General features: G+C 75.1%; 40 protein-coding genes and 1 pseudogene (1 of these 41 only partly in view). 12 read left to right on the forward strand and 29 right to left on the reverse strand.

The features are described from left to right. Positions 1-109 precede the first annotated feature (109 nt). Genes ABTY15_RS12370 through eccCa form a run of 5 tightly spaced genes read right to left on the reverse strand, consistent with a single transcriptional unit; the run spans position 110 to position 12,570 of the window. Positions 110-3,424: a right-handed parallel beta-helix repeat-containing protein gene (locus ABTY15_RS12370; protein WP_350580727.1), complete on the reverse strand. Its 3,315-nt coding sequence runs from the start codon at positions 3,422-3,424 to the stop codon at positions 110-112. After that, entirely contained in the window at positions 3,421-5,727 is a 2,307-nt protein-coding gene (locus tag ABTY15_RS12375; RefSeq protein WP_350580729.1) for a hypothetical protein, read from the reverse strand. Before ABTY15_RS12375 ends, ABTY15_RS12370 begins: the two co-directional genes overlap by 4 nt. Before the next feature lie 14 nt (positions 5,728-5,741). After that, positions 5,742-7,130: a type VII secretion protein EccB gene (locus ABTY15_RS12380; RefSeq protein ID WP_350580732.1), complete on the reverse strand. Its 1,389-nt coding sequence runs from the start codon at positions 7,128-7,130 to the stop codon at positions 5,742-5,744. 17 nt (positions 7,131-7,147) lie between these two features. Then, positions 7,148-8,539: a type VII secretion integral membrane protein EccD gene (gene eccD / locus ABTY15_RS12385; protein WP_350580735.1), complete on the reverse strand. Its 1,392-nt coding sequence runs from the start codon at positions 8,537-8,539 to the stop codon at positions 7,148-7,150. Next, positions 8,536-12,570 carry a type VII secretion protein EccCa gene (eccCa, locus tag ABTY15_RS12390; RefSeq protein ID WP_350580745.1) on the reverse strand — a complete coding sequence of 1,345 codons (4,035 nt, stop codon included), beginning with the start codon at positions 12,568-12,570 and terminating at the stop codon, positions 8,536-8,538. Before eccCa ends, eccD begins: the two co-directional genes overlap by 4 nt. A gap of 428 nt (positions 12,571-12,998) precedes the next feature. Here eccCa and ABTY15_RS12395 point away from each other — a divergent pair, with 428 nt between their 5' ends. Continuing rightward, positions 12,999-14,306: a ricin-type beta-trefoil lectin domain protein gene (locus tag ABTY15_RS12395; RefSeq protein ID WP_350580752.1), complete on the forward strand. Its 1,308-nt coding sequence runs from the start codon at positions 12,999-13,001 to the stop codon at positions 14,304-14,306. Positions 14,307-14,398: 92 nt separating this feature from the next. Here ABTY15_RS12395 and ABTY15_RS12400 read toward each other — a convergent pair whose 3' ends face one another. Next, entirely contained in the window at positions 14,399-15,133 is a 735-nt protein-coding gene (locus tag ABTY15_RS12400; RefSeq protein WP_350580755.1) for a response regulator transcription factor, read from the reverse strand. 194 nt (positions 15,134-15,327) lie between these two features. Further along, positions 15,328-15,687: a hypothetical protein gene (locus ABTY15_RS12405; protein WP_350580758.1), complete on the reverse strand. Its 360-nt coding sequence runs from the start codon at positions 15,685-15,687 to the stop codon at positions 15,328-15,330. 262 nt (positions 15,688-15,949) lie between these two features. Between ABTY15_RS12405 and ABTY15_RS12410 the strand changes: the two genes are divergently transcribed. Then, the gene (locus ABTY15_RS12410; RefSeq protein ID WP_350580760.1) at positions 15,950-16,351 is read left to right on the forward strand and encodes a YccF domain-containing protein; all 402 of its coding nucleotides are present in this window, start codon (positions 15,950-15,952) and stop codon (positions 16,349-16,351) included. Between the two features lie 57 nt (positions 16,352-16,408). Here the strand turns inward: ABTY15_RS12410 and ABTY15_RS12415 are convergent, their stop codons facing one another. Together ABTY15_RS12415 and ABTY15_RS12420 are read right to left on the reverse strand one after the other, a co-directional pair. Further along, positions 16,409-19,477, reverse strand: a complete 3,069-nt coding sequence (locus tag ABTY15_RS12415; RefSeq protein ID WP_350580762.1) for a tetratricopeptide repeat protein — start codon at positions 19,475-19,477, stop codon at positions 16,409-16,411. 154 nt (positions 19,478-19,631) lie between these two features. Then, a complete protein-coding gene (locus tag ABTY15_RS12420) occupies positions 19,632-20,843 on the reverse strand; it encodes a helix-turn-helix domain-containing protein (protein WP_350580764.1) in 1,212 nt (403 codons plus the stop codon). A gap of 345 nt (positions 20,844-21,188) precedes the next feature. Between ABTY15_RS12420 and ABTY15_RS12425 the strand changes: the two genes are divergently transcribed. Next, positions 21,189-22,184 carry an aldo/keto reductase gene (locus tag ABTY15_RS12425; RefSeq protein ID WP_350580923.1) on the forward strand — a complete coding sequence of 332 codons (996 nt, stop codon included), beginning with the start codon at positions 21,189-21,191 and terminating at the stop codon, positions 22,182-22,184. An 82-nt stretch (positions 22,185-22,266) separates the two neighbouring features. On the opposite strand, the gene ABTY15_RS12430 is transcribed toward ABTY15_RS12425, so the two are convergent. The 6 genes from ABTY15_RS12430 to ABTY15_RS12455 all read right to left on the reverse strand — a co-directional run bounded on the left by ABTY15_RS12430 (position 22,267) and on the right by ABTY15_RS12455 (position 28,796). Continuing rightward, positions 22,267-23,898 carry an AMP-binding protein gene (locus tag ABTY15_RS12430; protein WP_350580767.1) on the reverse strand — a complete coding sequence of 544 codons (1,632 nt, stop codon included), beginning with the start codon at positions 23,896-23,898 and terminating at the stop codon, positions 22,267-22,269. A 181-nt stretch (positions 23,899-24,079) separates the two neighbouring features. Continuing rightward, positions 24,080-24,319 (reverse strand): chaplin, encoded by a 240-nt coding sequence (locus tag ABTY15_RS12435; RefSeq protein WP_350580770.1) that lies wholly within the window; start codon positions 24,317-24,319, stop codon positions 24,080-24,082. 93 nt (positions 24,320-24,412) lie between these two features. Next, positions 24,413-25,000, reverse strand: coding sequence for a 2'-5' RNA ligase family protein (locus tag ABTY15_RS12440; protein ID WP_350580773.1), 588 nt, complete (start codon positions 24,998-25,000; stop codon positions 24,413-24,415). A gap of 171 nt (positions 25,001-25,171) precedes the next feature. Next, positions 25,172-25,504 (reverse strand): hypothetical protein, encoded by a 333-nt coding sequence (locus ABTY15_RS12445; protein ID WP_350580776.1) that lies wholly within the window; start codon positions 25,502-25,504, stop codon positions 25,172-25,174. After that, positions 25,501-28,062, reverse strand: coding sequence for an Hsp70 family protein (locus ABTY15_RS12450; protein WP_350580779.1), 2,562 nt, complete (start codon positions 28,060-28,062; stop codon positions 25,501-25,503). The genes ABTY15_RS12445 and ABTY15_RS12450 overlap by 4 nt, the downstream gene beginning before the upstream one ends. A 32-nt stretch (positions 28,063-28,094) precedes the next feature. Further along, positions 28,095-28,796 carry a nucleotide exchange factor GrpE gene (locus tag ABTY15_RS12455; protein ID WP_350580781.1) on the reverse strand — a complete coding sequence of 234 codons (702 nt, stop codon included), beginning with the start codon at positions 28,794-28,796 and terminating at the stop codon, positions 28,095-28,097. 175 nt (positions 28,797-28,971) lie between these two features. On the opposite strand from ABTY15_RS12455, the pseudogene ABTY15_RS12460 reads away from it, so the two are divergent. Next, positions 28,972-29,697 (forward strand): annotated as a pseudogene (locus ABTY15_RS12460) (RNA-guided endonuclease InsQ/TnpB family protein). A gap of 32 nt (positions 29,698-29,729) precedes the next feature. Here the strand turns inward: ABTY15_RS12460 and ABTY15_RS12465 are convergent. Next, positions 29,730-30,155, reverse strand: a complete 426-nt coding sequence (locus tag ABTY15_RS12465; protein WP_350580784.1) for a hypothetical protein — start codon at positions 30,153-30,155, stop codon at positions 29,730-29,732. 92 nt (positions 30,156-30,247) lie between these two features. Next, a complete protein-coding gene (locus ABTY15_RS12470) occupies positions 30,248-34,456 on the reverse strand; it encodes a hypothetical protein (protein WP_350580786.1) in 4,209 nt (1,402 codons plus the stop codon). A gap of 225 nt (positions 34,457-34,681) precedes the next feature. Between ABTY15_RS12470 and ABTY15_RS12475 the strand changes: the two genes are divergently transcribed. Then, positions 34,682-36,499 (forward strand): protein kinase domain-containing protein, encoded by a 1,818-nt coding sequence (locus tag ABTY15_RS12475; protein WP_350580789.1) that lies wholly within the window; start codon positions 34,682-34,684, stop codon positions 36,497-36,499. 189 nt (positions 36,500-36,688) lie between these two features. Here ABTY15_RS12475 and ABTY15_RS12480 read toward each other — a convergent pair whose 3' ends face one another. Beyond that, positions 36,689-38,986 carry a heavy metal translocating P-type ATPase gene (locus ABTY15_RS12480; RefSeq protein WP_350580792.1) on the reverse strand — a complete coding sequence of 766 codons (2,298 nt, stop codon included), beginning with the start codon at positions 38,984-38,986 and terminating at the stop codon, positions 36,689-36,691. 222 nt (positions 38,987-39,208) lie between these two features. On the opposite strand from ABTY15_RS12480, the gene ABTY15_RS12485 reads away from it, so the two are divergent. The 3 genes from ABTY15_RS12485 (at position 39,209) to helR (ending at position 42,826) form a co-directional block, all read left to right on the forward strand. Beyond that, a complete protein-coding gene (locus ABTY15_RS12485) occupies positions 39,209-39,490 on the forward strand; it encodes a metal-sensitive transcriptional regulator (RefSeq protein WP_350580794.1) in 282 nt (93 codons plus the stop codon). 45 nt (positions 39,491-39,535) lie between these two features. Continuing rightward, a complete protein-coding gene (locus ABTY15_RS12490; protein ID WP_350580796.1) occupies positions 39,536-40,495 on the forward strand; it encodes a DUF8832 domain-containing protein in 960 nt (319 codons plus the stop codon). 168 nt (positions 40,496-40,663) lie between these two features. After that, the gene (gene helR, locus ABTY15_RS12495) at positions 40,664-42,826 is read left to right on the forward strand and encodes an RNA polymerase recycling motor ATPase HelR (RefSeq protein ID WP_350580798.1); all 2,163 of its coding nucleotides are present in this window, start codon (positions 40,664-40,666) and stop codon (positions 42,824-42,826) included. 13 nt (positions 42,827-42,839) lie between these two features. Here helR and ABTY15_RS12500 read toward each other — a convergent pair whose 3' ends face one another. Beyond that, a complete protein-coding gene (locus tag ABTY15_RS12500; protein WP_350580800.1) occupies positions 42,840-44,042 on the reverse strand; it encodes a permease in 1,203 nt (400 codons plus the stop codon). A gap of 145 nt (positions 44,043-44,187) precedes the next feature. After that, on the reverse strand, positions 44,188-45,117 hold the full coding sequence (metF, locus tag ABTY15_RS12505) for a methylenetetrahydrofolate reductase [NAD(P)H] (protein ID WP_350580803.1): 930 nt from the start codon (positions 45,115-45,117) through the stop codon (positions 44,188-44,190). Between the two features lie 251 nt (positions 45,118-45,368). On the opposite strand from metF, the gene ABTY15_RS12510 reads away from it, so the two are divergent. Further along, the gene (locus ABTY15_RS12510; RefSeq protein ID WP_350580806.1) at positions 45,369-45,686 is read left to right on the forward strand and encodes a heavy-metal-associated domain-containing protein; all 318 of its coding nucleotides are present in this window, start codon (positions 45,369-45,371) and stop codon (positions 45,684-45,686) included. Between the two features lie 137 nt (positions 45,687-45,823). On the opposite strand, the gene ABTY15_RS12515 is transcribed toward ABTY15_RS12510, so the two are convergent. Further along, positions 45,824-46,366, reverse strand: a complete 543-nt coding sequence (locus ABTY15_RS12515; protein ID WP_350580808.1) for an MOSC domain-containing protein — start codon at positions 46,364-46,366, stop codon at positions 45,824-45,826. A gap of 72 nt (positions 46,367-46,438) precedes the next feature. Next, on the reverse strand, positions 46,439-47,110 hold the full coding sequence (locus tag ABTY15_RS12520; protein ID WP_350580811.1) for a TetR/AcrR family transcriptional regulator: 672 nt from the start codon (positions 47,108-47,110) through the stop codon (positions 46,439-46,441). A 93-nt stretch (positions 47,111-47,203) separates the two neighbouring features. Between ABTY15_RS12520 and ABTY15_RS12525 the strand changes: the two genes are divergently transcribed. Next, complete coding sequence (locus ABTY15_RS12525; RefSeq protein ID WP_350580814.1) at positions 47,204-48,799, forward strand: FAD-dependent monooxygenase; 1,596 nt, start codon at positions 47,204-47,206, stop codon at positions 48,797-48,799. Positions 48,800-48,842: 43 nt separating this feature from the next. Here ABTY15_RS12525 and ABTY15_RS12530 read toward each other — a convergent pair whose 3' ends face one another. After that, positions 48,843-49,247, reverse strand: coding sequence for a DUF4345 domain-containing protein (locus tag ABTY15_RS12530; RefSeq protein ID WP_350580816.1), 405 nt, complete (start codon positions 49,245-49,247; stop codon positions 48,843-48,845). Between the two features lie 107 nt (positions 49,248-49,354). Between ABTY15_RS12530 and ABTY15_RS12535 the strand changes: the two genes are divergently transcribed. Further along, complete coding sequence (locus ABTY15_RS12535; RefSeq protein WP_350580819.1) at positions 49,355-49,996, forward strand: TetR/AcrR family transcriptional regulator; 642 nt, start codon at positions 49,355-49,357, stop codon at positions 49,994-49,996. 151 nt (positions 49,997-50,147) lie between these two features. Then, positions 50,148-51,350: a cytochrome P450 gene (locus ABTY15_RS12540; RefSeq protein ID WP_350580821.1), complete on the forward strand. Its 1,203-nt coding sequence runs from the start codon at positions 50,148-50,150 to the stop codon at positions 51,348-51,350. Between the two features lie 302 nt (positions 51,351-51,652). Here the strand turns inward: ABTY15_RS12540 and ABTY15_RS12545 are convergent, their stop codons facing one another. From ABTY15_RS12545 to ABTY15_RS12570, 6 genes are all read right to left on the reverse strand, one after another. Beyond that, entirely contained in the window at positions 51,653-51,958 is a 306-nt protein-coding gene (locus ABTY15_RS12545) for a hypothetical protein (protein ID WP_350580823.1), read from the reverse strand. 241 nt (positions 51,959-52,199) lie between these two features. After that, positions 52,200-53,036 (reverse strand): class II fructose-bisphosphate aldolase, encoded by an 837-nt coding sequence (locus ABTY15_RS12550; protein WP_350580826.1) that lies wholly within the window; start codon positions 53,034-53,036, stop codon positions 52,200-52,202. Next, positions 53,024-54,022, reverse strand: coding sequence for a 1-phosphofructokinase family hexose kinase (locus ABTY15_RS12555; RefSeq protein WP_350580829.1), 999 nt, complete (start codon positions 54,020-54,022; stop codon positions 53,024-53,026). The genes ABTY15_RS12550 and ABTY15_RS12555 overlap by 13 nt, the downstream gene beginning before the upstream one ends. Then, complete coding sequence (locus tag ABTY15_RS12560; protein WP_350580832.1) at positions 54,019-55,059, reverse strand: ROK family protein; 1,041 nt, start codon at positions 55,057-55,059, stop codon at positions 54,019-54,021. The genes ABTY15_RS12555 and ABTY15_RS12560 overlap by 4 nt, the downstream gene beginning before the upstream one ends. Further along, positions 55,056-55,928, reverse strand: a complete 873-nt coding sequence (locus tag ABTY15_RS12565; RefSeq protein WP_350580835.1) for an SIS domain-containing protein — start codon at positions 55,926-55,928, stop codon at positions 55,056-55,058. Before ABTY15_RS12565 ends, ABTY15_RS12560 begins: the two co-directional genes overlap by 4 nt. 288 nt (positions 55,929-56,216) lie before the next feature. Continuing rightward, positions 56,217-57,671: the 3' portion of an amidohydrolase gene (locus ABTY15_RS12570; protein ID WP_350580838.1), read on the reverse strand. 195 nt of this gene lie beyond the right edge of the window; the window shows 1,455 of its 1,650 coding nt (coding positions 196-1,650); its start codon lies off the right edge, out of view; the stop codon is at positions 56,217-56,219.

The following is a 57,671-nucleotide window of genomic DNA, read 5'->3' on the forward strand; positions in this document are numbered from 1 at the left end:
GGGTGGGGAATGTCCCGGTCTGTCATGCTGGTCCGCGCCGGGCCGGCCGGGAAGCGGATCGCGGCCGCGCTGCCCCGCCGACCCCCGATCGCTGCCCCGGCCGACCGTCTCACGACCCCGCCGACACCGCGGCCGCCGGTTCGTGGACGGCGGGCGCCGGTACGTCCGGCCGGCCGACGACCGCCCCGCCCGGCCCGCCCGGGGGCGGCACGTCCGACGGGAGCACGGTGCGGGACCCGGCGCTCCCGGCGATCCGGCGCGCCAGCAGGTGGGCTCCGCGGGCGCCGTGCGCCGGGTCCTGCCCGGCCAGCACCGCACGGGCCTCCGGCCCGACGACCAGGCCCAGGGCCGCCAGCCGCCGCTCCGTCAGCTCGGCCAACTCCGCTCCGCTGTATGCGGGGAGGCGCAGGTACTCGGCGAAGCCGCCCGCCAGATCGGTGCGCGCGACCAGCAGGTCCATCAGGTACGGCGCCCGCCCGGAGAGCACCAGGACGGCGCCGTGGGCGTCGCGTCCGGCGGCCTCGACCGCCAACGCATCCACCACCGCCGCCTGTTCGGCGGCGGGGCGGCGCTCGAAGAGCGGATCCGCCTCGACCAGCAGCACCCCTCCGGCGGCCTCCCGGAAGGCGTCGGCCAGCCGGGCTCGCGGCTGCTCCGCCCACCGGGCCGGGACGGCGGACAGCGGCAGCCGCTCCAGCGTGCCCAGCGGCACGAGGCCGGCCCCGGCCAACGAGCGGGCATAGGCGGCGGCAAGGGCGCGCCGACCACTGCCGGGCGGTCCCTCCAGCACGACGTCCGCCGGGCCGGCGGTGCCCTGGTCGCGCTCGACGAGGACGTCGAGCCGGGCGGCCAGCGCCTGCCGGACGGCGGTGAGGCCGGTGAGCCCGGCCAGGTGGCACGAGGCCGCGGCGGCCCGTGACGCCAGGGGCGCGGCAGGGGTGGCGGCCGGCGCCGGCGGCGTCTCCCCGGCCGGCCGGTCCCGCCGTTCGGCCTCGCCGGGCAGGGCGGTGAGGTCGGCGGCGGTCAGGCGGCTGAGCTCGCCGTCGTCGGCGGGCGGCCGGACGGCCAGCCGGGACGCCTGGTTGCTGATCATCGTCTCGAAGACCTGGCGCGCGACCCGGCCGTTGCCGAACGTCGGCCCCTTGGGGACGTCCTCGAAGTGGCGGGTCAGCGCCGCCACCGCGTCCCCGGTCAGTTCGTAGCAGTGCTTGGCGCACAGGCCCCGGACGATGGTGACCAGTTCGGCCGGCTCGTAGTTGGGGAACTCCACCGTGCGCGAGAACCGGGAGGCCATGCCGGGGTTGGAGGCCAGGAACTGGTCCATCTGCTCGGAGTAGCCCGCGACGATGACGACGATCTCGTCGCGGTGGTCCTCCATCAGCTTCATCAGGGTCTCGACGGCCTCCTGTCCGAAGTCCGGCCCGGTACCCCGGGACTGGTTGGTCAGGGTGTACGCCTCGTCGACGAAGAGCACCCCGCCGAGCGCCTTGGTGAAGACCTCCGTGGTCTTGATGGCGGTGCCGCCGATGATCTGGGCGACCAGGTCGGCGCGGGCCACCTCGACGATGTGGCCCTGGCCGAGGATGCCCAGTTCGGCGAGGACGGCGCCGTAGAGCCGGGCCACCGTGGTCTTGCCGGTGCCGGGCGGGCCCGCGAACACCAGGTGGCGGCTCATCGGGGGCATCGGCAGGCCCATCTCCTGCCGCCGCTGGGTCATCCGGTTGAGGTTGATCAGGCCGGTGACCTCGCGCTTGACGCTCTCCAGACCGACCAGCGCGTCCAGTTCGGCCAGCGGCCCGGTGCCGGGGAGGCCCGGGACGGCGCCGGTGCCGTCGGCCGGCCGCGCGCCGTCCGCCCCCGCGCCGTCCCCGCGCGCGCCGGGCTCCGGACGGGCGGCGGTCCCGTTGTCCCGGACGTCGCTGTCGTGCACCAGCGCCGAGCCGTCCGGGCCTGCCGACCTGACCCCGTCGCCCGCGTTGTCGACGACCGTGCAGTTGCCGAGGTCGGCGCGGGCCCCGGCCCGCACGTCGACGCCGTGGCCACGCGCACCGCTGATCCGGCAGCCCACGGCGGTGAACGAGCCGCCCGCCAGGACCTGTACGCCGTGGGCCCCTGATCCGGTGAACTCGCTGTCGTGGGCGGCCAGTTCGCCCTGCTCACCGACAACCGCGGGGCAGCCGTCCAGCATCGAGTCGGCCAGCCTGACGCTCGCGCCGTCCAGCACGCCGAGGCCCCGGCCGCCGCCGGTGGTGCCCAGCCTGACGCCGGTGAGGCGTCCGCTGGTGGACCGGCCGGCCAGGTCCACCGCGTGGCCGCCGGCGAGAGTGATCTCCGCCTCCCGCAGGGCCAGTTCGGCCCCTCCGTCGGCCCGGACGCCGTCGCCGGCCGTCCCACTGACGGTGAGCCGGTCCAGCTCGGCGGCGGCACCGTCAGCGAGCCGGACGGCCGTGGTGGCGGCGTCCCGCACGGTCAGTCGGTCCGCCACAACGATGCTGCCGGCGCCGGTCACCCGCAGGCCCACCGGTGCCCCGGTGATCCGGACGTCCTCCAGCACCGGCCGGGCGCCCCCGGTGACCTCCACCCCGGTGTCGGCCGCACCGTCGACCGTGCAGCCGCGCAGCACCGGCGCCGCCCCGCCCGCGACGTGCACCGCCTGGCCGGCCGACCCCTCGAAGGCGCAGCCGGCGAGGACGGTCTCGCCCCGGCTGGTCAGGTAGGCGTCCACCGCGGCGCTGCCGGACACGGTGACCCGGCGCAGCTCGGCCCGGGCCTCCTGTTCGACGGCGACGCCCGGTTTGGCGCTGCCGGTGATGCGGGTGGCCTCGATGACGACCGTGCCGCTGCCGTTGACGCAGACACCGTTGCCCCGGGGACGGACCAGTCGGCAGTCCCGCACCTCCAGGCGTCCGCGCTCGGCGACCACGACGGCCGAGGAGCCGGAGTCGGCCACCTCGGTGTCCTCCAGCACGCTGGCGCCGGTGGAGGTGACCACCACGCCCGCGCCGTGCGGGTTGTCGACCCGGCACCCGCGCGCGGCGAGGGTGGCGTCCTGCCGGACCAGCACGGCGGCCCACGCCTCGCCGCGGATCCGGCAGCCGTCCAGCGCGGACTGCCCGCGGCGCAGGTCCAGCACCGGGGCCTGCCGGTCGGTGCCGGAGAGCACCAGGCCGGAGAGCCCGACCGCCTCGGCGTCCACCACGACCGTGCTGCCGGCGACGGCGTGCACCTCGACGGTCCCGCCGTCGCCGGCGCCTCCGACATCCCCGGCGGCCACGGTGACTGCCCGGGTGATGACGAGCGCCTCCTCGTACCGGCCCGGGGCGACGGTGATCAGCGCCCCCTCGGGGGCCTCGGCGAGGGCGGCGGAGATCGAGCGGTGGGCGCCCGGGCGGACCGGGGAGACCAACAGCACCTGCCTGCTCACGGGCGGGCTCCTTCCGAAGGGGTGGTGAGGACCAGGCCGGGCGGGTCGGCGCCCTCGGCGTCGTCGTCGGTCCCGGCACCGGCGAGCGCGGGCAGGATCCGTTCCAGGCCGGCCAGGGCCAGCGCGTCGAGCTTCGCCGGGCGCAGCTGCACCCGGCCGTCGGTGGTGATCTCGGACGGGGACAGCTCGCGCAGCAGCACGGTGCGCCCGTCCACCCGCAGCACCTTGAAGCCGGTGCCGGGCAGGAACAGCACCCGGTCGGGCACGGACGGGTCCAGCAGGGCGGTCCGACGGGCCGTCATCGACCAGACCAGCACATCGGTCCCGTCCGACGGGCCCGGGTGCAACGTGGTGCGGGCGTGGCAGAAGGCCCACTCGGTGAGCAGCTCCCCCTCGCGGTAGAGCGCCCGCTCCGACGCGTCCAGCCGGGTACGGAGCAGCGCCGGCCCGCGGTACGAGGGCAGCCGGCCCAGCCCCGCCGCCACGCAGCGGGCCAACGGCACGTGCGGGCCCGGGACCGCGCTCCGGACGGCGGCGTCGGCCCGGCGGCCGTCGCCCGAAAGGTAGAGCCGGACGGCGACCAGCTCGGTCAGCGCCGCCGTCCCCTCGGCCCGGCCCTCCCCGCGCAGCCCCGGGGACTCCGACATCACCCGGGACACCGAGCCGGCCATCGCGTTGAACTGCTCGCTGAACGTACGACGCACCCAGTCCCGCTCCTGGTCGATCCCGCGCTCCGACGGCACCGCACAGGCGGCAACCGTCGGCGTCGGCTGGATCCGCACCCGAGCGGGTGCGGGGGTCGGGGGCGGGGTCGGCTCGGGCAGCGCGGGCACCGGGTGGCGCGACGGCTCCGGCGCGCGGTCGGGCACCGGGCGGGCCGCCGCCGGCGCGGGCACGGGCCCGCCGGACTCCAGCCGGAACCGCGGTGCCGGCGCCGGGGTCGACCGGTCCGGTGGCGGACCGGACACGGTCGGCGCGGGGACGGCAGGGCTCTCGCTCCCGGCCACGGACCGCGCCGGCTCCGCCCCGCTCGCGTCCGGGCGAGCCCTCTCGGGCGTGACCGACTCGTGCGGGGTCACGCTCTGACGAGCGGTCTCCGGTGCTGCCGGTTCGGGACGGGCCGTCCCGGGATGTGGGGCTTCCGGGCCTTCCGGCCCGGGAACGGGCGTGACGACGGACGAGGCCGAGGGCACGACCGCTGCCCGGGACGCGGCCGGAGTCGCAGCCGCGGGGGCGTGACCCTCCACCGCGTTCACGCCCGCCGTCCCGGGCGCAACGGCCCGAGCGGTGCTTTCGGCGGCACCGACCGGCTCGACCGGCAGCAGGGCCGGTGCAGGAGCAAGGCCGGAACCCGCCCCCGGAAGCCCCACGGCCGCCACCACCGGAGCAGCCGGAGCCGCCCCCGGCGCCGGCGGGGCGAAGCACGGGCCGGCCGCCGGGTGGTTCACCAGCTCCCCGGCCCGGCCCTGCCCGGTCCGGGCCGGGGCGACGAGGACGCCCCCGGTGTCACGGACCGCGGCCGGGAGGGCGGCGTACCGGACGACCGGGTGGCCGAGTGCGTCGGCGAGGGCCTGCCCGGGGTCGGCGGTGGCGGGGGTGTCCAGGGTGCCGTGCAGGACGAAGCGGACCGCCGGCCTGGCGCTGGGCAGCACCGTGCCCCAGAAATTTGCCACCTCGTCGAGGGTGACCGCCGGGGCGCCGGGGCTGCCGAGCACGACGAGCAGCAGTTCCGGGTCGGCCGGTACGGCCTCGACCAGGTGCCGCCGTTCGGCGTCCGCGGGTTCCTCCCGGGTGCTGCGCAGCCAGACCCCGGCGGGCAGCGGCTCGACGACCGCGTGCGGACCGGCCGGCCAGGGGCGGACGGGGGTGGAGAACTCCCAGGACGGCTTGGGGAACCGCCGTCCGTCCCGCTCGGCCGCCCCGCCCGGGAGGTACCGCAGCCACCCGTCGCCGTGGTGCGGAGGCACGAAGAGTCCGCCGGTGACGGTCGGTGTGACCTCGCCGTCGGGCGCGATCACCTCCCGGCCCAGCCGTTCGGCGATCCGCGCGGCCGCCTGCCCGACCTCGGTGCGGTCACCGCGGCCGAAGACCAGCCGCAGGCCGCCGTAGCGGGCGGGCGCGAGCAACCGGGCGACCGCCGTCCAATCGCGCTCGCCGGCGCCGGCGGGCAGGTCGACCACGACCAGGGTGTGCCGTTCGTCGCGGGCGAGGCCGCGGGCGAAGGCGACGGCCCTGCCGTCCGGGCCGCCCCTGGGGTGGATGAGCAGGGTGCCTCCGACTCCGGCGCGCAGGCGCAGTCGCACGGTCCGTTCCCCCTTCACCGGCGCGCCGCGGCGCGGCCGAGGGCGGGGCCCTCGGGCAGCAGCGCGAGGACGTCGGCGGGCAGGGTGAGGGCGCGACGCGCGTCGCCGAGGCCGAGCGCGCGGAGGGCGTCGCCGTCGGTGACCCGGTACCGGGCGCCCTGCTCGGTGACGAGGTACGGCGTGCCGCCGGCCGACGCGGTGGCGAGCACGCCGGTGCCGGGCGGCAGGACGACAGGGCGGGCGAGGAGCGGGGCGAGGACGAGCCGGACCGCGCCGCCGGGCTCGGTCCGCAGGCAGAGCGCGCCGGCGTCGGGGGCGCGCAGGCCGTTGACGGCGGGGAGGCGGTTGAGTGCGCCGCGGTCGGCCGAGAGCGGGGCCGTGGCGAGGTCGGCGGCGGTGACGGTTCGTGGGGCGGGAGCACCGGGCAGGGCTGCGAGCAGGGCGTACTCGGTCGGGCCGACCGGGGCGAGTCCGTCGGCGCGCTGCACGTAGTGGTGGGCGTCGGTGCCGGTGCCGGTGCTGAACAGCTGGCCGGTGACGGTGCTCTGGCCGGCGACGGTGCCGGCCGGGGCGCCGGCGCCGGGCGGCGCGCTCGCCGCGAGGGGCGCTCCGGTGGGCACGGCGGCGAGCCAGTCGGCCGGGACGGCGACGGCGGGCCGGTCGTCCAGGCCGAGCGCGATCAGGGCGGAGTCCGCGGGGACGGCGTACTTGGTGTCACCCACCAGCAGGTGGCGGGCGCCGTCCGGGCCGGCGACCAGCGCTGCCCGGCCGGCGGGCAGGCCGGGCAGCACGTCGGCGGCCGGCCCGAAGACCAGCGTCTGGCCCACCGGGGCGGCGCCCCCGGCCGCACCTCCCCCGGCGCCTCCGCCGCCACCCCCGCCGGCGGAGGCGGCCTGCGCTCCGCCGCCCGCCGCACCCGGTGCCGAAGCGCCGGTGACGTCCGTGCGGAGGCACCGCGCCCAGGCGCCGTCGAGCAGCCCGGCGGCGGCCGGAACGGCGTCGGGGGCGTCCGGGATGCCGACCGGGACGCCGCGCGGGGTGCCGGCCAGCACCTCGGCCGGGACCGTCTCGGGCGCGGCCGGGCCGCCGGCGATCAGCAGCGCCGAGGCCCGGTTGCGGGCCGGGCGGAGTTCGCCGTCCAGGTAGACGTAGCGGTTGCCGGTCTCCTTCTCCACGACGACGGCGCCGTCCTTGCGCCATGCGGTGCTCGCCGGCGGGGCGAGCAGGCCGGCGACGGCGAAGCCGCCGCAGAGCAGGACGGCGACGCCGGCGCCGAGGACGGTGCCGAGCGCGGACCGGCGGGTGGGGCTGTCGCCCTGGCCGGGGTCACCCCCGACGAGGGCGGAGGCCAGTCGGCCCATCGCGAACTGGTAGGACTGCACGTGGTCGCGTCGTGTCTGCACGGTCTCTCCTAGCTCTCCTAGCCGGCCAGGGCCCGCAGCCGGGCGTACACACCGATCACCTGGAGCACCAACGGCAGCAGGGCGATCGCGGTGACGGTCTCGGCGAGGTCGCCCAGGTGGCCCCAGATCGGGAGCAGCCGGGCCTGCGGCAGCCGCCAGGCGGCGGCGGGCAGCAGCGCGGCGGCGGCGAGCAGCACCGTGATCGCGGCGGCCTGCCCGGCGGGGCCGGCGGGCGCGGCCCGGAGGACGAGCACCAGCGCCGCCGCGTAGGCGCCGCAGAGCAGCGCGGGGACGCGCTGAAGGGTGCCTTCCGTGCCACGGGCGCGGAGCAGCTGGGCGGCCCCCAGGGTGAGCGGCAGCAGCCAGCCGGTCCAGGAGGGGTCGAGGACGGCCAGCAGGGTGACGGCGGCGGCCTGGACCAGGGCGGAGGCCGCGGCGATGGTGTCCAGGCAGGCGGTGGCCAGGGTGACCCGGTGGCCCAGCCGTTCGCCGGGTTCGGGCTCGATGTCGCGCTGGAGTTCGTCGGCGTCGCGCGGCAGGTGCGGCACGCGCAGCCGGGCCGCCCGCAGCGCGAGCCGCGGCGCCAGGTGGCCGAGCACGAAGAGCGCGACCGCCAGGACGGCGGCGGCCTGGACCGCGTCGGCCCAGCCGGCCCGGACGGCGATCGCACCGCAGGCCGCGGCGACGCCGGTGACCAGTGCCGTGCCGGGGACGGCCAGCGGCAGCGCGCCGATCCCCAGCAGCAGCGCGGCGAGCGCCACGACGCCGCCGGCGGCGGCCAGCACCGCGGTGGCGCCCGGGAGGTGGCCGTCGGCGGGGGCGCGCAGGGTCAGCCCGGCGAGCGCGACGAACCAGAGCGCGCCGACGCCGGTGAGCAGCACGCTGCCGCGATCGGCCCGCATCCGGGCCGTCACGGCGCAGGCGGTGGTGAGGACGGCGGCGGCGGCCGCGCAGCGCGCCGCGATGGCCGGGCCCGCGCCGGCGCCGAGCAGGGCTGCGGTGAGTGCGGCCAGGGCCCCGCCGGCGTGGACCAGGGCGAGGGCACGGGTGTGGCCGGGCCGCCACCGGCCGGGGCCCCGGCCGACGCGGTCGGCGACGCCGTCGGCGAGGTCGTCGAAGTGCGGGACGGGCAGTGGTGCTCCGGCGGGACGCAGGTGGAGGACGTCGCCGTGGCGCAGGCCGGCCGTGGCCGGGGTGGCCGCGGGGCCGAGGGGCTCGTCGCCGAGACGCTGGAGGACCCACCGGCCGTCGGCGCGGCCGGGCCCGTCGGGCAGGGCCCGGAGCAGCACCGGCAGCAGGGCGGAGACGGTGGTGGTGACGGGGACGGCGAGGTCGGCGCGGCCGGTCGGGCCGTCGACGGTGATCCGGCAGACCTCGGTGGCCTCGACCGGGGGCGGTGCGGTGGTCATCGTGCTCCAGTCGGGGCGGGGCCGGTGGGAACGAGGCCGGTCTGGACGAGCGTGACGGTGCGCCGGGTGACGAGCTGGGCGCGGCCGGCGGGCAGGGTGCGGGGCTTCGCCTCGCCGAGGAACTTGCCCTCCTCCTTGGGGTAGGAGAGCAGCAGCGCGGGGTTGCCGAGCTCCCACATCCGGCGCAGCAGCGGGTCCATGACGGCCCGCATGGCGCCGGAGGTGCTGCGGGCGACGACGACGTGCAGCCCGATGTGCCCGCCCTGGGCGAGCAGCGGCACCAGTGGGGCGGTCGGGGCGGCCGCTCCGGGGGCGCCGGTGAGCAGGTCGTAGTCGTCGACGAGGACGAACAGGCGGGGCCCCTGCCACCAGTCGCGCCGGGCCAGTTGTCCGGGGGTGACGTCGGTGCCGGGCACCCGCTGGCCGACGGAGACGACCGCGCTCTCGGCGAGCCGGGTGAGGCCGTCGGCGTCGACGGCGAGCCCGACCCGGTAGGCGTCGGGGACGTCGTCGAGCAGTCCGCGGCCGGGGTCGGCCAGCAGGATGCGGGCCTCCTCGGGGCGGTAGCGGGCGGTGATGGCCCGGATCGCCAGCCGCAGCGCGTTGGTCTTGCCGGTCTCCCCGTCACCGAAGACGGCCAGGTGCGGGGTGGCGCCGAAGTCGTGCCAGGCCGGGGCGAGGCGCTGCTCGTCCCAGCCGAGGCAGAACCGCAGCTCGGGGGTGTCGTCCGGGCCCGGGAGGCGGTGGGCGTCCAGGCGGGTGGGCAGCAGGCGGACGCCGGGGGCGGCGGCGCCGGTCGCGAAGGCGTCGATCTCGGCGACCGCGGCCTTGGTGGCGGCGGTGAGGTCCTCGGTGCGGGCGGAGCTGTCGGTCCGGGGCAGCGCGGCGAGGAAGTGGTGTCCGCCGGCGGTGAGCCCGTGGCCGGGGCGGTGCGGCACGGCGGCGGCCGCCTTGGTGCCGACCTCGGACTCCATCGCGTCCCCGAGGCGCAGTTCGAGCTTGGTGCCGAGCAGGTCGCGCAGCCGGGCGCGGAGTTCGGACCAGCGGACCGCCGAGGCGACCACGTGGATGCCGAAGGAGAGGCCGCGGGCGGCGAGGTCCATGACCCGCTGCTCCAGCTCCTCGTAGTCCTGGCGGAGCGTGGCCCAGCCGTCGACCACCAGGAAGACGTCGCCGTACGGGTCGTCGCCGAGCGGGTCGCCGGACGTGCCGCCGCCCCCGCCGCGGGCGCGCAGCGCACGGTAGGCGGCCATCGACTCCAGGCCGCGCGAGGTGAACAGCTGCTCGCGGTGCTCCAGCAGCTGGTGGAGTTCCGCGACGGTCCGCAGGACGCGGTCGCGCTCCAGGCGCGTGGCGACGGAGCCGACGTGCGGGAGTCCGGCGGTGGAGACCAGGCCGCCGCCGCCGAAGTCGAGGCAGTAGAACTGGACCTCCGCCGGGGTGTGGGTCAGGGCGAGGGCGAGGATCAGGGTGCGCAGCAGCGTGGACTTGCCGGTCTGCGGGGCGCCGACCACGCCGACGTGGCCGTCGGCGCCGGACAGGTCGGCGACCAGCAGGTCGCGCAGTTGCTCGAAGGGACGGTCCACCGTGCCGAGCGGGACCTTTAGCGCACCGCGCAGTCCGGGGTCGGGGGTGCCGAGGCCGCGGTCCGGGTCGGGTACGAGGCCGGGCAGCAGCTGGTCCAGGCTGGGCGGGGCGGCCAGCGGGGGGAGCCAGACCTGGCGGGCGGGCGGTCCGCCGTTCTCCAGCCGGGCGATCAGGACCTCGGAGAGGCTCTCGGTGGTCTCGCCGGCGGCGGGCTCGGCGGTCCGTCGCCGCAGCGCCTGTTCGGCGAGGGAGAGCAGCGCGGCCTCCTCCTCGGCGCGGGCGGAGGCGAGCGGCCCCTGCTGGTCGAGGCCGAAGGCGGTGACCTCCCGGGCGGGCGCGGTGCGGGCCTGCTGGTCGGGGTGCGGCGGCGCCGGCGCGGGGCCGGAGACGTAGGCGGCCTTGAAGCGCACGAGGTTGGTGGTGTCCACCTTGAGGTAACCGTTGCCGGGGGCGGGAGGGAGTTCGTACGCGCTGGCGGTGCCGATGACGCTGCGCGACTCCATGGCGGAGAAGGTGCGCAGCGCGATCCGGTAGGACAGGTGGCCCTCGACCCGGTGGATCCGGGACTCGTCCAGGCGCTGCGAGGCGAGCAGCAGGTGGACGCCGAGGCTGCGGCCGAGTCGGCCGACGGAGACGAAGAGGTCGATGAACTCGGGCTTACTGGCGAGGAGTTCGGAGAACTCGTCGACGACGATGAGCAGCGCGGGCAGCGGGGCCAGGGTGGCCCCGGCGGCACGCGCCTTCTCGTACTCGTAGAGCGACGGGTGGCCGGCCTCGCGGAGCAGTTCCTGACGCCGGATCATCTCGCCGCTGATGGCGTCCCGCATCCGGTCGACGAGGTGGATCTCGTCGGCGAGGTTGGTGATGACGGCGGAGGTGTGCGGCAGCCGGTCGAGGCCCAGGAAGGTGGCGCCGCCCTTGAAGTCCACCAGCACCAGGTTGAGGAGCTCGGACGAGTGGGTGGCGGCCAGGCCGACGACCAGGGTGCGCAGCAGCTCGCTCTTGCCGGAGCCGGTGGCGCCGATCAGCAGTCCGTGCGGTCCCATGCCGCCCTGCGCCGACTCCTTGAGGTCCAGTTCGACGACCTCGCCGTCCTCGGTGAGGCCGATCGGCACCTTGAGGCGGGCGTCCTGGGCCTGGCGGGGGCGCCAGCGGGCGGCGACGTCGAAGCCGCGGACGTCGCGGATGCCGAGCAGGGCGGCCAGGTCGAGGTCGGACTCCAGGGGACGGTCCCGCAGGTCGGCGCCGCCGCCCGTGCGCAGCGGTGCGAGCGCCCGGGCCAGGGTGTCGGCCTCGGCGGGGCCGAGCCGGTCGGCGCGGGCGGTGACGGTCTCCGGTCCGGCGGGGAACTCGACCCGGCCGTCGCGGGCGGTCAGCCTGAGAACCCGGGGGCCGCCGGGGACGGTGCCGGTGAGGTCGAGGAGGACGACGCCGCGCAGGCCGGCGCCGAGCAGGCGGGAGGTCTCGGGGAGGCGGACGCCCTGGGCGACGACCACCGTGAACGGCTCGGCCACGCTCGGGGTGGAGCCGGTGTCGTGGTCCGGGCGGTCGCGGACGGCGGGGCCGAGGAGGTCCAGCAGCGCGTCGTGGTCGGCGGCGGCGAGCCGGACGGGCCCGGCGGCGTCCTCCTCCTGCGGGTGGGCGTTGTGCGGCAGCCACTTCAGCCAGTCCCAGTCCCGCCGGCCGGCGTCGTCGGCGAGCACGGCGACGCGCAGCTCGTCGGGCGAGTGGAGGACGGCGAGCTGGGCGACCATCGCGCGGGCCAGGGCGAGCGCGTCCGCGTGCTCGCCGGCGAACTCGACGGCGGTGAAGCGTTGCAGGGAGACCGGGACGGGCAGGTGCGGCACTGTCTGGTGGGCGCGGGTGAAGCGGCGCAGCGAGATCGCGCAGAGCGGTTCGAGGTCCTCGACCGGCTTGGTCCTGGGGGGCAGGAACTCCAGGGCGGCGCGGCGCGTACCGGTGCCGATCCGGACCCGGGCGAAGTCCTGGTCGCCGGGCCGGCGCTCCCAGAGCCGGGAGCCCGGTACCAGGGTCCACAGGTCGGCCGGGTCGGGGTCGTTCCGGAGCAGGGCGGCGCGCTGCTGTTCGGCGGCCTGCCGGGCCTGCCGGCGCTTCTGGGCGAGGTAGCGAAGGTAGTCGCGGCGCTCGGCGCGGACCCGACGGCGGCGTTCGGCACCGGGGCGGCCGATCTGGACCAGGGTCATGCTGACCATGGCGACGCCCATCATCCCGGACATCGTGTACATCGCCGGGCCACCGTTGCCGACGGAGAACATCAGCACCATCGCCCCGGTGCCGAGGCCCATCGGCAGGTACGTCAGCACGGAGCCGAAGTCCGCGGTGGCGGGCTCGCCGAGCACCGGCGGTTCGGCCAGTTCGACCTGTTCCTCCGGCGGGCGGGGGCCCTCGGCGCGCGGTGGGCGCTTGACGACCACGGTGCTCACGGTTCTCTCCCGTCTCTCCTGCGCCCCGGGCTGCGGAGCCTGGCGGTTCGCGGTGCGTCGGCAGCCTAGGGAGGCGCGGCGGGCCCGCCCTGCCGTCACGGCCCTCCACTGTCCCGGCGGACCAGGAAGCGTGTCCGCTCGGGCAGCGGGACGGTGCGGGGGGCCGACCGAGGCCGCGGTGGCCGGCGCGGCCTGCCCCTTGAGGCAGGGAATCCGGTGCGGAGGGACCGCATCCGCGCCGGAACCGGGGCGGGCGGCCGGTCGGGGCTGTTGACTGGCCGCGGCCTCGCCGTCCGTGCGCGCCGGCCGGTGCCCGTGCGATTCGGCAGGGCACGGTCAGCGGCCGGGCCGGTCGTTCCTCCCCCGTGCGCCCGATCGGCCGCCGCGGCACGGACGTGCGGGGCCGACGAAGAGTGGAGCAGAGACGTATGGATCGCGTGACGCCGTCCACCGACCCGCCGGGCGGGTCCGCCGGGCGCCCGCCCGGCGGCGCCCCGTCGGCCGGGAGCGGCCCGGGCGGGGCACTCTGGGACCGCGCCCTGCCGTGGGAGGCCGCCGCCGGGGCCGGTTCCGGCCCCGCGCCGGCGCAGGCCCCGGCCGGTCCGGCGGCCGGGGAGCCGGATACCGGGGAACCCGAGGCCGGGGAACCCGAGGCCGGCACCGCCCGGCCGGAGCGCACCGGCGGCGAGCCCGCCGGGCCGGACCGCACCCCCGCCGGGGAGCCCGGCACCGGAACCGCCGGTACCGGGCCCGGCACCGCGCGGAAGGAGCGGAAGCCCCGCGCGAAGTCCGCGCAACGCGCCGGCGCCGAGGAGGAACAGCCGGAGCGGAGCGCCCGGATCGCCGGGGTGTTGGTCGCCGTCGGAGTGCTGGCCGCCCTCGCCGTGACGGCCGTGTCAGTCACCGCCGGTCCCAGAAGTGAGGAGCACCCGGCGAACGGGGTGCTGCCGACCGGCCCGGCCCTGACCCCGCCCCGCGTCCCGGGGACCCAGGACAGCGTCCCGGCCACGGCGGACGCTTCCCCCGGGGGCACCGCCACCGCGACCACCGCGGCCTCGCCGTCCGCCACCGGGTCGGTGGACGGCCCGATGGTGGCCGGACCGTTGCCCGTGGCCGCCCCGGCGACGCCCGCGGGCAACCCCGCCGCCGTGCCCGCCGCCCCGGCCGCGCCCCGGCCGACGAGCGGACCGGCCGCCCCGCCGAAGGCCCAGCAGCCCGACGCTCCGGCCGCGAACCCGGCCCAGCCGGCCGCTCCGGCGGGCAGCCGGCCCCAGACGGCGGCCCAGCCCGCGGCACCGGGACCGGCCGCGGTACAGCCCGCGCCGTCGCCACCGGCGGCCGCCCCGGCGCCGAGCGGCCGGATGGTCGCCGGCTACGAGTCCGACCGGTGCGTCGAGGTGTCGGCGCGCGCCGCCGTGGACGGTTCCCCGCTGCGGCTGTGGGACTGCACTGGCGGCGCTGCGCAGACCTGGGACTTCCGGCCGGACGGCACCGTCCGCGCGATGGGGATGTGCCTGGACGTCGCCGCCGCCTCGGCCGACGACGGCACGGTGATCCAGCTGGCGCGCTGCAACGGCGGCTGGGCCCAGCAGTTCGGCCTCAACCCCGCGCACGACCTGGTCAACACCCACCTGGGCAAGTGCGTCGACGCCCGGGACCACGGCTCCGGGAACGGCACGGGGCTCCAGTTGTGGGAGTGCACGGGCACGTCGAACCAGAAGTGGTACCTGCGCTGATTGTCCGTCCGGGCCGCCCCACCGGGCGGCGCGGCGGCCCGGACCGTTCGGGGTGCATCCGGCGGTCCGGGCCAGGGGCGCGCCCGACCGGCTCAGAACACGCCCGACCGGATCGCGTGCACCACGGCGTGGGTCCGGTTGCGGAAGCCGAACCGGGTCATCATGCCGCTGACGATGTTCTTGATGGTCCGTTCGGAGTAGCTCAGCTCCCGGGCGATGTCGGCGGTGTCGAGGCCGTCGGCCAGCAGCCGCAGCACGGCGACCTCTCGGGTCTCCAGACCGGCCGCGGTCAGGCCGCGCGGGCCCAGCACGTCGCGCTGGACCGAGCGGAAGCCGTCCACCAGCCAGCCCTGGACGGCCGGGGGCAGGTCGGTGCCGCCGACGGCCACCCGGCGGACCGCCTCCAGCACCTTGTCGAAGTCGCACTGCTGGCGCCAGAGCACGCTGCGCAGGCCGAGCTCCACCGCGCGCAGCACCTGGTGCTCGCGGATGCTCTCGGTGACCAGGACGACGCCGAGGCCGGGGTTGTCGGACCGGGCCGCGAACTCCTCCAGCCGGGTCATGGTTTCCTCGGTGACCCCGGTGGTGAGCAGCAGCGCGACGTCCGCGAGCGGGAACTCCTCGTCCTGGAGCAACCGAAGGCCGGGGTGGCGGCGCAGCCCGAGGCTCGTCCCCTCGCCGGTGATCGGGTCGCTCGCGAGCACCGCGACGGCGGTCGTCCGGATCACGCCGACGCCCCTCGGGGCGCTCGGGCCGCGGCGGGCGGGGGCCTGGAGCGCGACCGGCTCGGGGGCGGTCGGGGTCCTCGGGGTCGTGATGGTGTTCATGGGTTCGGCTCGCCTGTCCTCGACGGTTCGGAGGTCGATGACGCTAGGCGGGCCCTCTTGGCGGGCACTTGCAAGTGGATTGCAGGGCGCGCCGCGCGCCGCCCGGGGATGGGGACACCCGGACGGCGCGCGGCGCGGTGCACCGGTGACGGGGGGGTTCACCGGCGGTCCTCAGGTGCGGCCGTGGCGGCGGGTCACCAGCGGTAGTAGCCCGCCGACCAGGCGTTCCCGGTGGTCGAGACGCCGGTGCCGGTCGCGTCGTCGAAGGAGAAGGAGCCGATGACGGCGCCGTCGGCCTGGTGGAGGACGACGATGTCCTTGCTCCGGCCGCTGACGCCGATCGTGGCGCAGGTGCCCGGGTCCACGATCCTGGTGGCGAAGTGCCGGTCGGGGAACTCCGCGTAGGAGGAGTAGTAGCCGTCGGAGCAGAGGGTGAACTGCCCCGGCGTCGCGGCCTGGGCCGCACCGGCCGGGGCGAGGGCGGTCGCGAGGGCGGCGGCGCCCAGGGCGGCGGCAGTGGCGAGGCGGCGCGGGATCGTTCCGTTCGGGCTCATCGAGGTCTCCCGGAGGGGTCGTCGGATCATCTGACCCCGTGAGGTAACCGCGCACAGGCCGGTCCCGTCACCGGCCCGGGGCGCGCGGTGTCCCTCGGGCCACCGGTCGCTGCCCCGGGGACCCTCGACGGCCCGCGCGCCATCGAAAGTGGATCTCGAGTCATCGATGATCACGCTTCATCGCGCCAAGGGCGTAGACACGCTTCCTGGCGGGCATGGCACGGTCGTAGTGCAACGCCATCGGCATGAGAAGGTACCAAGCATGAGCGCAGTGAAGTTCATCCTGAATGTCATCTGGTTGGTTTTCTGCGGCATTTGGATGGCCCTTGCCTACGTGGTCGCTGGAATCATCTGCTGCGTGCTGATCATCACCATCCCGTTCGGCATCGCCTCGTTCCGGATCGCCGGCTTCATCCTCTGGCCGTTCGGGCGGACCACGGTGGAGAAGCCGGACGCCGGGCCGGCGTCGTGCATCGGCAACGTCATCTGGCTGGTCTTCGCGGGCTGGTGGCTGGCCATCGCGCACCTGATCACCAGCATCCCGCTGTTCCTGTCGATCATCGGGATCCCGTTCGGCTGGGCCAACCTCAAGATGATCCCGATCTCCCTGATGCCGCTCGGCCGCGAGGTCGTCCCCACCGACCAGGCCTGGGGCGCCCGGTAGGGCAGGAGCTGGCCGCGGCCGGCAACGGGACTGCCCGTTGCCGGCCGAATTCTTGCCTCAGCGTGATACCTCGGTCTCGATCAGCCGCGTGTGGTCCGCCAGAGCGAAGGAACGACCGGCGCCCTCGTAGTCGCCGTCCGCGAGGTACGTGTTGCCGAGGTTGGTCAGGGATCCGATCATGCCTGCGGTGTCACCGAGCTCCACGTAGCAGTCCACCGCGGCCAGGTGGGTCGAGGCCGACTCACTGAGCCGGTCGGCCTGGGCCAGGGCCAGCCCGAGCCAGGTGAGGGCGTCGGCCCGGTGCCGGGTCTCGCCCAGGGCCTCGAATATCGACGCGGCGTCGCCGAGCACCCCGATGCCGCTGCCGAGGTGGTCGTGTTTGACCAGTAGCGTGCCCAGCGCCACGAGCGCCACGGCCGCTTCGAACGGGACCACCGGGCCCGGCCCGGTGGTACTGCACCGCACGGCGACGGCTTCTTCGAGTGCCGCTACTGCCTGGTGCGGTTGGTCCAGATCCTCGTGTGCGACGGCCATCAGCATGAGCGTCTCGGCGGTGCCGACCCGATCGTCGAGCCGACGTTGGATGGCCAGGCCCTCGGTGAGGGAGGCCAGGGCCTCGGTCGGGCGCTCCGCGAAGATCAGCTCACGGCCCAGGGAGGTGAGTGCCAGGGCCAGCGCATCCGGCAGCCCGAGCTTCCTGGCCAGCGCTGCCGACTCGTCGAGGATCGCGAGGGCCTCGACGGTTCGGGCGCTGTCGATCGCGCTCTCCGCCAGGAAGGGCAGCAGCCGAAGGCACTCCCGTTCGTCCCCGAGATTCCTGAGCAGGACCAGGGCGTCCCGCAGCGCCGCAGAGCCTTCCTCATCACGGCCGGCGGCGCGCAGGGCGATTCCGTGCGCACCGATCGCCCGAGCCAGGCTGCCACGATCCCAGCTGTCGACGAGCAGCTCGCGCGCACGCGAGAACTCCGCGAGGGCTGTATCGGTTCGCTCCCTCGCCATCAGGGATTCGCCCAGCACCGTACGCGCGATCCCTTCGCGGTGCCGGTCGGCGAGCAGCTCGAAGATCTCCACGGCCCTCGTGGCGGTGTCCTCGGCCTTCTCCTCCTGGCCGACCGTAACCAGGGCATGCGAGAGGTTCGTCAGGCAGAGGGCTTCGAAATACTGCTGGCCGGTGTCCCGGAAGTGTGCCAGGGCCTGCTCGCCATGGCTGATCGCCTCCTCCCACCGCCCCTGGAGAAGGCTCGTCGCGGCCAGGTTCACCAGGGTCCTCGCCTCGCCCGAGGCGTCACCCAGCTCGCGGTTCAACGCACCGGCCGCGCGGTGCGCGGCGGCCGCCTCCGGGTAGCGGCGCGCCTGCTGGAAGGCCGTGCCCAGGCTGTCCAGGGCCATGGCCCGGACGTACGTGTCGTCAAGCGTGCTGCCCAGCGCGGCGGCTCGTTCGAGGCTCGCAACCGCCTCCTCCACCACGTGCTGGTCGAGGAGGCAGTTCCCCAGGTTGATGAGGGCCATCGCTTCCCCGCGCTGATCGCCGAGCGACTCGAACAGGTGCAGGGACCGCCGCTGGGTGGCCGTGGCCTCCTCCACCCGTCCGACGGCCCGCTGCGCCACCCCGAGATGGGTCAGCACGAATGCCTGCTCGAAGGAGTCCGGCAGCAGGTCCGGGCTGATCAGCGCGCGGCCGGCGACCGTGAGGAGGTCCTCGTAGCAGCGGCCGTGGTGGAGCAGCCTGATCAGCGGGAGCGGGAAGCCGAGCTGAACGCCCTGGGAAGCGAGTGCGGCGGCCAGCGCCACGAGATTGGCGCGTTCCTGGTCGAACCAGGCGAGCGCGTCGTTCCTGGTGGGGAAGCGGCACCCGGCGGGGTCCTCTCCTCTGACCCGGGCGTCCGCTTCCGCGGTGGTGGCCAGGTAGTGGTGGGCCAGGCGGGCGCCCGCCTCGGCGGCCTCCGAACCCTCCCGCTCCGAACCGTCCCGCCCCGAACCATCCTGCAGAAGGAGCTCCGACGAGTACAGGGCCAGCAGGTCGTGCACCCGCCAACGACCGTACGTGGAGCCGGCCTCGATCAGGTGTGATCGCCCGAGAGCCGCCAGGACGCGGGTCGTGGCCCGGCTGTCGAGGTCGGCCAGTGCCGCCGCCGCGTCGACACCGATCTCCGGGCCGGTGTGGAGGGACAACAAACGGAACAGGCGTGCCTCGGGCCCGTCGAGGCTCCGGTAGGACAGGTCGAAGGCCGCCCGGACGGAGACGCCGTCGTGTTCGAGTTCGTCGAGTCGGCGACGGCTGTCGGCGAGCTGCGCCGCGAGTTCGGCGAGCGGTCGGTCCGGCGAGTCGGCGAGAAGGGCGCCGACCAGCCGTAGCGCGAGCGGAATCCGGTCGCAGAGCTCGGCGATCCGGCCCGCGTGGTCGGGATCGGTGCGGATCCTGACGTCCTGCGCACCGCACACCAACGTCAGGAAGCGCTCCAGGAGGTCCACCGCGGACTCCACCGGGAGGGCTTGCAGGTCCATCAGCCGGGCGTCGAGCCCCGAGAACCGTTGACGGGAGGTCACCACGGCCGCGTTGACTCCGTCGGTCGGCAGCAGCGCCGTGACGTCCGCCGCCGTCGCGGCGTTGTCGATCACCACCAGCGTCCGCTGCCCGTTGCGACCGTGGGCGGCGAGGACGGAACGGTACAGCCGGACGCGGGCATCGGCGCCGGGAGGCATCCGCTCCGACGGCACCCCCAAGGCGAGGAGGAACACTTCAAGAGCCTGTTCGACCGTCACCCTGCGGTCGTGGTCGTAGCCCTGGAGGTCGATGAAGAGCACGCCCCCGGGGAACCATCCGTGCTCCAGCGCCCGCCCTGCCACCTGCACCGCCAGCTCCGTCTTGCCGATCCCGGGTGGGCCGGAGACGGCAACGGTCTCGACACCTCCGCCCAGGGGAGCGCCGAGGACGGCGAGCAGCTCGTCGACCTCGGCCTGCCGCCCGGTGAAGGCCCTGGACCGGGCGGGCAGCGCGCAGAGTGCGGGAACGGGCGGTGGCGCCTGGTGCACCTCGACCCGGCCGGCCTGGGTCACGGGGCCGGCGAAGTACCCGCCGGTGATCCGGTTGTGGGTGCTACCCGAGGCACCGTCGGAGCTGTTCATGCCTGCCTTCACGTCAGGGACGCTCCTGACGGTACCCGCCGACCGACCGGCCGCGGGCCACGGGACACGGGCCACGGGGCACCTGTGCCATTACTACTGGCAATACCAAGGCAATGCCGTGACAAGATATTTGCCTACGAGTTGGGTCCGGCCGTCAGGCCTGGCCGCCCTCCAGGGTCTCGGCGAGGATGCGCCAGACCTCGGCCGCGAGGTCGATGTTGGACGCCTGCCGGGCCTGCTCGGCCAGCTCCTTGAGCTGCTTGATGCCCTCGCTCCGCTTGCCCTCGATGATCAGCAGCCGGCTGTTCGTGATGCTCAGCCGGATCTGGTCCCGGTGGGTCAGCCGCAGGTCGTCGCGGAACAGCTCGTCGTGGGCGGCCCGCGCGTCGGCGTACCGGCCCTCCTCGAAGGCCAGGTAGGCCTGGAGGGTGCGGAACTCCTGCCGCAGCATCGGGGTGCCGACCAGCGCGAGCGCCGACTCGGCCTCGGTCATCCGGACCCGGGCCAGCTCGGTGCGCGGCGGGGCCACCTGGAGGGCGAGCGAGGCCGCCGCCAGCCGCAGCCGCATCCAGAGCGTGAGGTCCACCCGACTGTCCAGCCACTCGACGGCCCGCTCCAGGTGGTCGATCGCGCCGTCGTGGTCGCCCTGGCGGAACCGCACGGTGGCGGCCGCCCAGAGCGCCTCCGCGCGCAGCGCGTCGGTGCGGCCCTCGACCAGGCCGAGCAGTTCGTCCGCGTGCGCCCGCGCGTCGGGCAGCCGACCGGCCTCGGTCTCGGCGGAGACCAGGGTGAGCAGGGCGCCGGCCACGGTCAGGTCGGAGAGCGAGGACTCCTTGGCCAGCCGGTGGGCGTTGGTGGCGTGGGTGATCGCCTCGGTGATGTCGCCGGCGACCCGCTTGAAGCGGGCCAGCTGGGTCCAGGCCCGGCACTGCAGCTCGGGCAGGGCCAGCTCGTCGCCGATCACGGCCAGCTCCTCCAGGCTGGCCAGCTCCTGGGCGCGGTCGCCGAGGGTGCGCCAGTGCCGGGCGACCAGCCAGAGCGCCTGCCAGCGCTGAAGCAGGTCCTGGTCGTCGCCGGACTGCAGCGCGGTGATCAGCCCCTGGACCGCTTCGTCACTCTCCGTGGAGGTCGCGAGGGTCAGCGCCTGGGCAAGGGAGTTGCCCGCGGGCGGGAGGTCGAAGGCGGAGCGGTCGACGCCGAGCTTCTCGGCGAGGTAGCCGACGACCCGGTCGGTCGGCTGCCGCAGCCCGGACTCCAGTCGCGACAGGTAGCCGGTGGAGATCTCCTCGCCCGCCAGTGCGGCCTGGGAGAGCCCGCGCCTGGCGCGCAGCTCCTTCAGTCGCCGCCCGAAAAGAGGCTGTTCCATCGATGTGATCCCTGAGTCCGGAGGCCCGCATTCACGTGCTGCTCAGCGAGTGCGAAGCCGCCTGAATTCAGCATCCGCATGGCGGGCGAGAGGCTGATGACAGCAACTCAGCGTAGTGGCTCGCCGGGCAGATGGGCAAACCTAGGCCATGCCAGTTGGTCTAGACTTGCCAACTTGAGGCACTATATTGCCACCGATCCGGCGGGCCAGGGTGCGGCCGATGCCGCCGGCCGCACCGGTGAGCAACACGGTCGCTCCGTTCATCCGCATGGGCGGAACCTCCGGTTCACTAGTGCTCATCGACGCACCCGCATCGACACACCCCGAGAAAGGCCCGTGGCGAACATGGAGAAGCGGACGACGAGCAGGCTCGACCACCGGCAGCTGTCGGTGGTCGGCCTCGGCACCTGGCAACTCGGCGCGGACTGGGGGCAGGTGAGCGAGCCGGATGCCCTCGCCGTCCTCGCGGCCGCGGTCGACTCCGGCGTGACCTTCCTGGACACCGCGGACGTCTACGGCGACGGCCGCAGCGAACGCCTGATCGGCGGCTTCCTGCGCGGGCTCGACCCGTCGAAGGCCGCCGGGATCACCGTCGCCACCAAGATGGGCCGCCGCGGCCCGCAGGACCCGGCCGCCTTCACCCTGGACAACTTCCGCGCCTGGAACGACCGTTCGCGCGAGAACCTGGGCGTCGACACGCTCGACCTGGTCCAGCTGCACTGCCCGCCGAGCGCCGTGTACACCACCCCGGCGGTCTACGACGCCCTGGACACCCTGGTCGCCGAGAAGCGGATCGCCGCCTACGGGGTCAGCGTCGAGACCTGCGCCGAGGCACTGGACGCGATCGCCCGGCCGAACGTCGCCAGCGTGCAGATCATCCTCAACCCGTTCCGCCGCAAGCCGCTCACCGAGGTGCTGCCCGCCGCCCGGGAGGCCGGCGTCGCGATCATCGCCCGTGTCCCGCTGGCCTCCGGCCTGCTCTCCGGCCGCTACCGCAAGGACACCGTCTTCCCCGCCGAGGACCACCGGACCTACAACCGGCACGGCGAGTCCTTCGACGTCGGCGAGACCTTCTCCGGCGTCGACTACGCCACCGGCGTGGAGGCGGCGGCCGAGTTCTCCGCCCTGGCCCCGGCGGGCGCCACCCCGGCCCAGACGGCGCTGCGCTGGATCGTCCAGCAGCCCGGGGTCACCACCGTCATCCCGGGCGCCCGCACCCCCGAGCAGGCCCGGGCCAACGCCGCCGCGGCCGCCCTCCCCCCGCTCGACGAGCCCGCGCTGGCCGCGATCGCCGAGCTGTACGACCGCCGGATCCGCGCCCAGGTCCACCACCGCTGGTGACCCGCGGGGGCCCGCCCGTCCCCGCCCGCCCGTCCCCGCCCGCCCCGACGGACGCCCGGACGGACGGGCCCCGCACCCGGCGCTACCGCCCCAGGATCTCCACGGCCATCTCCCGCATCTCCACCTTGCGGATCTTGCCGGTGACGGTCATCGGGAACTCCTCGACCACGTGCACGTAACGCGGGATCTTCACGTGCGCGATCCGCCCGGTGCAGTAGGCGCGGACGGCCTCGGCGGTCAGCGGCTCCGCCCCCTCCCGCATCCGGATCCAGGCCATCAGCTCCTCCCCGTACTTCTCGTCCGGGACGCCGATCACCTGGACGTCCAGGACGTCGGGGTGGGTGTACAGGAACTCCTCGATCTCGCGCGGGTAGAGGTTCTCCCCGCCCCGGATGACCATGTCCTTGATCCGGCCGGTGATCGCCAGGTACCCGTCCCGGTCCATCACCGCGAGGTCGCCGGTGTGCATCCAGCGGGCCGCGTCGACCACCTCGGCGGTGCGCTCGGGCTCGCCCCAGTAGCCGAGCATCACCGAGTAGCCGCGGGTGCAGAGTTCGCCGGGCTCGCCGCGCGGGACGGTCCGGCCGGTGGCCGGGTCGACCACCTTGACCTCCAGGTGCGGGCCGACCCGGCCGACGGTGGAGACCCGGCGCTCGATCGAGTCCTCGGCCCGGGTCTGGGTGGAGACCGGCGAGGTCTCGGTCATCCCGTAGCAGATGGCGACCTCGGCCATGCCCATCCGCCCGATGACGTCCTTCATCACCTCGGTGGGGCACGGCGCGCCCGCCATGATGCCGGTGCGCAGGCTGCTCAGGTCGTAGCGGGCGAAGTCGGGGTCGGCGAGCTCGGCGATGAACATGGTGGGCACCCCGTACAGCGAGGTGCAGCGCTCGGCGGCGACGGCGGCCAGGGTGGCACCGGGGTCGAAGGCGGGGGCCGGGAGCACCATGCAGGCGCCGTGCGAGGTGGCGGCGAGGTTGCCCATCACCATGCCGAAGCAGTGGTACAGCGGCACGGGGATGCAGATCCGGTCCTGCTCGGTGTAGTCGAGCAGCTCGCCGACGAAGTAGCCGTTGTTGAGGATGTTGTGGTGCGACAGGGTGGCGCCCTTGGGGAAGCCGGTGGTGCCCGAGGTGTACTGGATGTTGATCGGGTCGTCCGGCGCCAACTCGGCCTGCCGTGCCGCGAGTTCGGCGGCGTCCGCCTGGCGTCCGACGGCCAGCAGCTCGTCCCAGTCCGGTCCGCCGGCCACCACCACCCGCTCCAGCTCCGGGCAGCGCGGGCGGACTTCGTCGATCATCGCGCGGTAGTCGGAGGTCTTGAACCGCTCGGCCGCGACCAGCAGCCGGATGCCGGCCTGGTTCAGCACGTACTCCAGCTCGGCGGAGCGGTAGGCCGGGTTGACGGTGACGAGGATCGCGCCGAGCCGGGCGGTGGCGTACTGGGTGAGCGTCCACTCGGCGCAGTTGGGCGCCCAGATGCCGACCCGGTCGCCCTTGGCGATCCCGAGGCCGAGCAGTCCGAGGGCCAACGCGTCGACGTCGGCGGCAAATTCGGCGTAGGTCCAGCGCCGGCCGGTGGCCCGATCGACCAGGGCGTCCCGCCCGGGGAAGGCGCGCACCGCGCGGTCGAGGTTCTCCCCGATGGTGTCGCCGAGCAGCGGGACGTCCGCGGTGCCGGAGGAGTAGCTGCGCGGGGGCGGTGAGGTCGGCACGTTCTCGCTCCTGGGTGTGCGTGCGGGTCGGGGACCATGGTCCCGATCCCGCGCCCGCGGCGCCACACCCGAATGGGGGGTGGCGCCGCGGCCGACGCACCGGCCGGTCCGGACACGGCGACGGGGCCACCCGTCGTGCTCGACGGACGGCCCCGCGCCACGCGGACCCGGCGGGCCCTGATCAGTAGTTGATGCAGGTGTTGCCGATGGCCGGGTTCAGGATCGAGACGATGCCGATCGTGTTCCCGCAGACGTTGGCCTCGAAGTTGATCGGGATCTGGATCTGGTTGCCGGACAGGACACCGGGCGAACCGAAGGCGACACCGTTGGCGGTGGCGTCGCCGGCCGCGGCGGTGCCGGCCCCGGCGAGCACGCACACCGCGGCGACGGCGGTGGCGGCGAGGGTGGTGCGAATACGCATTGCGTCACTCCTTGTGAGGGTGGCGAAGTTCCGTGTGACGATCACACTCACCCCCGATCACACTCGACGCAACGTGGGGAACCCTGGGATTGCTCACTCGGAGGGCGTGTCGCTCGCCGGGTCGCTCCCCGCGTCCTCCCACCGCAGTAGCCCCGTCCCGAGCGCCGCCGAGGCCCGCGCCCGCATCGGGCCCTCTCCCCGGCGGGAGAGCAGCACCACCTCGCCCACCAGCGCGGACACCGTCCCGAGCCGGGCCGCGCACTCCGCCGCGAGCGCCCGCGGGTGCTGCGTCCGGCCGAGTGAGAGGTGCGGGGTGAAGCCGGCCGCCCGGCCCCGGCAGCGCGGGAAGCGCTCCACCAGCTCGCCGTACAGCCGGGCCCACGGCGCCGGGTCGGCGGCCGCCGGATCCAGCCAGACGGTGGCGTACGCACGGTGACGGAAGCTGCGCACCCCGCCGAGGCGGGCGGTGAACAGCGGGACGTCGGCGACGGCGGCGCGGAGCAGCGGGGCCGCCCGGGCGAATTCACTCTCCGGGACGAAGCCGTACAGCAGGTTGACGTGCGGGGGCCAACGGCGGATCTGCGGGTCGTGCTCCAGCCGGATCGCCTGGATCGGCGGCCACAGCTCGGCCGGCGGCAGCCAGGCCACCGCCGTCCGCACCACCGGCTCCACGTCCAGCACGCCGGGACCGGCCGGAAGGTCACCGGCGGGCCCGGGCGTTCGGGCACCGGATGGCCCGGCCGCGCGGGCACCGCCGGGAGGAACCCCGCCGGCACCCGCCGCCGCACCGTCCATACCGCCATTCTCGGACACGCCCTACCCGAGCGACGCGCCGTACCCGAGCGACACGTCCTACCCCAGCCGCGCCTCCACCGCCGCCAGCAGCTCCCGGGCCGGGGCCAGGCCCGGCTCGGCCGCCAGGGCCCGCCGCAGCAGCACCCGCGCACTCGGGTCGTCCCCCGCCCCGACCGCGGCCACCGCCGCGTTGTACTCGATCCGGCCCGCGTAGCGCAGCCGCACCAGCGCGGCCAGGTCCTCCCGGCAGGACGGACAGCGCAGGCCCTCCGGGTCCGCCGGGACCCCGCACTGCGGGCAGGGCACCTCGATCGGCGGCACGTCCACCGACGGCGCCCCGCCGGACGCATCCACGGGCACCCCGCCGGGCGCGACGATCGGCTCGCTCATCGCAGACCGCCCTCCTCCGGCCGGACCGGGCCCAGCGACTCCGCCAGCGGCTCGCTGCCCAGCTCCCGCTGCGCCTGCGCGTACAGCGCCAGCAGGTTCGACATGTGCCGGTTCACGGCCTCCATGTTGGTCTGCTCGACCCCCGTGTCCAGCCCGCGCAGCTCGGCGATGATCAGCTGGGCCAGGGCGGGCGAGACCATGTTCTGGTTGACGTAGACGTTGCACATGGTGAGCATCCGGAAGGTGTGCCCGAGCGAGTCGCACAGCTCGTCCGCCTTCTGGGCCGCGCGCATCGCGCCCTCCCAGTCGGCCGCCTCCCGGCGCAGCCGCAGCTCGGCCGCCACCGAGCGCAGCCGGTCCAGGTCGCTCGGGTCCAGGTGCTTCTCGCAGTAGGCGATGAACAGGCTCAGGTACGCCTCCGAGCCGCGCACCCAGCGCTGCGCCTTCAGCTGGCGCTGCGCCCGCTCCAGCGCCTCGTCCACCGACTGGCCCCGGGTCTGGCCGGCCGCCAGGTCGTCCAGCTGCTCCATCAGCCGCTGCGCCTCCCGCCGCTCGGCCTCGGTGAGCTCGCCGCCCCAGCGGTCGGTGAAGGACTCGATCTGCCGCTGCTGCTCCTCCACCTGGACCTTGAGCTCGGGGTCGAGGGTGACCCGCTCCAGCTTGACGGTCTTCTCGGCGCCGCCGTGGATGCGGACCGACAGGGTGACGGTGCGGTCCCGGTCCAGGCCGAAGGAGACCTCGATCGGGGTGCGGCCGCCGAGCCCGGCGGGCAGCCGCAGGGTCAGGTGACCGATCAGCTCGTTCTGCTGGGCGATCTCGTGCTCGCCCTCGTAGACCGCGACCTCCAGCCGCTGGCCGCCACCGCCGGAGGCGAAGAACTCCCGGCTGACCGGCGAACTCGTCGGGTAGCTGGTGTTCTTGGGGATGATGACGGCCAGCCGGCCGTCGTTGAGCTCGATCCCGAGGTTCTTCGGGGTGATGTCGAACGGGTTGGTGACCTGCATCAGTTCGCCGCAGCCCTGGCAGACCTCGCTGCCGGGCGGGTTGACCACCGCGCAGGCCGCGCAGCGCAGGCCGACGTCCTCGGCGGCGGTGGTGGCCACCCTGGTGTGGCCGGGGGCGGCCGAGTTGAGTGCCTCGCCGCAGAGTTCGCAGGCGGTCACGCCGGGGGCGGCCGGGGTGCCGCAGCGCGGGCAGTTGTCGGCCTGCACGACGGTGGCGGCCTGTGAGCGCGGCGGCGCGGCGGCGGCCGAACCGTCCAGGGCCTGGCCGCACTTGGGGCAGGCCGAGGCGTCCGCGTCGACCGGGAGGTGGCAGCCGGGGCAGGACACCCGGGGACCGCCGAGCAGCGAGGTGGCGCAGTTGGCGCAGTTGGAGGCGGACAGGTCTCCGGGCGCCCGGCACTCCGGGCACTCCACCTCGCCGACCAGCGCGGACTGGACGGCCGCGCCCAGCGCCACGCACTGCATCGGGTTGACCCCGCGCCGGATCCGCCGGGGCCCGAACACCTCGCCCAGCCGCCGCGCCACCAGCGGGATCGCGGTGGAGCCGCCGACCAGCACCACCTCGTCGATGTCCCCGACGGTGAGGTTGGCCTGCATGATGGCCTTGTGGGTCAGCTCGATGGTGCGCTCGATGTGGGCCTCGATCAGTTCCTCGAAGCGGGCCCGCTCGAACTCGGTCTCCAGCACCAGCTGGCCGGCGCCGAGGCCGGGCAGGATGACCTCGGAGGCCTCCTGGTGGGAGAGCTCGATCTTGATGGTCTCGGCGGTGGAGGCGATCTTCGGCCGGTCGCGCAGGTCGGGCTGGTAGTCGGCGCCGTACTCCTCGCGGATGTCCTCCAGCAGCGCGGTGGTGATCGCCCGGTCGAAGTCGTCGCCGCCGAGCAGGTTGTCGCCCTCGATGCCGAGCACCGACACCGAGCCGGGCACCAGCAGCAGGATGGAGATGTCGAAGGTGCCGCCGCCGAGGTCGTAGACCAGGACGGTCCGGCCCTCGTCGCCCGCCTCCGCGGTGATCCCGTAGGCGAGGGCGGCGGCGGTCGGCTCGTTGATGACCCGCAGCACGTGCAGGCCCGCCATCCGGCCCGCCTCCTGGGTGGCCGCCACCTGCCGCTCGCCGAAGTACGCGGGGACGGTGATCACGGCCCGGTGGAACGGCTCGCCGAAGCGCTGCTCGGCGTCCTCCTTGAGCCGGCGCAGGATGATCGCGGAGATCTCGATCGGGGTGTACGAGCGGCCGTTGAACCAGACGTTGACGTCCCCGTCGGTGCCGGCGGTGACCTTGTAGTCCACCTCCTTGAGGGCCGCCTGGACCTGCGGGTCCTTGAACTTGCGGCCCATGAAGCGCTTGACCGAGCGGATCACGTTGGCGCCGTCGATGGCGATCCGGCTGCGCGCGGTGGAGCCCACCAGCAGCTCGCCCTTGCGGCCGCTGCCGACCACGGAGGGCGTGGCCTCCTGGTTCTGCCGGTTGAAGATGATCTCCGGCTCGCCCCGGCGCAGGTGGGCCACCACGGAGTTGGTGGTGCCCAGGTCGATGCCGAGTGTGCGGTACATGTTTTCCCCTCTTGCCCCTCGTGGTCCTTGGTCTAGCGCTTCTTCCGCCGGCGTCGCCCGCCCGGGGCCGCGCCCTTGCGGACCCGCGGCGGAACCGCCTCGGCCTGGGCGGGGATCACCGGCACGGCGGCGGGTGCGTCCTCGTCCGGCTTGGGCTCCGCCCCCGGCTCCGGCGCTTCCGGCTCCACCCCCGCCTCCGTCACTTCCGGCTCCGGCGCCAACTCCGGTTCCAGTACGGACTCCTGGACGACCCCCTGCGGTTCCGGCGCCGCGACCACCACCTGGGCGCGGCGCAGTACCTCCTCCCCCCAGAAGAAGCCGGTGACCACCGTCCGCAGCACCGTCTCGGGTGCCACGCCGGGCCGCACCTCGGTGCCCACGATCTCGGTCAGCGCCGGATCCGCCGCCAGCCCCTCCAGCCGCATCGGCCGCACCCCGGCCTTGGCGAGCCGGCCGAGCAGCCGACGGCGGGTGGCCTCGAGGCCGGCGCCCCGCCCGAGCAGCACCAGCTCGCGGTCCAGGCCGAGGTCGGCGAGCGCGTCGTCCACCTCGACCAGGATGCCCAGCAGGTCCCGCTGGGAGGCTTTGGCGGCCTGCGCCTCCTCGGTCCGCAGGCGCTGCAACAACGAGGCCCGGTACAGTAGTTGGCTGAACGCCTGGTCGAGGTCGACGGCCAGGGCGCGTGGCGGTACGGCCAGCGGCCGGGGGCCCTCGGGGGCGGGTGCGCGAGTCATATCAGATACCTTCATGGATTTCGCCAGGGGATGAAAGGGACTGCCCTCGACGGGGGTACCCCCCGGTCGAAGACTGAGCGGTCCGTGATAGCCGATGTACCGTCGAGGCAGCGCAAATTGCCGGAAAGTGATCGATCACCACGCGCTCACAAACTCGGCTGCTACCGAGCGATCCGTGGCGACCACTCATGTAAAGCGGGCGTTCAAGTACCGCTTCTATCCGACCGATGCGCAGGCGGCCGAGCTGTCGCGCACGTTCGGGTGCGTTCGCAAGGTCTACAACATGGCACTGCAGGCCCGTACCGAGGCTTGGACGCTGCGCAGGGAGCGGGTCAACTACAACGCCACGTCGGCGATGCTGACGGCCTGGAAGAAGACTGAGGAACTTGCCTACCTCGGCGAGGTGTCGTCGGTCCCACTGCAACAGACGCTGCGGCATCTGCAGGGGGCGCTCGCCAACTTCTGGCAGAGGCGGGCGAAGTAACCAACGTTCAAGTCCCGGAAGAAGTCGCGGAATTCCGCCGAGTACACCAACTCGGCGTTCCGGCTGCGGAATGGCAAGCTCACGCTGGCGAAGATGGACCAGCCGCTGGCCATCGTGTGGTCGCGTCCGCTCCCGGAAGGAGCGCAGCCGTCCACGGTCACGGTGTCGCAGTGCTCGGTCTGCGGCACCTTCGCCCAGAAGATGCCGCTGAACGTCCGCGAGTGGACGTGTGCCTGCGGAACGACCCACGACCGGGACGTGAACGCGGCGAAGAACATCCTGGCCGCCGGACTGGCGGTTGCAGCCTGTGGAGACGGTGTAAGACCTCAACGGAGCACTCCGGGCGGGCGGTCGTCGGTGAAGCAGGAAGTCGTCCCACCGCCGCGCGCACGCGCAGAGGCTCAGTCGCGAGGCTGAGGGGAATCCCCGCCCTGAGGGTGGGAAGGAAGTCAATCCGGTACCTCGATCTGCGGCAGTACGGACAGGTCGGCCGCGTAGCGGGCGGGGACGGGCGGTTCGGGGTCGGCGCCGCCGGGGGCGGGGTCGGCGAAGTCGGCGGCCAGCTCGTGCCGGTGCAGCGCCAGCAGGGCGGCGGCGGGCGGCAGCGGCGGGCGCTCGATGACCAGCAGCGGTTCGGCGAGCGCGGGCGCCAGCAACTCGGCGGCCTGGTCCACCGGTTCCGGCGGCAGCGGCTGCTGGACGTCCAACTCCAGCCGCCGGTCCGGGTTCCGGAGCAGCGCGGCGGCGTCCTGGATCTGCTGGCGGGTGTAGCGGCCCGCCTTCATCGCCGGGCCGACGGCGAGGTTGATCTCGCGCACGCCGGCCGTGAGCGGGATGCCCAGGACCTCGTACGGCGACGGTTCGTGCAGTGGCATGGCGGGTGGTCCGTCCCCCCTCGCTGAACGCGGGTCGGTAACTCGGTTGCGGCACGGGTCAGTAGCGGCGAGCGGTCGGTAGCGGCGGGCGGTCAGTAGAGGCGGGCGATCTTCCGCTGGAGCGCCTTGAGGTCCTGGTCGCCCGGGGCGTACTCGACGGCCCGGGCGACCAGCCGCCGGGCCTCCTTGAACTGGCGGACGTTGGCCCAGTGCACCGCGTACGAGCCGTAGACGACGCCGAGTTCGCGGCGCAGGCGTGCGTTGTCCTCGGCGGAGCGGGACAGTTGCAGCGCCTCCTCCAGGAGGTTGATCGCCTCCTGGTAGCGCTTGCCCTCGTAGAGGTCCGCGGCTCGGCCGCGCCGGATGCTGACCATCAGGCGGCGGATGTCGGGGTCGTCGTAGTAGGTCGCGGCCTTGTCGAGCATCGCGGAGCGCTCGGCGTAGGGGCGGTCGTCCATGGTGTCGAGCATGTGGTTGGCCAGCAGGACGGCGGTCCGGCGCCGGGCCTCGTCGTCGGTGTCGCCGGTCCACTCCGGGTCGGCCGCCAGGGCGTTCGCCATGGCGGACACGGCCCGCCTGGGCCGGTCGTCCAGCGCGCAGATGCGGCAGAGCTGGCGCATCACGAAGGCGTAGCCGAGCCGGTGGTCCCGGTCGTCCGGGTCGAGGTCGACCAGTTCCTGCCAGAGCTCCGCGGCCTCCAGCAACTGGTCCTCGGTGGCGTCGGGCTGGCTGAGCTTGCTGGCCTGGTTGCCGAGCGCGGCCTGGAGGAAGTGCCGGGCGGTCGGGTCGCCGGGGGTGAGTTCGAGGCTCTTGCGCAGCAGACCGAGGGCGCGCGGGTAGTCCTTGGTCTCGTTGTTGATCTTGCGGGCCCACTGGGCGTAGGTGGCACCGAGGTCCCCGCGCACCTCGGGGTCGTCGGGAGCCAGCGCGAGCGCCTTCTCCAGCAGCCCGGCCGCGGCCTCCTGGTCGTCGTCGCGGCCCTTGAGCAGGGCGCGGGCGGCGCGCACCCCGGATTCGGCGGCGATCTTCGACACGTCCGCGGGCAGCGCGCCGCCGGGCACCGTACCGGCCCGGGCCAGGCAGTCCAGGGCCTCGCGCCACTCCTGGCTGCGGTGGTGCTGGCGGGCCTGGCCGACCAGGGTCTCCCGCAGCAGGGTCTGCCAGTCCTCACCGCGCTGCTGCTCGGGTATCGCGTCCAGGGCGCCGACGGCGGCGGCCTGACGGCCCTGGAGCAGCAGGTAGCGCTGCGGGCCCAGCTCGCCGAAGAGGCCGAGGGCCTGGCTCAGCGGGTGCCCGTCCGGGCTGCCCGGCCGCCGCCAGGCCTGGACGGCCCGGTCGAACCGCTCGCCCCAGACGGCGAGTTCGGGCTCGGCGCGGAGCAGCCCGTCGAGGGCCGGGCCGAGCGCCAGCCGGCGGGCCGGGCGGCCGGGCAGGGCGATCCGGACCTCCTCCCCGGCGAAGGCGGCGGCGCTGTGCGCCTCCATGCCGAGGCGGACGGTCCAGGCGGTCACCTCGTCGCCGCTGCGGCCGGCGGCCCGGTCCAGCGCGCGCAGGTCGTCCCGGAGGCGGTCGGTGAGCGCCTTGCGGGCGGCGGCGATCCGCTGCGGCTCGGGCGTACGGCCGGTGACCCGGGCGGACTCCGCCCACAGCTCGGGCTGGTGCAGGGCGGCGACCAGGCAGCCGAGCGTCCATGCCCAGAGCTGCTCGCCGGGCTCTGCTCCGGCGTCCCCGCCGGGCGCTGCTCCACCGTTCCCGTCCGGCCCGGTGGCGGCGGCGAGCCGGTAGCCGGCCAGGCCCACCGCGTGCAGCAGCCGGGGGTGGGCCGGGTCGCGCAGCAGCAGCGCGCGGTAGCCCTGCCAGGCCTCGCGGTGCCGGCCCATCACGGCGTGCTGGTGGGCCTCGTGCTCGCCGAGCAGCACCAGCGCGGCGGCGGCCTGCGGGTGCGCCGGGGCGAGCGCGAGGACCTGGCGCAGCTCGCCGGCGGCCCGCCCGGGCTCCCCGGCGTCCAGCGCGGCGCCGGCCCGGCGGAGCAGCACGGCGATCCGGGCGGGCCGGGCGTCCTCCGGCAGGTCGGCCAGGGCCTCGTCCAGTCGGCCGAGTTCGGCCCGCAGCAGGGCGAGGTCGAGCCGCACGGGAGCGGCCGCCGCGCTGTCGCCGAGCGCCCGCGCCCAGTCGGCCAGCACCGGTTCGGCCTGCTCGGGCAGCCCGGCCCGGCGGGCGCAGTCCAGCACGGCGCGCAGCGCGGGGCCGAGACAGCGGACGCAGCGGGCCGCGGCGGTGCCCTCCGGGCGGTGCAGGTGGGCGGCGCAGGCCTCCCGGCCGCAGCCCCCGCAGGCGGCGGTGGCGGGCCGGGCGCAGACCGCGCAGGCGGCCCCGTCCGGCAGCGCGCTCGGGGACGCGTCCTGCGGTGCGTTCGGCGCCACGTCCTGCGGCGCGGTCTGCGGCACGCCCGGCAACCCGTCGGCGGTGAGGAAGTGCCGGTACCAGTCCAGCGCGACGGCCCAGTTGCCGGCCCGCTCCGCGAGCAGGGCGCGCAGCCGGGCGAGCGCCGGGTCGCCGCCCGGGTCGGGGGCGAGCGGGGCGAGCAGGGCGACGGTCTGCACCGGACGGCCGGTCAGCAGGGCGGCGGCGGCCAGGTGGTAGCGGTCGCGCGGGCCGGCGGCGGGGTCGAGCAGGGTGGCGAGCGGTTCGGTGCTGCCCTCGGCCAGCGCGAGCGCGGCGCGCAGCCGGGCCTGCCGGTGGCCGACCGCGCCGGGCAGCGAGTCGGCGAGGGCGAGCGCGGCCAGCGCCTGCTCGCGCGACTCCGGGCGGTCGCGGCCGGTGACCAGCAGGTGGGCGGCCTCGCGCAGGGCGGCCTCGCGCAGCGCGGAGCGGTAGCCGGGGGCGGCCGGGTGGTCGGTGACGGCCTGCTGCCAGAGCCGCCGGGCCAGGGCCGGGTTGCCCGCCAGGGCGGCCCGGGCGAGGCGGTCCCGAGCGAGCGCCAGCCGATCGCCCAACTCCCCGTCCTGCAAGGGCTGCCAGCGGGCCAGGGCGGCAGCCGGCTGGCCGCTGCGGAAGAGCGCGAGACCGTGGTGGAAGGCGGCGATCCGGGCCCAGCGGGAGTCCGGTTCGGTGTCGGCCTCGGCGCCCAGCACCGGGTCCGCCTCCGCCGTCCGGCCGGCCGCGAGCAGGGCGGCGCCGAGCCGCACCCGGGCCGGGCGCCAGTCCGGGGCCAGGGCGAGCCCGGCCTGGTAGTCGGCCGCCGCCTCGGCCGGGCGGGCCGCCCGCTCGTGCACCAGGGCGAGGCCGAACCGGGCCGGGGCGAAGGAGGGTTGGACGGTCAGCGCGGCGTCGAACTGCTCCCGCGCCTGCTCGTCCGCGCCCAGCAGCAGCGCCAGCCGGCCGAGGGCGTAGCGGGGGCGCGGGTCGGCCGGGCTCTCGCTGACGGCGGCGGTCAGGTCGGCCCAGGCGGCCTCGGTCGCGCCGAGCCGCTGGCGGGCCAGGCCGCGGAACAGCAGGCCGTCGGTGCGCAGGGCCGGGCCGCGCCCCCACGGGGAGGGTTCGCCCGGGCCGCGCCGCAGCGCCTCGTCGAAGGCGGCCACCGCCGGTTCGTCCCGGTGCATGGTGAACAGCTGGGCGCCCCAACGGAACCAGAGTTCGCCGCTGCCGCCGGGCGCGGCCCCGGCCAGCAGCCGCTCGGCCTGCTCGGCCCGGTCGGTGCCGCGCAGCAGGGCAGCCCGGGCCAGCACCGGCCAGTCCCGGCCGGGCAGCGCGGCCAGCGCGCGGGCGGTGGCGTCCTCCCGCTGCGCGGGCGTGCCCTCGCGACAGAGCCACTGCAGCCGGTCCACGGCGCGGGCAGCCGTCTGCGCCTCCTCCCCGGGCTCGGCGCCGGCGGCGACGGCCTGGAGGAAGGCCAGCAGCGGCCCGAGGTCGCCGCCCGGGGCCTGGATCCACTCCTCGGCGAGGCTGCGCAGGCTCCACCGGGGCAACTGCCGCACCGGATCGGGGAGCAGCGGGAAGGCCTCCCGGTACAGCGCGAGGGTGGCCTCCCGGTCGCCGGTGGCGACGGTCGCCTCGGCCTGGCCGAGCAGGGCGAGGCCGCGCTGCGGCCGCAGCTCGCCGGGGCCGGCCGCCAGCCGCCCGGCCAGCCTGGCGTACCGGCGCCGGGCCGGCGCGGCCTTGCCGGCGGCGAGCAGTTCGGCCGCCCTGGCCAGGGCCTTCGCCGCCGCCTCGGCGTCCAGCGCCCGCCTCCGGCGGGCCAGGACGACGACGGCCGCACCGGCCAGTGCCACCACGATCAGCAGCACCGCGAGCTGCGCCATGCACCGTCCCCCTGCGCTCCGAATTGCCCCCGCCATGATCAACAAGCGCCGGGCGATCATGAGTTGACGTCGTGTCGTGATGTTGCTCGGCGCCCATCAGAATAGGTCCTCCGCCGGGCAGACGAACAGAAATGAGCACTATTCTGGGCGGCGCGAAAGAACCGGCCCAGGGCCGGTCACCACCAACAGGTGCCAGTCGGGGGTTGTGTGTCCGCGTCGCGTTGGGTGCCCGGGCTCCGGTTCGGGCCGGAGTTCGACCCCGAGCAGTACGAGCTCCTGGAGTTCCACCACCGGGGTGGCGAGGCCGAGGTGTGGCGGGCGGTGCGCACCGGGCACAGCGGGCTCAAGGAGCTCGTCGCCGCCAAGATCATGCTGGAGCGCGACCCCTCCGAGGTGCGGCGCTGGCTCGGCCGCTGGGACGACGTCTCGCACAACGCCCACCGCCTCGGCGTCACCGACCTGGTGGTGCCCAGCTTCCTGCTCGGCCCCTCCCCGCACCGGCCCGGCACGGTGCCCACCGGCGCGCTGCTCGGCTACCAGATCTCCCCCTGGGTCGAAGGCGTGCCGCTGCACACCTGGGCCCGCAGCCAGCGCGGCGGCCCGGCGGCGGTGGCCGAGGTGCTGGCCCGGCTCTGCCGGATCGTCGACGAACTGCACCGCAAACGCTGGGTGCACCGGGACATCTCGCCCGCCAATGTGCTGGTCGACGCCCAGAACCAGGTCAAGTTGATCGACCTGACCTTCCTCGCCCCGCTCGACCACACCCTGACCGTCGCCGTGTTCACCCCCGGACACGTCCCGCCGGAGGCCGAACAGGTCGGCGGCTTCCCCACCACCGCCAAGGACCTGTTCGCGGTCGGCACCCTCGCCCGCACCCTGCTGCTGCCCGACCACGGCCGGCTCGACCACCGGCTGGCCGCCGAACAGGCCCGCGCCGAACTGCTGGCCGCCGGGTACGGGGAGGAACTGACCCGCTGGGCCTGCGAACCGCTCGCCCGCGAGCCCGACCGGCGCCCCGCCCCGCTCGGCCCCTGGGTCGCCCGCGGCCGCGAACTCCTGCGCGCCCACCGGCCGGTGGCCCGCACCGCCGGCCTGGCCGTGCTGCCCGACCGGGCCGGCCGCCCGCTGCTGGTCGCGGCCGGCGCCGACGGCACCGCGCTGGCCGGCCCCGGCCGCGCCGGACACCGCCCACCCGCCGGCCAGGGTCCAGGCGCGGTACGGGAGTTGACCGCCGGCCTGGCCGGGCGCCAGGGCGAGCTGGTGCTCTGCGCCGAGGACCGCGGCGGCACGCTCTGGGTCGGCACGGCGGCCGGCTGGTGGGAGGCGGCGCGCGGCGTCTCCGGACTGGCCGGCGCGGTCAACTCGGCCGGGGAGATGACCGTCTGGACGGCCGCCGGCGGCGCGCTGCGCACCTACCGCTGGGCGCCCGGCCTCACCCTCACCGGCCAGGAACTGCCGGGCTGCCCGGCCGACCGGGTGCTCGCCGCCGTCGAGGAACGGGCCGGCAGCTGGCTCGTCCTGGTCGAGCACCGGGACCGGGTGCTGAGCTGGCGGCCCGGCTCCGGCGAACCGCCCGTCCCACTCGGTGCGTCAGGCCGGTCCGGCGCGTCGGGTTCGGCCGGTGCGGCCGGCCCGGCCGGCGCGCTGCGTGCCGGGGCGCTGGCCCGCACCTCCGCGGGGCCGCAGGCCGCGACCCTACACCAGGACGGCACCGTCCAACTGCACACCCTGGGCGCCACCGGGCCGGCCGCCGAGATCGGCGACGGCGAGCCGGTCCTCGGCGTGGCGATGGCCGGCCACCGCGGCGGTCCGACCATCGCCCTGGCCGGCGCGGGCGGCGTCCGCCTGCGACTCCCACCCGGCGGCACCTCCCGCCGCCCCCGCTGGTGGCGCCCCACCCTGCGCCCGGCCACCAGGGTCGCCCTGACCGTCGGTGACGACTGGCGCCTCTGCCTGGCAGCCGTGGTCGAGGGCGAACTGCAGTGCTGGCAGGAGGACGCCGCCTACCGTTGGCAGGCTGTGGAACTGCCCGACCAGGGCTGACGCCGCGGCGCCGGCCGGCCGCTGGACAAAAGGGCAACGTCACAACTCCCGGCCGGGCCCGCACGCCACCCGACCGACCCCGGCCAGGCCCGAGCCGCGCGCCTCAACGCCGGGGCCCCGGAACCTGGTTCGGTTCCGGCGCCCCGGCGTTGCTCGGCCGCTCGGGACCGGTGCGGCCGCACCGGCCGCTCAGCGGAAGCGACGCAGCCGGAGGCTGTTGCCCACCACGAAGACCGACGAGAAGGCCATCGCCGCCCCCGCGATCATCGGGTTGAGCATGCCGGCCGCCGCCAGCGGCAGGGCGGCGACGTTGTAGCCGAAGGCCCAGAACAGGTTGCTCTTGATGGTGGCCAGGGTCTTACGGGACAGCCGGATCGCGTCCGCCGCCGCCAGCAGGTCGCCGCGGACCAGGGTGAGGTCGCCGGCCTCGATCGCGGCGTCGGTGCCGGTGCCCATGGCCAGGCCCAGGTCGGCCTGGGCGAGTGCGGCCGCGTCGTTGACGCCGTCGCCGACCATCGCCACGACCTTGCCCTCGGCCTGGAGCCGCTGGACGGTCGCGACCTTGTCCTGCGGCAGCACCTCGGCGATCACGTGCTCCGCCGCGATGCCGACCTCGGCCGCGACCGCCTCGGCGACGGCCCGGTTGTCGCCGGTCAGCAGCACCGGCGTCAGACCCAGGCCGCGCAGCCGGGCGATCGCCTCGGCGCTGGTCGGCTTGACCGCGTCGGCGACCTCCAGGACGGCCCGTGCCTCGCCGTCCCAGCCGACCGCGATCGCGGTCCGCCCGCCGGCCTCCGCGGCACGCTTGGCCTCGGCCAGCGGCTCCGGCAGGTACTGCGACCACTCGTTGAGCAGGGCCTCCCGGCCGGCGACGACCGCGTGGCCGTCCACCACGCCCTGGACGCCCAGGCCGGGCACGTTCTCGAAGCCCTCGACGGCGGGCAGTTCGCCGGCCTTGGCGGCGGCGGTGGCGATCGCCCGGGCGATCGGGTGCTCGGAGGCGTGTTCGAGGGCGCCGGCCAGTCGCAGCGCCTCGGCCTCGGTGACGCCTTCGATGGTGTGCACGGCGAGCAGGGTCATCTGGCCGGTGGTGACGGTGCCGGTCTTGTCCAGCACGATGGTGTCGACCTTGCGGGTGGACTCCAGCACCTCCGGACCCTTGATCAGCACGCCGAGCTGGGCACCGCGGCCGGTGCCGACCAGCAGCGCGGTCGGGGTGGCCAGGCCGAGGGCGCACGGGCAGGCGATGATCAGCACGGCCACGGCGGCCGTGAAGGCGGCGGTCCAGCCCTCACCGGTGCCCAGCCAGTAGCCGAGGGTGGCGACCGCGAGGGTGATCACGACCGGGACGAAGACGGCGGAGATCCGGTCGGCGAGGCGCTGGGCGGCGGCCTTGCCGTTCTGGGCGTCCTCGACGAGCTTGGCCATCCGGGCGAGCTGGGTGTCGGCGCCGACCCGGGTGGCCTCGACCACCAGCCGGCCGCCGGCGTTGACGGTGGCACCGGTGACGGCGTCGCCGACGCCGACCTCGACCGGCACGGACTCGCCGGTCAGCATCGAGGCGTCCACCGCCGAGGCGCCCTCGACGACCACGCCGTCGGTGGCGATCTTCTCGCCGGGGCGCACCACGAACCGGTCGCCGACGGCGAGTTGACCGATCGGGAGCAGCACCTCGACTCCCGCCCGTCGCCCACCACCGCCCTTGCCCGAGGGCGCTCCGCGCCCGCCCCCCTCGTTGCGCAGCACGGTGACGTCCTTGGCGCCGAGTTCCAGCAGCGCCTTGAGGGCGGCTCCGGCGGTGCGCTTGGAGCGGGCCTCGAAGTAGCGGCCGGCCAGGATGAAGGCGGTGACGCCGGCCGCCGCCTCCAGGTAGATGTTGCCCGCGCCGTCGCTGCGGCCGATGGTCAGTTCGAAGCCGTGCCGCATGCCCGGCATGCCGGCCGTGCCGAGGAACAGCGCCCAGAGCGACCAGAGGAACGCGGCGCCGGTGCCGAGCGAGACCAGGGTGTCCATGGTGGCGGCGCCGTGCCGGGCGTTGGTCCAGGCCGCCTTGTGGAAGGGCCAGGCCGCGTAGGTGACGACCGGCGCGGCCAGGGTCAGCGAGAGCCACTGCCAGTTGTCGAACTGGAGGGCCGGCACCATCGCCATCGCGATCACCGGCACGGCCAGGGCCACCGCCGTGAACAGCCGCTGCCGCAGCGGGGCGAGTTCGTCGGCCGGTGCCTCGGCCGGCCCGGCCGGGCCCTCGGCGGCCGGGGGCTTGGGCAGCGCGGCGGTGTAGCCGGTGGCCTCGACGGTGGCGATCAGGTCGGCGACCTCGATGCTGCCCTCGATGGAGACCTTCGCCTTCTCGGTGGCGTAGTTGACGCTCGCCGAGACCCCGTCCATCCGGTTGAGCTTCTTCTCGATCCGGGCCGCGCACGAGGCGCACGTCATTCCGCCGATGGAGAGTTCCACCTCCGTGGAGGCGGGTGCCTGCGTCGTCATCGTTGCTCCTCGCGACAGTGGAGCCGATACCCGGCAGGGGTATCGGTGGGGCCGAGCTCCTTTGTACCCCCTGGGGGTATCGATGGCAAGGGCTGACCGATACCCCCCGCCGGTATTTTTCCCGAGCCGCTCCACGCTTGACTCCATACCCCCACGGGGTATTCACTCAGGGGCATCGAACCGGCGCCGACGCCGTCCCACCGGAATCCCGAGGAGGCCCGCATGACCGGCTACCACCACGAGAAGGACCAGCTCCTGCGCCGACTGCGCCGCGTCGAGGGCCAGGTCCGCGGCCTCCAGCGCATGGTCGAGAGCGACACCTACTGCATCGACACGCTGACCCAGGTCTCGGCCACCACCAAGGCCCTCCAGTCGGTCGCCCTGCACCTGCTCGACGCCCACCTCGCCCACTGCGTCCACGACGCCATCGCCGCCGGCGGCACCGAGGCCGACCTCAAGATCGCGGAGGCCTCCCAGGCCATCGCCCGGCTCATGCGCGTCTGACCGGCCCCGCCGATCGCCCCCCGCCCGCACTCCCGAGGAGCCCCCGTGAACACCGCCCTGAAGATCGCCACCTTCTCCGCCGGCCTCACCGCCGCCTTCGGCCTCGCCCTCGGCGTCGGCCACATCACCGGCAGCGGCCCCGCCCCCGCGACCGCCACCACCCAGCACGCCGGCCACGGCACCCCAGGCACCACCGCCAGCAGCACAACCACCGGACAGCTACCCGCCGACCACCTGCCCGGTGGCCTCCAGGTCTCCGAACGCGGCTACACCCTCAGCCTGGTGGACCCCTTCGTCACCGCCGGCGCCCCCACCGACCTGCGCTTCCGCATCCTCGGCGCCGACGGCCGGCCGGTCACCGCCTACCAGCCGCAGCACGAGAAGGAGTTGCACCTGATCGTCGCCCCGCGCGACCTCTCCACCTTCCAGCACCTGCACCCCGTCCGCGCCGCCGACGGCACCTGGAGCGCCCGGGCCGCCCTGCCCGCCGCGGGCGAGTACCGGGTCTTCGCCGACTTCACCCCGGCCGGCGCCGCCGAGGGCCTCACCCTCGGCGCCGACCTGCACGCCGCGGGCGAGCTGCGCCCCGCACCGCTGCCGCAGACCGGACGGACCGTCACCGTCGACGGATACACCGTCACCCTCGGCGGTGACCTGACCCCCGGCCGCAGCGGCCGCCTCACCCTGAACGTCAGCCGGGACGGCAAGCCCGTCACCGACCTCCAGCCCTACCTCGGCGCCTACGGCCACCTCGTCGCGCTCCGGGCCGGCGACCTCGCCTACCTGCACGTCCACCCGGACACCGGCACCCCCGGCCCGGAGATCGGTTTCACCACCACCGCGCCGAGCACGGGCAGTTACCGGCTCTTCCTGGACTTCCAGCACCAGGACGCCGTCCACACCGCCGCGTTCACCGTCACCACAGATGGTGGCGGCACCACCAACGGTGGCGGCACCACCGACAGTGGCGGCACCACCGAGGAGAGCGGCCCCCATCAGCACTGACGCCCTGCCCCCGGAAACGACAAAGGCGAGGGGGAAATGCTCCCTCTCCTCGCCACTCTCAAGATATAGCGCACCCGGGGGCTTGCGGCAAGGCCCCGGTCGTGCCGCAGAATCGCTGATCGATACCGGATCCTGCGGAAATGGGAGATTCGCGAGTTGCGTGCGGATATGTCGCCCTTGACCACCACTGCCTTCGACCTTCCCGACCGCCTCGCCGCCAAGGCCGACCCGACCCTGATCGCCGCCGACGAGCGGCACTTCGCCGCCGTCGCGGAGAGCCTGGAGCAGACCGCCGCCGAGCTGTCCGAGCGGCTCGACGCCGCCCTCCGCTCCCCCGGCGGCGCCGGCCAGGCCGCGATGGAGCGGGACGCCGAGGTCCACCGGCTGACCGGCCGGCTGCGCGCGCTGCGCCGCTTCGGGCTGGACCTCTGCCTCGGCCACGTCGTCGCCGCGGACGGCTCCGAGCCGCTGTACATCGGGCGGCTCGGCCTCACCGACCGTACGGGCCGCCAACTGCTCGTCGACTGGCGTTCCCCGGCCGCCGAGCCGTTCTTCGCGGCGACCCACGGCAACCCGATGGGCCTGGTGAGCCGCCGCCGGTACCGCTGGACGCGCGGGCGGATCAGCGACTACTGGGACGAGGTGTTCACCGCCGACGGGCTGGAGGGGCGCGCCGCGCTGGACGACCAGTCCGCCTTCATCGCCAGCCTGGGCGGCAGCCGCTCGCCCCGGATGCGGGACGTGCTGGCCACCATCCAGGCCGACCAGGACGCCGTCATCCGCGCCGGATCGCGCGGCACCCTGGTCGTCGACGGCGGTCCGGGCACCGGCAAGACCGTGGTCGCCCTGCACCGCTCCGCCTACCTGCTGCACGCCGACCCCCGGCTCGGCCACCGCCGCGGCGGCGTGCTGTTCGTCGGCCCGCACCAGCCCTACCTGGCCTACGTCGCCGACGTGCTGCCCAGCCTCGGCGAGGAGGGCGTGCAGACCTGCACCGTCCGGGACCTGGTCGCCGAGGGCGCGGCGGCGGCCGTCGAGGCCGACCCGGAGACGGCCCGGCTGAAGTCCTCGGCCGCGATGGTGCGGGCGATCGAGAAGGCCGTCCGCTTCTACGAGGAGCCGCCCACCGAGGGGATGACCGTCTCGACCGACTGGTCCGACCTGTGGCTGAGCGCCGAGGAGTGGGCCGAGGCCTTCGACGCGCCGGACCCGGGCACCCCGCACAACGAGGCGCGCGAGCAGATCTGGGACGAGCTGGTCGCCATCCTGCTGGCCAAGCACGAGGAGGACGGCGAGGAGGACGTCCCGGCCGAGCTGTTCCGCCGGTCGCTGATGCGCGACCGGGAGCTGGTCACCGTCCTCAACCGCGCGTGGCCGCTGCTGGAGGCGGCCGACGTCGTCGGCGACCTCTGGTCCGTCCCCGCCTACCTGCGGATGTGCGCGCCCTGGCTCGGCCCGGAGGAGGTCCGCAGGCTCCAGCGCAAGGACGCCCCGCAGGCCTGGACGGTGTCCGACCTGCCGCTGCTGGACGCGGCCCGGCAGCGGCTCGGCGACCCGGAGGCGGCCGTGCGCAAGCAGCGGCACGAGGCCGCCGTCGCCGCCGAGCGCGAGCGCCTGGCCGGTGTCATCGACGACATCCTCCAGGCCGACGACGACGGCGAGGGCGCGGTCACCATGCTGCGCGGCCGGGACCTCCAGGACAGCCTGATCGACCACACCGCGCTGCCCGCCGCCGACCCGGACCGGCTGGCCGGCCCGTTCGCGCACATCGTGGTGGACGAGGCACAGGAACTGACCGACGCCGAGTGGCAGATGCTGCTGCTGCGCTGCCCGTCCCGGAGCTTCACCATCGTCGGGGACCGCGCCCAGGCCCGGCACGGGTTCACCGAGTCGTGGGCGGAACGGCTCGAACGGGTCGGGCTCGACCGGATCACCGTGGCCTCGCTGAGCGTCAACTACCGCACCCCGGAGGAGGTCATGGCGGAGGCCGAGCCGGTCGTCCGGGCCGCGCTGCCGGACGCCAACGTGCCGACCTCGGTGCGCCGCAGCGGCGTCCCGGTGGTCCACGGGTCCGCCGCCGAGCTGGACGCGGTCCTGTCCGGCTGGCTCGACGCGAACGCCGAGGGGGTCGCCTGCGTGATCGGGGATCCGGCCTTCCCGGAGTCGGCGCGCGTCCGCTCGCTGACCCCGGAGCTGTCGAAGGGCCTGGAGTTCGACCTGGTCGTCCTCGTCGACCCGGAGTCCTTCGGTGACGGCGTCGCGGGCGCGGTCGACCGCTACGTGGCGATGACCCGGGCGACCCGGCAGCTCGTCGTCCTCACCAGCCGCTGACGGCCGCCCGGCCTCAGTGGTGGTGGTGCGCTTCGCCCTGCCCGGCGGCCGGCGGTGCGGCAGGTGGTCCGGCAGGCGGTGCGGCCGGGGGTGCGCCGCCCATCATGCGGAGCATCGCCGCGCCGCCGGTCCGGAAGAAGCGGACGACCAGGGCGGCCCCGAGCAGCAGGAAGACGATGTTGAGCCAGGTGGTGTAGTTCCACTCGACGCCCTCCATCGGGATCTCCGCGTCGTGCTGGTCGGGGATCAGCCCGAGGGCGCCGAAGACCAGCTCGACCGCGTACCCGGCCACCACCATCGCGACGTAGAAGGTCGCCAGCAGGAACAGCGCCGTCCGGCGCCCGTAGTACTTCCGGTAGATGTTCAGGATCGGCAGGATCAGCAGGTCGGCGAAGATGAAGGAGACGACCCCGCCGAAGCTGATCCCGCCCTTCCACAGCACCACCGCGAGCGGCACGTTGCCGATCGAGCAGACGAAGGAGGCGATCGCCACCAGCGGGCCGACCAGCGGACCCCAGAGCTTGGCCGCGAGCGGGTGCTCGACGAAGAAGAAGGCCTGCCAGAACTCGTCCGGCACCCAGGCGGCGATCGCGCCGGCGATCAGCAGACCGAGCACCAGGTCCCGGAGGATGGCCGCCCACTCCATCACGAAGACGTGCGACACGGCGGTGGCGCCCCGGCCGGACAGCAGCCGCCGGGCGAAGGAGCCCTCCCCCGTCACCGACATGTCCATCGCCGCGTGGCCCTCCATCGAACCGGCCCGCCCGTGCCCGGCCTGCTCGCGGGCCTCGGCCAGCAGCCCCGGGCGCAGGAACAGCCGGAACAGCAGCGCGAGGACCACGATCATCACCGGTCCGCCGAAGAACTCCGCCGCGGTGAACTGCCAGCCCAGCAACAGGGCCAGGATCACGCCGAGTTCGACGACCAGGTTGGTGGAGGCGATCTCGAAGGCCATCGCGGCGGTGAAGTCCGCGCCCTTGCGGAACAGCGAGCGGGCCAGCGCCACGGCCGCGTAGGAGCAGGAGGAGGAGGCCGCACCGAGCCCGGCGGCGACCGCGAGGGTGCGCGGGCGGTCGTCGCCGAGCAGCCGGACCACGGTCGCCTTGTGGACGACGGCCTGCACCACGGCGGACAGCAGGAACCCGAGGATCAGTGCCCAGGTGATCTCCCAGGTCATCGCCCCGGTGATGGACAGCGCGTGCAGGATCGCGTGCAAGGTGGTCCGCCTTCCGGGTGCTTCCGGGGTGCCGTGGGGGCCGTGGGTACGCCGGGCGCGGGTCTCCGGCGGCTCCCGCACCTTCCCGGGCCGGAACGGTATACCCATGCAGGGTATTCGGACGCCGTGCCGCGCCGGGCTTCCGTCAGACGCGCCCCCCGATCAGCTGCCGGTCCGTCCGGTCCAGCCCGAGGTTGCGGTGGATCTCCAGGGCGGCCGTGGAGCGGTTCAAGGTGATGAAGTGCAGGCCGGGCACGCCCTCGCGGAGCAGGCGTTCGGCCATCCGGGTGGCGTGGTCGACGCCGATCCGGTGCGCCGCCGCCCGGTCGGTGCGGGCCGCCTCCAGCCGGGCGGCGAGCGGCGCGGGGAAGCTCGCGCCGCTGAGCTCGGCGAAGCGGGCGATCTGCCGGACGTCGGTGGCGGGCATGATCTCCGGGATCACCGGGGTGTCGCAGCCCGCGGCGGCCAGCCGGTCACGCAGCCGCAGGTAGTGCTCGACCTCGAAGAACATCTGGGTGACGGCGTAGTCGGCGCCCGCCCGGCACTTGGCGACAAAGTGCCGGATGTCCTCCGCCCAGTCCGCCGAGCGCGGGTGGCGCTCCGGGAAGGCGGCCACGCCGACCGTGAACGCCCCGCACTCCTTGACCAGGCGGACCAGTTCGACGGCGTGCCGCAGGCCCTGCGGGTGCGGCTGCCAGACCCCGTTCGGATCGCCCGGCGGGTCGCCGCGCAGCGCGAGCACGTCGCGGATACCGACGTCGGCGTAGCGCCGCAGCACGGCCTGGAGCTCGGCCGTCGAGTGGCCGACGGCGGTGAGGTGGGCCACCGGGCGCAGGGTGGTCTCGGCGGCGATCCGCTCAGTGGTCCCGATGGTCCGGTCGCGCGAGGAGCCGCCGGCGCCGTAGGTGACGGAGACGAAGGTCGGCGCGACCGCCTCCACCCGCCGGATCGCGGCCCACAGGGCGCGTTCGCCGGCCTCGTCCTTGGCGGGGAAGAACTCGAAGGAGTACGTCCGTTCGCCGGCCGCCAGGATCTCGCGCAGTCCGCGCGGCCCGGGTCGGGTGGTGTCGTCCATGGGTGTCACCTCGGGGAGTGGGGCCAGTGGTGCCGGGGGGGCGGGTCCGCGCCGATTGCGGGTCGCCGCTCCACCCTGCCCGGAGACCCGCAAGGGCAGCGTCACAAGGGCGGCCAGACGGGCGATCGAGGATCCCTGGAGACGGTCCCCGCACTACCGCTAGATACCCTAGGGGGGTATGGTATGTTCAGACGTAGAGACGCCGGCCGGACGGTTGGCCGACGCCGGGCACTGACGACAGGAGCACACCCATGACCGAGATCACCGTCACCGTCGAGTCGCCCTCCGCCGAGGCCGCCTCCTCCTGCTGCGGCTCGTGCGGCACCGGCGCGGCCCCCGCCGCCGTGTCCGCCGGAAGCGCGGTCTTCCAGGTGCAGGGCATGACCTGCGGCCACTGCGTCACCTCGGTGACCGCCGAGCTGAAGAAGCTCGACGGCGTCACCGACGTCGCCGTGGACCTCGCCACCGGCCGGGTCACCGTCGACAGCACCGCCCCGCTCACCGACTCCGCCGTCGCCGCCGCCATCGACGAGGCCGGCTACGAGCTGGTCGGCCGCCTCACCGCCTGACCGCCACCCGCCCATCAGGGCACCCGCACGTCGGCCCGGACGACCCGCAGTCCGTCCGGGCCGACTTTCCTCATTCCGGGCCGATACCCCCCAGAGGTGTCCCCGGCCGCGGCGCCGCCCCGCGCCGCCCCGCGCCGTCAGACCCGTTCGAGCGGCCGGTGCGGACCCTCCGGCAGTTCCACCGCGATCGGGTCCCCGGGCCGGACCACACCGCCCGCCCGCACCACGCTCATGATCCCGGCCCGGCGCACCACGTTCCCCCGCGCGTCGCGGCCGACGACCCGCTTCAGCAACCCCTCCTGGTAACCGTCGATCTGCAGACAGGGGTTGCGCAGCCCGGTCACCTCCAGCTCCGCCTCCGCACCGATCCGCAGCACCGCGCCCACCGGCAGCCCGAGCAGGTCCACGCCCCGGGTGGTGATGTTCTCGCCGAGCGCCCCCGGCTCCACCGCGAACCCCGCCTCGCCGAGCTCGGTGAACAGCTCCTGGTGCATCAGGTGCACCTGCCGCAGGTTCGGCTGCGTCGGGTCCTGCGCGACCCGCGACCGGTGTTTCACCGTCACCCCCGCGTGCACGTCACCCTCCACTCCGAGACCCGCGAGCAGCGTGATGCTCGCGCGGTTCGGCTTGGTGAACGAGTACTCGCCATTGCTGCTGACCGCCACCACGGTGCCGCTCATCCCCGGACCCCTTTCCACGCACCGACCTCCGATCGTGCCGGGCACGAGCCTAGTCATCGGGTACGCGCCCGGTCAGTCGACGGACGGCGCCCCGAGCAGCGGGAGGACGACCTCGTCGAGGATCTCGTCGACGACGTGGTCGGGCGGGACGGCTCCGCCGGTCAGGAAGGCGTCGCGCAGCAGGTCCAGCGGGAGGGTCACGACGCGCGGGGTGAGCCGCCGCGGGTTGATCTCGCCGCGGTCGGCGGCGCGGCGCATCAGCGTGGACAGGGTGCTGACCGGCCCCTCCGCGGTCAGCCCGCCGCGGAAGCGGGTGCGCAGGTCGGGGTCGCGCAGCAGGTCGAGCAGGAAGCCGTGCACGGCGTCCGTCGGCAGGTCGTCGAAGCGGTGCAGCAGGTCGCGCAGGAACGCCGCCAGGTCGGAGCGCAACTCGCCGGTGTCGGGCGGGGCCTGGTAGTCGGGGGCGTTGCGGCCGAGGGCGGCGATGACCAGCGCGGCGCGGTTGGGCCAGCGGCGGTAGAGCACCGGCTTGCTGGTCTGCGCGCGGGCGGCGACGCCGTCCATGGTGAGGCGGTCGTAGCCGTGGTCGGCGAGTTCGGCCCAGACGGCGTCGAGGATCGCCCGTTCCAACTCGTCGCCGCGCCGGCGGGAGGCCTTGCCGCCACCCGGCGCCGCTGCCCCGCGCGCACCACCCGGCGCCGCCGCTGCCCCGCCCGTCGCGCTGTCGCCCACCGTGTCGCGCACCCGACCTCATAGATACGTTGCGTTTCTTATCGGGGCCAATCTACAGTCGGAAGCAAGAAACGCGCCGTATCTTATTGGCAGGGGGAATCCGCCATGCACGCATACCGATCGCCCTCCCGATCGGCCGACGTCCTCGTCGTCGGCGCCGGCCCGGTGGGCCTCGCGCTCGCCCTCGGGCTGGCCCGCGCGGGTGTCGACTGCCGGATCGTCGAGCGCGAGCCGGAGTTCCGCGACCGCGGCGTCCGGGGCAAGGGCGTCAACGCCCGGACGCTGGAGGTGTTCGACGACCTCGGCGTCGTCGACGCGGTCCTCGCCCGGGGCGAGCTCAACCTCAAGGTCCGTACCTACCAGGGCAGTCGGCTCGTCCAGGAGGTCGACCCCGGGCCCACCAACCTCCCCACCCCCGACCGCCCGTACGCGGGCACGCTGCTGCTGGCCCAGCACCACACCGAGGCCGTCCTGCGCGAGGCCCTGGCCTCGTACGGAGTCGCGGTCGAGCCGGACACCGAACTGGTCGAGTACGGCCAGGACGTGGAGGGCGTCCTCGCCACCGTCCGGCAGGGGCAGCGGACGGAACGGTTCTCCGCCCGCTACCTGGTCGGCTGCGACGGCGGCCGCAGCACGGTCCGCCGGCTGGCCGGGATCCCGTTCCTCGGCGAGACCTGGGAGGAGGAACGGTTCCTCATGGCGTCGATGCACCTCGACGGCCTGCCCACCGACTCCCTGCACATCTGGAACCACCCCGAACTCGGCGTCGGCGCCCTCGCCCTCGTCCCGCTCCGCCAGGACGGCACCTGGGCCGTCCACGCCTCCGTGACCCCCGACGAGCACGGCGAACTGCCCGCGCCCGACCTGGACACCTTCCGCCGGCTGTTCACCGAACGGGCCGGCCTGCCCGACGTCAAGCTGCACGAGCCGACCTGGTCCAGCGTCTGGCGGCCGACCGTCCGGATGGTCGAGCGCTACCGGGACGGCCGGGTCCTGCTCGCCGGCGACGCCGCACACTGCCACTCCGCGGCGGGCGGCCAGGGAATGAACACCGGCATCCAGGACGCGCACAACCTGGCCTGGAAGCTGGCGGCCGTCCTCGGCGGCGCGCCCGACCCCCTCCTCGACAGCTACCAGGCCGAGCGGCTGCCGGTCGCCCGCGCCGTCCTGGCCGCCACCTCCGCCCAGCACCGAGCCCTGTTCAGCGGTGGCGGCGCACAGGCCCTGGCCGAGCAGTTCGTCGACCCGGCCAACGCCGCCGGCGCCGACTTCACCGGACTGTCCGTCGGCTACCGGGGCGGACCGCTCGGCCGCGACCTCGACGGGACCACCGGCATCCGCGCCGGGGACCGCGCCCCGGACGCCCCCTGCGCCACCGCCGACGGCGGGCCCGCCCGGCTCTTCGACCTCTTCCGGGGGCCGCACTTCACCCTGCTGACCTTCGGCACGCCGTCGGCCGCGGGCGCGGGCGCGGCGTCTGCCGCACCGGTCACCGCACCGGGGCTGCGCCGGGTCGCCGTCCTCGATCCGGACGGGCACGCCCGTCGTGCGTACGGGCTGAGCGGCGAGGCCGCCGTCCTGGTCCGGCCGGACGGCTACGTCTCGCTGACCGCAGGCGCCCCCTCGCTCACCGAGGGCGCCCTCGACCCGGGGGTGCTCACCGCCCACCTCCGCGCCTTCGGCCCGGTCCTGGGCGGCTGACCGACTCTCGGCCCGACGCCTGACGCCTGCCGTGACGTAACGCCTAACGCGACGCCGCCACCTGCATCGCCGCCGCCTTCTCGTCCGCGTCCGCGAGCAGGAAGTAGACCGGCGAGAGCCCGAGTTCGATCGCCATCAGCACCAGCTGGAACCCGTGCGGCCGCCCGTCCACCACGATCGACAGGACCCGGCCGAGGCCGCCCAGCAGGAACACCGCCGTCAGCCACCGCACCACCCGGGCGGGCACCGGCGCCTGCCGGGCGGCCCACACCCAGGCCGCCCCGTACCCGGCGAAGATCGCCCCCATGAACCGGCCGAAGCTGCCGACCGTCGCGCCCGCGTCCTCCGCGCCCGGGGTCGCGGCGTTGCCGCCCAGGACGTGGTAGAGCCCGATCGCCACGCACGCGACCCCCATGATCCACGCGAGCACCCGCAGAGCCCTGGCCATGACGCACCCACCCCGTTTCCGGTCTCCCGGTTTCCCGGGCCTCTAGTTGACACGTGTCTACTACGCTAGCGCCGCCTGGTAGACACGTGTCAAGTAGCCTGTCCGGCATGTCTCCCCTCCCTTCCGGCGAGCGACGTCGGCGCCTCTCCCCCGCCGACCGCCGCGCGCAGCTCCTCGCCGTCGGCGCGAGCCTGTTCGCCGCCCGCCCGTACGAGGAGGTGCTGATGGAGGAGGTCGCCGAGAAGGCCGGCGTCTCCCGCGCCCTGCTCTACCGTCACTTCGCCAGCAAGCACGAGCTGTTCGCCGCCGTCTACCAGCAGGCCGCCGACGAACTGCTGGTGAAGTCCCGCATCGACCCGGCCGACACGCTCGTCGAACAGCTCGTCGAGGGCATGGACGCCCACCTCGACTACTTCATCGCCAACCGCGCCGCCGTCCTCGCCGCCAACCGCGTCCTGGCCGGCGACCCGGTGATCCAGACGATCATCGACAACGAGCTCGACACCCTCCGCGCCCGCCTGCTGGCCGGACTCCCGCTCGCCGGAGTCCCATTGGCCGACGAACGCGCCCGGCAGGCCGCCTCGCAGATCCTGCGGAGCTGGCTGGTGTTCGTCCGGGTGCTGGTCGTCGACTGGCTCACCGAGGAGACCTGCACCCGCACCGAACTGCGCGACGCCTGCATCGGCGCCGCCCTCGGCGCCCTCCGGCCGCTGCTGCCCGCCGACCCGGCGCCCGAGTGGCCGCGCTGAACGCGCCGGACGGGAGCGGGTCGCTACGATCGGGTTTCCACGGGGTCTCACACCCCAAGTCCCGCTGAAAATACGACAGTTGGATGGTCGCTTCGGTCGCCTCGACTGGTAGTCGCCTCGACTGTCGGTCAGCCCGACCCCGAAGGCCCCCATGCCCTCCACCGCTCCGCCCCCGTCCCCCGCGCTCCCCCCGCTGCACCGGCTCCCCTTCACCCCCGCGGGCCCGCCCCACCCGACCACGCTCCCCGACGGCACCCCCGCCTGGCTGGTGACCCGTTACCACGACGTCCGACAGGTCCTCACCGACCCCGGCTTCACCCGGGACGGGCTGCACGACATCGGCACCCCCGGCGGTGGCGCCGAGGTCTCCAGCAACCCGGCGTCCATGTTCAACCACGACGGGCCCGCCCACCGCCGGCTCCGCGGCACCGTCCAACGCGCCTTCACCGCACGCGCGATCGCCACCTGGCACCCCTGGGTCGCCGAGATCGTCCAACAGGCCGTCGACCGCCTCGTCGCCACCGGCCCGCCCGCCGACCTCGTCGACGCCTTCACCCGGCCGGTCCCCTTCGCGGTCACCAGCCGACTGATGGGCCTGGACGGGCCGGACCGCCTCGACGAGGAACGCCTCCGCCGCTGGACCCACGCCCTGCTCGCCGAGGGCGGGCCGGACGACGACACCGAACCCGACCGCGCGTCGGCCCTCGCCGAGTTCCTCGCCTTCGCCACCGACCTGATCGCCCGCCGCCGCCGCACCCCCGGCGACGACCTGATCAGCCGCCTCGTCCAGAACGCCGACCAGGACGGCGGCATCCCCGACGAATCACTCGTCTACCTGGTCTGCGGCCTCACCGCCAGCGGCAACGAGAGCGTCACCGGCGCGCTCGGCAACGCGCTCGTCTACCTGCTCGGCGAACGCCCCGCCCACTGGCGCCGGCTCGCCGACCCCACCACCACCGAACACACCACCGAACGCCTCCTCCACTTCATCCCCCTCGGCGACGACGAGACCACCACCCGGCGCGCCGTCCGCCCCGCCGAACTCGGCGGCGTCCCCATCCCCGCCGGCGCTGTCCTCGCCGTCAGCCTCAACAGCGCCAACCGCGACCCCGCGGTCTTCCCCGACACCCTCGACGACGACCTCGCCGCACCCCTCGCCGCACCCACCCTCGCCTTCAGCGCCGGCCCCCACTACTGCCTCGGCGCCTGGCGGATGCGGCTCGAACTCCGCGAATCCCTCCAGCGCCTGGCCACCGCCCTCCCCGACCTCCGGCTCACCACCCCCGTCAGCCACCTCGCCTGGCAACCCGGCACCACAACCCGCAGCCCCACCCACCTGCCCGCCACCTGGTGACCAACCCGGGCGCGCCGGCCTCGCACCCCCTGACACCTCCTCTCCCCTCCGCCGGGCCCGCGCCCGCGCCCGCGCCCTGCGCTCCACCAGGGAAAATTATGTAGACCGGTCTACATTTTCTAGGCTGAAATCGCGCCGAATATGTCGATCGGTCTACAGATTTCCCTGCACCACCACAACCAGCTGCGCAGGAAGCCGGCCAGGCCGACTTCCTGCGCAGCCCCGCCCATCGCCCGGACGATATGTAGACCGGTCTGCATATTTTGGGCCGGCATCCGAGGGCGGAGAACGGGGACCCGGGGTCAGCGGGCGCCCAGGACCCCCTGCACCCACAGGGTCGCCGACTCGGCGGCGGCGCGGCGGGTGGCGTACACGGTGAGGGTGCCGCCGATCGCGCCGATGACGCCGATCAGGGCGAAGGACAGGCCCATGAAGCCGGGCAGCAGCCAGCGGCCGCCCACGAGGGAGAGGGCGGCGCCCGCCCCGAGGCCCAGGAGGACGGTGTCGACGGGCCGGCGGCGCGCGAGGGAGGCGGCGGCCCAGGCCACCAGGTAACCGGCGCTCGCGAACATGGTGGACAGCATCACGAGGAACATCACGTCGATCATGCTGGCGATCCTAGGAGGAGGCTCCCGGACCGTTCGTCCTTCCGCGGGCGGACCCGGCCACCGCCCCACTCCTCCTCCCGGCGTACGCGAACGGACTGTCCGGGACACCAGGTCGCCTGGCTGCCGAGCTGGCAGGCTGCCGGGTTGCCGTGGTGCGCCCCGCAGCACGGCAACCCCGCAGCCCGGGAGCCGCTACGGCCGACCGCACCGATCAGGGCCGCACCGATCAGGGCCGCACCGATCAGGCGGCCCGGAGCACCGACAGCAGGCGGGCGACCTCGTCGGCCACCGAGGCGCGGCCGGCGCCCAGGTAGCGCCGGGTGTCGACCAGCTGCGGCTGCTCCCCGAGGCAGGCACGGACCGCCGCGGTGAACGCCTTGTTGAGGTGGGTGGCGATGTTCACCTTGGTCATGCCGTGCTCGACGGCCGCCGCCAGGTGGTCGTCGGCGACGCCGGAGGAGCCGTGCAGCACCAGCGGCACCGGAACGGCCCGGTCGAGGGCGGCGATCAGGTCCAGGTCGAGCACGGCGTCGCGGGTCAGCATGGCGTGCGAGCTGCCGACCGCGACGGCGAGCGCGTCCACGCCGGTGGCGGCGACGAAGGCCGCCGCCTCCTCGGGGTCGGTCCGGACGCCGGGCGCGTGCACGCCGTCCTTGCCGCCGATCTCGCCCAGTTCGGCCTCCACCCAGACGCCCTCCGCGTGGCAGCGGGCCACCACGTCGGCGGTGGCCCGGACGTTGGCCTCGTAGTCGAGCGCGGACGCGTCGAACATGACGGAGGTGAAGCCGAGTTCGACCCCCTCGCGGACCAGTTCGGCGGAGGTCACGTGGTCGAGGTGCAGCGCGACCGGCACCCGGGCGGCGTCGGCCACGGCCAGGGCGGCCCGGCCGATCGGGGCGAGCGCGCCGTGGTAGCGCACCGCGTTCTCGCTGATCTGCAGGATCACCGGGGCCCCGGCCCGCTCCGCCCCGGCGACGATCGCCTCGGCGTGTTCCAGCTGGATGACGTTGAAGGCGCCGACGCCCTGTCGGTGCCGGGCGGCTGGCTCGACGATCGAGCCGGTGGCTACGAGGGGCATGGTTCTTCCTGAGGGCCGGAGGAGGGGGTGGTTCGGGAGGGGGTGGTTCGGGCCGGGACCGGGCCGGCCGGGTAGACCGGCCGGACCTGGACCAGCGGCAGCAGCCGTCGGTGGTCGGCCGGGTCGAAGCTCCCGGCGAGCGGGGCCAGCACGGTCGCGGCGGAGAGCGCGACCGCGTCGGCGAGCCGTTCGGGCCAGGGGGTGCGGGTGACGAGGCCGACGGTGAGCGCGGCGACGGCCGAGTCGCCGGCGCCGGTCGGGTTGCCGCGCACCTGCTCGGGCGGGCGGGCCCGCCAGTCGCCGTCCGGGGTGCTGGCGAGCAGGCCGCCTGGGCCGAGCGAGACGACGACGGCCCGGGCGCCGGCGGCACGCAGCATCCGCGCGCCGGTCAGCGGGTCCACCGGGCCTGCGGTGGCGGCGAGTTCGGCCGCGTTGGGCTTGACCAGCGCGGGCCCGGCGGGCAGGCCGGCGCGCAGCGCGGGGCCCTCCGCGTCGAGGACGGCGGGGACGCCCGCCTCCACGGCGAGGGCGACCAGCGTCCCGTACGCGTCCGGGGGGACGCCGACCGGCAGCGAGCCGGACAGCACCACGGCCTGGGCGGTGCGCAGCAGCCGGCGGTAGCGGACGGTGAAGTCGGACCACTCCTCGGCGCTGACGACGGGCCCGGGTTCCAGGTAGACGGTGGCGTCGCCGGCCGTCTGCTCGACCACCGTGACGGTACGCCGGGTCTCGCCCTCGACCGGGACGAGTTCGTCGCGCAGTCCGGCGGCCGCGAGGTCGGCGCGCAGGGCGTGCCCGGTGGTGCCGCCGGCCAGTCCGGTGACGACGGTGTCGTGGCCGAGGGCGGCGAGCACCCGGGCGACGTTGACGCCCTTGCCGCCGGCCCGTTGGGTGACGGTGTCGATCCGGTTGCTGCCGTGCTGGGCCACCCGGTCGAGCCGGTAGGTGATGTCGACGGCCGCGTTGAGGGTGACGGTGAGGATCACGACGAGCCTCCGGTCGGCGGGTTCTGGGCGGGCACCTCGCGCCCCGGTGCCTCGCGCTCCGGCGCCTCGCGCACCAGCGGCGAGCCCTCCGGCACCGAGCCCTCCGGCACCGGGCCCTCCGGCACCTCCCGCTCCAGCAGGTCCCGGGCGAGCAGTGCGGCGCCCAGGCAGCCCGCGCGGTGGCCGAGTTCGGCGGCGACCAGCCGGGGCGCGGTCCGGAAGGCCAGCCGAGCGGCGAGCGCGGTGGCCAGCGGGCCGAGCAGGTCCTCGCCGGCCCGGGCGAGGCCGCCGCCGATCACGATCCGCTCCGGGTCGAGCAGGGTGACGGTGGCGGTCAGGCCGTCGGCGAGCGCCTCGACGGCCTCGGTCCAGACCTCCACGGCGGCGGGTTCGCCGGCGGCCGAGCGCCGGTGCACCTCGTCCGCGCCGACGCCGGGCAGGCCGGTGCGGTGCTCGTACCGGCGGGCGATCGCCCCGGCGGAGGCGACGGTCTCCAGGCAGCCCCGGCCGCCGCAGGCGCAGCGGTCACCGCCGGGCCGGACGGTGAGGTGACCGAGTTCGCCGGCCGCCCCGAGGGCGCCGGTGACGGCCCGGCCGTCGGTCATGACGGCGGCGGCGATGCCGGTGCCGACCGGGACGAAGACGAAGGAGGCGCTGCCGCGTCCGGCGCCGAGGCGGGCCTCGGCGAGGCCGCCGGCGCGGACGTCGTGGCCGAACGCGACCGGGAGACCGAGGTGTTCGGCCAGCCAGGCGCGGATCGGGACGTCCTGCCAGTCGAGGTTGACGGCGCGGCGGACGGTCCCGGTGGCCTCGTCGACCAGGCCGGGCACGACCACCCCGGCGGCCCGGGGCGGGGTGCCTGCGCGCCGGGCGAGCTCGACGAGGTCGGCGGCCCGGCCGAGCACGGTGTCGACGACGGCGCCGGCGCCGCGTCCGGACCGGGTGAGCCAGCGTTCGGTCTGCAGGACGGTCCCGTCCTCGGCCACGACCGCGCCCTTGAGCTCGGTGCCGCCGACGTCCAGGGCTATGACGGTCACGGCTGGTCGAGGATGATCGAACGGGTCAGGTTGCGCGGCTGGTCGGGGTCCAGGCCGCGGCGCTCGGCCAGGGCGACGGCGAGCCGCTGGGCGCGGACGAGGTCGGCCAGCGGGTCGAGGCCGGAGCTGACGGCGGTCGCGCCGGTGGCACGGACCTGCTCCAGCAGGCCGGCCGGCGGCGCGCCGAAGAACCAGACGACCCGGCCGGGGGCGCTGATGCTGATCGGGCCGTGCCGGTACTCCATGGCCGGGTAGGACTCGGTCCAACTGCCGGACGCCTCACGGAGCTTGAGGGCGGCCTCGTGGGCCAGGCCGACCGTCCAGTCGGTGCCGAGGAAGGTGAACTGCTCGGCTCTGACGGCCTCCTCGGGCAGCTCGTCGAGGACGGCGGTGCGGGCCTGCTCGGGCAGGTCGGCGGGGGCCTGCCCGAGGTGGGCGCGCAGCAGGACCAGGGCGGTGGTGGCGAACCGGGTCTGGACGACGGACTTCTCGTCGGCGAAGGAGAGGTCGACGACGGTGCCGGCGGCGGTGGTGACGGGGGTGGCGAGGTCGCCGGTGATGGCCGTGGTCGCGGCGGCCCGGGTGCGGGCGAGGGCGTCCAGGACCTCGGTGGTGGTGCCTGAGCGGGTGATCGCGAGCACCCGGTCGTAGCTGCGGGCTTCCGGGAGCTCGGAGGCGGCGAAGGCGTCGGTCTCGCCGAGGCCGGCGGCCTCGCGCAGGGCCGCGTAGGCCTGCGCGATGTAGAGCGAGGTGCCGCAGCCGACGACGGCGACGCGCTCCCCCGGCTCGGGGAGGCCTTCGGGGGTCAGCTCCAGTGCCTGCGACCAGCACTCGGGCTGGCTGGCGATTTCCGCGATGACGTGGGACATCGGCTCTCCTGCGCGAAGTTTCACGGATGTGATCGAAACTGAGCACAAGATAGACGATTTGCGCAGCGATGAACACCCACGCCTCTGTGACGCCTGCCATGGCCGACGCCCACCGTAGTGATTCCGGGCAGCAGGGAGCCCCAAGAAGCGCCATGACCAGACGCGATCAACAGGGCAGGCTCGATTGAGCTATTTCAATCAGACGACAGTCAGATCTGCGCACGTCGCAGCAGGACCGGCAGCCCGGCAGGCCCGGCAGGCACCGCAGGACCCACAGGCCAGGCCCGCTCAGCCCCCGTACACCGTCCGCCCGCCGAGCACGGTGCGCAGCGGCCGGAGCGTGCGCAGCGCCTCGTCGGGGCAGCTCAGCGGGTCGACCGGCCAGAGGGTGAGGTCGGCGAGCGCGCCCGGTCGCAGACTGCCGCGCGGGGTGGGGTCACCGACCAGCCGGGCCGCGTCGACGGTGTGCAGGGCGATCGCCTCGGCGCGGGTGAGGGAGTGCTCGACGCCCTGCGGGCCGGCCACGGTCTGGCGGGTGGTCATGCCCCAGACCGAGATCATCGCGCCGTACGGCCCGACCGGGAAGTCGGAGCCGGCGGCCAGCTGTGCTCCCTCGTCGAGCCATTCGCGCAGCGGGAAGATCCCGCGGACGCGCTCGGCGCCCCAGGCCCGGATCTGGGCGGTGGCGGCGTCGTGCAGCAGCGGATGCTGGACGGTGACCGGGATGCCGAGGGCGATGGCCCGGGCCCGCTGGTCGGGGCGGGCCAGTCCGCCGTGTTCGACGACCAGGGTGCCGGGGGCGAGGCCGGGGCGCTCGGCGAGCACCTGCTCGTAGGCGTCGAGCAGGGCGCGCAGCCCGCGGTCGCCCCAGGCGTGCACCCCGACCCGCCAGCCGCGGTCGACCACCCGCCCGACGGCGGCGGCGAGTTCCCCGGGCTCCCAGAGCAACGTGCCGTGGTAGCAGGGGCGGCCCTCGTACGGCTCGTCCAGGGCGCCCGCCTCGATCCCGCCGTCGATGCCGAACTTGACGCCCCAGACGCGGAGTTGGTCGTCGCCCGAGTCGCGCCAGGGGGCCATCCGGTCGAGCAGGCCGTCGACCTGCTCGACGGTGCGGGCGCCGAAGCCGGAGACCAGGGCGCGGACCCGGACGCGCAACGCGTCGGCCTCGCGGGCGGCGCGCAGCACGTCCAGGTCCTCGACCGGGACGAGGCAGTCCCGGACCAGGCCGATGCCGGTGGCGGCGTAGTCGGCGGAGGCGGCCCGCAGGCCGTCGATGCGTTCGGCGAGGGCGGGGCGCGGCAGGACGCGTTCGGCGAGGGCGACGGCCTTGTCGACGAGTCGGCCGGTGAGCCGGCCGTGGTCGTCGCGCTCGATCACGCCACCGGGCGGGGCGTCGGTGTCGGCGGTGATGCCGGCCAGGCGCAGCGCGGGGGTGTTGAGCACCATGTTGTAGGCGCCCCGGCGGACCAGCACCGGGTGCCGGTCGGTGGCGGCGTCCAGTTCCCCGGTGCGGGGCAGGCGCTGCTCGGTGAGGTTGACCTCCTGCCAGTTGACGGTCGTACGGATCCACCGGCCGGGGGGCGTGCGGGCCGCGCGGTCGCGGATCATGCCGAGGAACTCGGCGAGGTCGCGGGCCTGGTGGACGGGGACGTCGTGCACGCTGTGGGCGGCGAGGATCAGGTGGGTGTGGGTGTCGTCGAAGGTGGGCAGCACGGTGGCACCGGGGGCGTCGAGGACGTCGGT

The organism is Kitasatospora sp. NPDC097643 (assembly GCF_040302625.1).
Classification (GTDB): domain Bacteria; phylum Actinomycetota; class Actinomycetes; order Streptomycetales; family Streptomycetaceae; genus Kitasatospora.

What these genes read in the sequence shown, in the direction of transcription:
- ABTY15_RS12420 (WP_350580764.1), bottom strand. Translation starts at nt 20,843, where the DNA reads ATGGAACAGCCTCTTTTCGGGCGGCGACTGAAGGAGCTGCGCGCCAGG.
- ABTY15_RS12425 (WP_350580923.1), top strand. Translation starts at nt 21,189, where the DNA reads ATGGAGAAGCGGACGACGAGCAGGCTCGACCACCGGCAGCTGTCGGTG.
- ABTY15_RS12450 (WP_350580779.1), bottom strand. Translation starts at nt 28,062, where the DNA reads ATGTACCGCACACTCGGCATCGACCTGGGCACCACCAACTCCGTGGTG.
- ABTY15_RS12480 (WP_350580792.1), bottom strand. Translation starts at nt 38,986, where the DNA reads ATGACGACGCAGGCACCCGCCTCCACGGAGGTGGAACTCTCCATCGGC.
- ABTY15_RS12565 (WP_350580835.1), bottom strand. Translation starts at nt 55,928, where the DNA reads ATGTCCCACGTCATCGCGGAAATCGCCAGCCAGCCCGAGTGCTGGTCG.
- ABTY15_RS12550 (WP_350580826.1), bottom strand. Translation starts at nt 53,036, where the DNA reads ATGCCCCTCGTAGCCACCGGCTCGATCGTCGAGCCAGCCGCCCGGCAC.
- ABTY15_RS12535 (WP_350580819.1), top strand. Translation starts at nt 49,355, where the DNA reads ATGTCTCCCCTCCCTTCCGGCGAGCGACGTCGGCGCCTCTCCCCCGCC.
- eccD (WP_350580735.1), bottom strand. Translation starts at nt 8,539, where the DNA reads ATGACCACCGCACCGCCCCCGGTCGAGGCCACCGAGGTCTGCCGGATC.
- ABTY15_RS12445 (WP_350580776.1), bottom strand. Translation starts at nt 25,504, where the DNA reads ATGAGCGAGCCGATCGTCGCGCCCGGCGGGGTGCCCGTGGATGCGTCC.
- metF (WP_350580803.1), bottom strand. Translation starts at nt 45,117, where the DNA reads ATGGACGACACCACCCGACCCGGGCCGCGCGGACTGCGCGAGATCCTG.
- ABTY15_RS12435 (WP_350580770.1), bottom strand. Translation starts at nt 24,319, where the DNA reads ATGCGTATTCGCACCACCCTCGCCGCCACCGCCGTCGCCGCGGTGTGC.
- helR (WP_350580798.1), top strand. Translation starts at nt 40,664, where the DNA reads ATGTCGCCCTTGACCACCACTGCCTTCGACCTTCCCGACCGCCTCGCC.
- ABTY15_RS12515 (WP_350580808.1), bottom strand. Translation starts at nt 46,366, where the DNA reads ATGAGCGGCACCGTGGTGGCGGTCAGCAGCAATGGCGAGTACTCGTTC.
- ABTY15_RS12415 (WP_350580762.1), bottom strand. Translation starts at nt 19,477, where the DNA reads ATGAACAGCTCCGACGGTGCCTCGGGTAGCACCCACAACCGGATCACC.
- ABTY15_RS12485 (WP_350580794.1), top strand. Translation starts at nt 39,209, where the DNA reads ATGACCGGCTACCACCACGAGAAGGACCAGCTCCTGCGCCGACTGCGC.
- ABTY15_RS12405 (WP_350580758.1), bottom strand. Translation starts at nt 15,687, where the DNA reads ATGAGCCCGAACGGAACGATCCCGCGCCGCCTCGCCACTGCCGCCGCC.
- ABTY15_RS12545 (WP_350580823.1), bottom strand. Translation starts at nt 51,958, where the DNA reads ATGATCGACGTGATGTTCCTCGTGATGCTGTCCACCATGTTCGCGAGC.
- ABTY15_RS12400 (WP_350580755.1), bottom strand. Translation starts at nt 15,133, where the DNA reads ATGAACACCATCACGACCCCGAGGACCCCGACCGCCCCCGAGCCGGTC.
- ABTY15_RS12470 (WP_350580786.1), bottom strand. Translation starts at nt 34,456, where the DNA reads ATGGCGCAGCTCGCGGTGCTGCTGATCGTGGTGGCACTGGCCGGTGCG.
- ABTY15_RS12465 (WP_350580784.1), bottom strand. Translation starts at nt 30,155, where the DNA reads ATGCCACTGCACGAACCGTCGCCGTACGAGGTCCTGGGCATCCCGCTC.
- ABTY15_RS12510 (WP_350580806.1), top strand. Translation starts at nt 45,369, where the DNA reads ATGACCGAGATCACCGTCACCGTCGAGTCGCCCTCCGCCGAGGCCGCC.
- ABTY15_RS12540 (WP_350580821.1), top strand. Translation starts at nt 50,148, where the DNA reads ATGCCCTCCACCGCTCCGCCCCCGTCCCCCGCGCTCCCCCCGCTGCAC.
- ABTY15_RS12525 (WP_350580814.1), top strand. Translation starts at nt 47,204, where the DNA reads ATGCACGCATACCGATCGCCCTCCCGATCGGCCGACGTCCTCGTCGTC.
- ABTY15_RS12530 (WP_350580816.1), bottom strand. Translation starts at nt 49,247, where the DNA reads ATGGCCAGGGCTCTGCGGGTGCTCGCGTGGATCATGGGGGTCGCGTGC.
- ABTY15_RS12455 (WP_350580781.1), bottom strand. Translation starts at nt 28,796, where the DNA reads ATGACTCGCGCACCCGCCCCCGAGGGCCCCCGGCCGCTGGCCGTACCG.
- ABTY15_RS12410 (WP_350580760.1), top strand. Translation starts at nt 15,950, where the DNA reads ATGAGCGCAGTGAAGTTCATCCTGAATGTCATCTGGTTGGTTTTCTGC.
- ABTY15_RS12395 (WP_350580752.1), top strand. Translation starts at nt 12,999, where the DNA reads ATGGATCGCGTGACGCCGTCCACCGACCCGCCGGGCGGGTCCGCCGGG.